54 protein-coding genes and 2 pseudogenes (2 of these 56 cut by a window edge) are annotated in these 57,671 nt (G+C 37.2%); 27 read left to right on the plus strand and 29 right to left on the minus strand.

The window, feature by feature from the left end:
* The 5 genes and pseudogenes from aceE to BZK16_RS03160 form a co-directional block, all read left to right on the plus strand.
* Positions 1-1,339, plus strand: a pseudogene (gene aceE / locus BZK16_RS03140) (pyruvate dehydrogenase (acetyl-transferring), homodimeric type) (its annotated part extends 1,175 nt beyond the left edge of the window); the annotation flags it as partial.
* A 1-nt stretch (position 1,340) separates the two neighbouring features.
* Positions 1,341-1,802, plus strand: a pseudogene (locus BZK16_RS03145) (transketolase-like TK C-terminal-containing protein); the annotation flags it as partial.
* 31 nt (positions 1,803-1,833) lie between these two features.
* Positions 1,834-3,144, plus strand: a complete 1,311-nt coding sequence (gene aceF, locus BZK16_RS03150) for a dihydrolipoyllysine-residue acetyltransferase (protein ID WP_077927452.1) — start codon at positions 1,834-1,836, stop codon at positions 3,142-3,144.
* A gap of 9 nt (positions 3,145-3,153) precedes the next feature.
* A complete protein-coding gene (gene lpdA / locus BZK16_RS03155) occupies positions 3,154-5,241 on the plus strand; it encodes a dihydrolipoyl dehydrogenase (RefSeq protein WP_077927453.1) in 2,088 nt (695 codons plus the stop codon).
* Positions 5,242-5,473: 232 nt separating this feature from the next.
* Positions 5,474-5,878, plus strand: coding sequence for a hypothetical protein (locus BZK16_RS03160; protein ID WP_077927454.1), 405 nt, complete (start codon positions 5,474-5,476; stop codon positions 5,876-5,878).
* Here BZK16_RS03160 and BZK16_RS03165 read toward each other — a convergent pair.
* On the minus strand, positions 5,871-6,422 hold the full coding sequence (locus BZK16_RS03165) for a class I SAM-dependent methyltransferase (protein WP_077927455.1): 552 nt from the start codon (positions 6,420-6,422) through the stop codon (positions 5,871-5,873). The two genes, BZK16_RS03160 and BZK16_RS03165, sit on opposite strands and share 8 nt — an antisense overlap.
* Positions 6,423-6,573: 151 nt before the next feature.
* Here BZK16_RS03165 and BZK16_RS03170 point away from each other — a divergent pair, with 151 nt between their 5' ends.
* Positions 6,574-8,880, plus strand: coding sequence for a YgiQ family radical SAM protein (locus BZK16_RS03170; protein WP_077927456.1), 2,307 nt, complete (start codon positions 6,574-6,576; stop codon positions 8,878-8,880).
* 75 nt (positions 8,881-8,955) lie between these two features.
* Here BZK16_RS03170 and BZK16_RS03175 read toward each other — a convergent pair whose 3' ends face one another.
* Together BZK16_RS03175 and BZK16_RS03180 are read right to left on the minus strand one after the other, a co-directional pair.
* The gene (locus BZK16_RS03175) at positions 8,956-9,426 is read right to left on the minus strand and encodes an outer membrane lipoprotein (RefSeq protein WP_077927457.1); all 471 of its coding nucleotides are present in this window, start codon (positions 9,424-9,426) and stop codon (positions 8,956-8,958) included.
* Between the two features lie 116 nt (positions 9,427-9,542).
* On the minus strand, positions 9,543-10,880 hold the full coding sequence (locus tag BZK16_RS03180; RefSeq protein WP_077927458.1) for a YjiH family protein: 1,338 nt from the start codon (positions 10,878-10,880) through the stop codon (positions 9,543-9,545).
* Positions 10,881-11,370: 490 nt separating this feature from the next.
* On the opposite strand from BZK16_RS03180, the gene BZK16_RS03185 reads away from it, so the two are divergent.
* Positions 11,371-12,294 (plus strand): homoserine O-succinyltransferase, encoded by a 924-nt coding sequence (locus tag BZK16_RS03185; protein ID WP_077927459.1) that lies wholly within the window; start codon positions 11,371-11,373, stop codon positions 12,292-12,294.
* Between the two features lie 89 nt (positions 12,295-12,383).
* Complete coding sequence (locus BZK16_RS03190; protein WP_077927460.1) at positions 12,384-12,893, plus strand: NlpC/P60 family protein; 510 nt, start codon at positions 12,384-12,386, stop codon at positions 12,891-12,893.
* Between the two features lie 52 nt (positions 12,894-12,945).
* On the opposite strand, the gene BZK16_RS03195 is transcribed toward BZK16_RS03190, so the two are convergent.
* Entirely contained in the window at positions 12,946-13,380 is a 435-nt protein-coding gene (locus tag BZK16_RS03195) for a hypothetical protein (RefSeq protein WP_077927461.1), read from the minus strand.
* Between the two features lie 3 nt (positions 13,381-13,383).
* Positions 13,384-14,256, minus strand: a complete 873-nt coding sequence (locus BZK16_RS03200) for an NAD(+)/NADH kinase (RefSeq protein WP_077927462.1) — start codon at positions 14,254-14,256, stop codon at positions 13,384-13,386.
* Between the two features lie 69 nt (positions 14,257-14,325).
* Here BZK16_RS03200 and selD point away from each other — a divergent pair, with 69 nt between their 5' ends.
* Positions 14,326-15,366 carry a selenide, water dikinase SelD gene (gene selD / locus BZK16_RS03205; RefSeq protein WP_077927463.1) on the plus strand — a complete coding sequence of 347 codons (1,041 nt, stop codon included), beginning with the start codon at positions 14,326-14,328 and terminating at the stop codon, positions 15,364-15,366.
* A gap of 78 nt (positions 15,367-15,444) precedes the next feature.
* Here the strand turns inward: selD and BZK16_RS03210 are convergent, their stop codons facing one another.
* Complete coding sequence (locus tag BZK16_RS03210; protein WP_077927464.1) at positions 15,445-16,893, minus strand: aminoacyl-histidine dipeptidase; 1,449 nt, start codon at positions 16,891-16,893, stop codon at positions 15,445-15,447.
* A gap of 253 nt (positions 16,894-17,146) precedes the next feature.
* On the opposite strand from BZK16_RS03210, the gene BZK16_RS03215 reads away from it, so the two are divergent.
* The 3 genes from BZK16_RS03215 (at position 17,147) to nadR (ending at position 20,700) form a co-directional block, all read left to right on the plus strand.
* Positions 17,147-18,844 (plus strand): coiled-coil domain-containing protein, encoded by a 1,698-nt coding sequence (locus BZK16_RS03215; protein WP_198932430.1) that lies wholly within the window; start codon positions 17,147-17,149, stop codon positions 18,842-18,844.
* Between the two features lie 124 nt (positions 18,845-18,968).
* The gene (locus BZK16_RS03220) at positions 18,969-19,391 is read left to right on the plus strand and encodes an Rrf2 family transcriptional regulator (RefSeq protein ID WP_077927465.1); all 423 of its coding nucleotides are present in this window, start codon (positions 18,969-18,971) and stop codon (positions 19,389-19,391) included.
* Positions 19,392-19,467: 76 nt separating this feature from the next.
* On the plus strand, positions 19,468-20,700 hold the full coding sequence (gene nadR / locus BZK16_RS03225; RefSeq protein ID WP_077927466.1) for a multifunctional transcriptional regulator/nicotinamide-nucleotide adenylyltransferase/ribosylnicotinamide kinase NadR: 1,233 nt from the start codon (positions 19,468-19,470) through the stop codon (positions 20,698-20,700).
* A 77-nt stretch (positions 20,701-20,777) separates the two neighbouring features.
* On the opposite strand, the gene BZK16_RS03230 is transcribed toward nadR, so the two are convergent.
* Positions 20,778-21,116, minus strand: a complete 339-nt coding sequence (locus BZK16_RS03230; RefSeq protein ID WP_077927467.1) for a hypothetical protein — start codon at positions 21,114-21,116, stop codon at positions 20,778-20,780.
* Positions 21,117-21,306: 190 nt separating this feature from the next.
* Here BZK16_RS03230 and BZK16_RS03235 point away from each other — a divergent pair, with 190 nt between their 5' ends.
* Entirely contained in the window at positions 21,307-21,927 is a 621-nt protein-coding gene (locus tag BZK16_RS03235) for a LysE family translocator (protein ID WP_077927468.1), read from the plus strand.
* On the opposite strand, the gene dauA is transcribed toward BZK16_RS03235, so the two are convergent.
* The 6 genes from dauA to kdsB all read right to left on the minus strand — a co-directional run bounded on the left by dauA (position 21,888) and on the right by kdsB (position 26,602).
* Complete coding sequence (gene dauA / locus BZK16_RS03240; protein WP_077927469.1) at positions 21,888-23,615, minus strand: C4-dicarboxylic acid transporter DauA; 1,728 nt, start codon at positions 23,613-23,615, stop codon at positions 21,888-21,890. The genes BZK16_RS03235 and dauA overlap by 40 nt on opposite strands.
* Positions 23,616-23,788: 173 nt before the next feature.
* Entirely contained in the window at positions 23,789-24,235 is a 447-nt protein-coding gene (gene rplI / locus BZK16_RS03245; protein WP_077927470.1) for a 50S ribosomal protein L9, read from the minus strand.
* Between the two features lie 15 nt (positions 24,236-24,250).
* Positions 24,251-24,475, minus strand: coding sequence for a 30S ribosomal protein S18 (rpsR, locus tag BZK16_RS03250; protein WP_077924656.1), 225 nt, complete (start codon positions 24,473-24,475; stop codon positions 24,251-24,253).
* A 29-nt stretch (positions 24,476-24,504) separates the two neighbouring features.
* Positions 24,505-24,873: a 30S ribosomal protein S6 gene (gene rpsF, locus BZK16_RS03255; protein WP_077927471.1), complete on the minus strand. Its 369-nt coding sequence runs from the start codon at positions 24,871-24,873 to the stop codon at positions 24,505-24,507.
* Positions 24,874-24,968: 95 nt separating this feature from the next.
* Entirely contained in the window at positions 24,969-25,814 is an 846-nt protein-coding gene (gene asd, locus BZK16_RS03260; protein ID WP_077927472.1) for an archaetidylserine decarboxylase, read from the minus strand.
* Between the two features lie 23 nt (positions 25,815-25,837).
* Positions 25,838-26,602: a 3-deoxy-manno-octulosonate cytidylyltransferase gene (gene kdsB, locus BZK16_RS03265; RefSeq protein WP_077927473.1), complete on the minus strand. Its 765-nt coding sequence runs from the start codon at positions 26,600-26,602 to the stop codon at positions 25,838-25,840.
* Between the two features lie 456 nt (positions 26,603-27,058).
* On the opposite strand from kdsB, the gene eda reads away from it, so the two are divergent.
* Positions 27,059-27,688 carry a bifunctional 4-hydroxy-2-oxoglutarate aldolase/2-dehydro-3-deoxy-phosphogluconate aldolase gene (gene eda / locus BZK16_RS03270; RefSeq protein ID WP_077927474.1) on the plus strand — a complete coding sequence of 210 codons (630 nt, stop codon included), beginning with the start codon at positions 27,059-27,061 and terminating at the stop codon, positions 27,686-27,688.
* 63 nt (positions 27,689-27,751) lie between these two features.
* Here the strand turns inward: eda and BZK16_RS03275 are convergent, their stop codons facing one another.
* The 10 genes from BZK16_RS03275 to BZK16_RS03320 all read right to left on the minus strand — a co-directional run bounded on the left by BZK16_RS03275 (position 27,752) and on the right by BZK16_RS03320 (position 37,168).
* Positions 27,752-28,654 (minus strand): alpha/beta hydrolase, encoded by a 903-nt coding sequence (locus BZK16_RS03275; protein ID WP_077927475.1) that lies wholly within the window; start codon positions 28,652-28,654, stop codon positions 27,752-27,754.
* A 9-nt stretch (positions 28,655-28,663) separates the two neighbouring features.
* A complete protein-coding gene (mepA, locus tag BZK16_RS03280) occupies positions 28,664-29,497 on the minus strand; it encodes a penicillin-insensitive murein endopeptidase (RefSeq protein WP_077927476.1) in 834 nt (277 codons plus the stop codon).
* A gap of 70 nt (positions 29,498-29,567) precedes the next feature.
* Complete coding sequence (locus BZK16_RS03285) at positions 29,568-30,464, minus strand: diaminopimelate dehydrogenase (protein WP_077927477.1); 897 nt, start codon at positions 30,462-30,464, stop codon at positions 29,568-29,570.
* 26 nt (positions 30,465-30,490) lie between these two features.
* Positions 30,491-31,453 (minus strand): ferrochelatase, encoded by a 963-nt coding sequence (gene hemH, locus BZK16_RS03290; RefSeq protein WP_077927478.1) that lies wholly within the window; start codon positions 31,451-31,453, stop codon positions 30,491-30,493.
* 187 nt (positions 31,454-31,640) lie between these two features.
* Positions 31,641-33,434, minus strand: coding sequence for an aspartate--tRNA ligase (aspS, locus tag BZK16_RS03295; RefSeq protein WP_077927479.1), 1,794 nt, complete (start codon positions 33,432-33,434; stop codon positions 31,641-31,643).
* A 68-nt stretch (positions 33,435-33,502) separates the two neighbouring features.
* On the minus strand, positions 33,503-33,727 hold the full coding sequence (locus BZK16_RS03300; protein ID WP_077927480.1) for an FmdB family zinc ribbon protein: 225 nt from the start codon (positions 33,725-33,727) through the stop codon (positions 33,503-33,505).
* Between the two features lie 231 nt (positions 33,728-33,958).
* Entirely contained in the window at positions 33,959-34,261 is a 303-nt protein-coding gene (ihfB, locus tag BZK16_RS03305; RefSeq protein WP_077924646.1) for an integration host factor subunit beta, read from the minus strand.
* Between the two features lie 238 nt (positions 34,262-34,499).
* Positions 34,500-36,170, minus strand: coding sequence for a 30S ribosomal protein S1 (gene rpsA, locus BZK16_RS03310; RefSeq protein ID WP_077927481.1), 1,671 nt, complete (start codon positions 36,168-36,170; stop codon positions 34,500-34,502).
* A gap of 111 nt (positions 36,171-36,281) precedes the next feature.
* Positions 36,282-36,962 (minus strand): (d)CMP kinase, encoded by a 681-nt coding sequence (gene cmk, locus BZK16_RS03315; RefSeq protein ID WP_077927482.1) that lies wholly within the window; start codon positions 36,960-36,962, stop codon positions 36,282-36,284.
* Positions 36,963-36,982: 20 nt separating this feature from the next.
* The gene (locus BZK16_RS03320) at positions 36,983-37,168 is read right to left on the minus strand and encodes a hypothetical protein (RefSeq protein WP_077927483.1); all 186 of its coding nucleotides are present in this window, start codon (positions 37,166-37,168) and stop codon (positions 36,983-36,985) included.
* Positions 37,169-37,287: 119 nt separating this feature from the next.
* On the opposite strand from BZK16_RS03320, the gene hemC reads away from it, so the two are divergent.
* The 9 genes from hemC to BZK16_RS14235 all read left to right on the plus strand — a co-directional run bounded on the left by hemC (position 37,288) and on the right by BZK16_RS14235 (position 48,335).
* Positions 37,288-38,229 (plus strand): hydroxymethylbilane synthase, encoded by a 942-nt coding sequence (gene hemC / locus BZK16_RS03325; RefSeq protein WP_077927484.1) that lies wholly within the window; start codon positions 37,288-37,290, stop codon positions 38,227-38,229.
* Positions 38,213-40,477 carry a uroporphyrinogen-III C-methyltransferase gene (locus BZK16_RS03330; protein WP_077927485.1) on the plus strand — a complete coding sequence of 755 codons (2,265 nt, stop codon included), beginning with the start codon at positions 38,213-38,215 and terminating at the stop codon, positions 40,475-40,477. Before hemC ends, BZK16_RS03330 begins: the two co-directional genes overlap by 17 nt.
* Positions 40,474-41,784: a heme biosynthesis HemY N-terminal domain-containing protein gene (locus BZK16_RS03335; RefSeq protein WP_077927486.1), complete on the plus strand. Its 1,311-nt coding sequence runs from the start codon at positions 40,474-40,476 to the stop codon at positions 41,782-41,784. Before BZK16_RS03330 ends, BZK16_RS03335 begins: the two co-directional genes overlap by 4 nt.
* Before the next feature lie 63 nt (positions 41,785-41,847).
* On the plus strand, positions 41,848-42,675 hold the full coding sequence (gene folP, locus BZK16_RS03340; RefSeq protein ID WP_077927487.1) for a dihydropteroate synthase: 828 nt from the start codon (positions 41,848-41,850) through the stop codon (positions 42,673-42,675).
* 9 nt (positions 42,676-42,684) lie between these two features.
* Positions 42,685-44,607, plus strand: a complete 1,923-nt coding sequence (locus BZK16_RS03345; RefSeq protein ID WP_077927488.1) for an ABC-F family ATP-binding cassette domain-containing protein — start codon at positions 42,685-42,687, stop codon at positions 44,605-44,607.
* 9 nt (positions 44,608-44,616) lie between these two features.
* On the plus strand, positions 44,617-45,006 hold the full coding sequence (locus BZK16_RS03350; protein ID WP_077927489.1) for a DUF3592 domain-containing protein: 390 nt from the start codon (positions 44,617-44,619) through the stop codon (positions 45,004-45,006).
* Between the two features lie 12 nt (positions 45,007-45,018).
* Complete coding sequence (locus BZK16_RS03355) at positions 45,019-46,119, plus strand: toxic anion resistance protein (RefSeq protein WP_077927490.1); 1,101 nt, start codon at positions 45,019-45,021, stop codon at positions 46,117-46,119.
* 17 nt (positions 46,120-46,136) lie between these two features.
* Positions 46,137-47,252 (plus strand): hypothetical protein, encoded by a 1,116-nt coding sequence (locus tag BZK16_RS03360; protein ID WP_077927491.1) that lies wholly within the window; start codon positions 46,137-46,139, stop codon positions 47,250-47,252.
* A 909-nt stretch (positions 47,253-48,161) separates the two neighbouring features.
* Positions 48,162-48,335, plus strand: coding sequence for a hypothetical protein (locus tag BZK16_RS14235; protein ID WP_158076798.1), 174 nt, complete (start codon positions 48,162-48,164; stop codon positions 48,333-48,335).
* 101 nt (positions 48,336-48,436) lie between these two features.
* Here the strand turns inward: BZK16_RS14235 and BZK16_RS03375 are convergent, their stop codons facing one another.
* From BZK16_RS03375 to BZK16_RS03395, 5 genes are all read right to left on the minus strand, one after another.
* Entirely contained in the window at positions 48,437-49,714 is a 1,278-nt protein-coding gene (locus tag BZK16_RS03375) for a dicarboxylate/amino acid:cation symporter (protein WP_077927494.1), read from the minus strand.
* 37 nt (positions 49,715-49,751) lie between these two features.
* The gene (locus BZK16_RS03380; protein ID WP_158076799.1) at positions 49,752-50,669 is read right to left on the minus strand and encodes an ABC transporter substrate-binding protein; all 918 of its coding nucleotides are present in this window, start codon (positions 50,667-50,669) and stop codon (positions 49,752-49,754) included.
* A 210-nt stretch (positions 50,670-50,879) separates the two neighbouring features.
* Entirely contained in the window at positions 50,880-52,262 is a 1,383-nt protein-coding gene (gene ppnN / locus BZK16_RS03385) for a nucleotide 5'-monophosphate nucleosidase PpnN (RefSeq protein ID WP_077927496.1), read from the minus strand.
* 6 nt (positions 52,263-52,268) lie between these two features.
* The gene (gene yaaA, locus BZK16_RS03390; protein WP_077927497.1) at positions 52,269-53,042 is read right to left on the minus strand and encodes a peroxide stress protein YaaA; all 774 of its coding nucleotides are present in this window, start codon (positions 53,040-53,042) and stop codon (positions 52,269-52,271) included.
* Between the two features lies 1 nt (position 53,043).
* The gene (locus BZK16_RS03395) at positions 53,044-53,832 is read right to left on the minus strand and encodes a phosphatase PAP2 family protein (RefSeq protein ID WP_077927498.1); all 789 of its coding nucleotides are present in this window, start codon (positions 53,830-53,832) and stop codon (positions 53,044-53,046) included.
* Positions 53,833-54,018: 186 nt separating this feature from the next.
* Here BZK16_RS03395 and BZK16_RS03400 point away from each other — a divergent pair, with 186 nt between their 5' ends.
* Together BZK16_RS03400 and BZK16_RS03405 are read left to right on the plus strand one after the other, a co-directional pair.
* Positions 54,019-55,284 (plus strand): uracil-xanthine permease family protein, encoded by a 1,266-nt coding sequence (locus tag BZK16_RS03400; RefSeq protein ID WP_077927499.1) that lies wholly within the window; start codon positions 54,019-54,021, stop codon positions 55,282-55,284.
* Positions 55,285-55,544: 260 nt separating this feature from the next.
* A complete protein-coding gene (locus BZK16_RS03405) occupies positions 55,545-56,393 on the plus strand; it encodes an EfeM/EfeO family lipoprotein (protein WP_158076800.1) in 849 nt (282 codons plus the stop codon).
* 41 nt (positions 56,394-56,434) lie between these two features.
* Here the strand turns inward: BZK16_RS03405 and BZK16_RS03410 are convergent, their stop codons facing one another.
* Complete coding sequence (locus BZK16_RS03410) at positions 56,435-56,863, minus strand: PaaI family thioesterase (protein WP_077927501.1); 429 nt, start codon at positions 56,861-56,863, stop codon at positions 56,435-56,437.
* Between the two features lie 99 nt (positions 56,864-56,962).
* Between BZK16_RS03410 and BZK16_RS03415 the strand changes: the two genes are divergently transcribed.
* Complete coding sequence (locus BZK16_RS03415) at positions 56,963-57,322, plus strand: hypothetical protein (RefSeq protein ID WP_077927502.1); 360 nt, start codon at positions 56,963-56,965, stop codon at positions 57,320-57,322.
* A 2-nt stretch (positions 57,323-57,324) separates the two neighbouring features.
* Positions 57,325-57,671, plus strand: the 5' portion of a protein-coding gene (gene mnmA, locus BZK16_RS03420) for a tRNA 2-thiouridine(34) synthase MnmA (RefSeq protein ID WP_077927503.1). Its footprint extends 751 nt past the window's final position; the window shows 347 of its 1,098 coding nt (coding positions 1-347); the start codon lies at positions 57,325-57,327; its stop codon lies off the right edge, out of view.

A 57,671-nucleotide genomic window follows, 5' to 3' on the forward strand; every position in this document is an offset into this window, starting at 1 on the left:
CAAAGGTTATGGTATGGGTCAAGAAGGTGAAGCACAAAATACATCTCACCAGCAGAAAAAAATTGGCGTAGAAACTTTACGTGCATTCCGCGACCGCTTCGAAATTCCAGTATCTGATGAAGAAATCGAAGAATTGAAATTCATCAAACCTGCTGAAGATTCACCAGAGATGAAATATCTTCGTGAACGTCGTGAAGCATTGCATGGCTATTTGCCAAAACGCCGTAAGAAAACTGATAATCCATTGCCTGCACCACAATTGGAAGCTTTCAAAGCACAATTGACTGCAACGCAAGAAGGTCGTGAAATTTCTACAACAATGGCATTTGTTCGTATGTTAAATACAATGCTAAAAGATAAAGCTATTGGTAAAAACATTGTACCAATCGTTGTGGATGAATCCCGTACATTTGGTATGGAAGGCTTATTCAGACAATTGGGCATTTGGTCTCAAGCGGGTCAAAACTATGTACCACAAGATGCTGACCAATTGATGTACTACAAAGAAGCAAAAGATGGACAAGTGTTACAAGAAGGCATCAACGAAGCTGGCGCAGTAAGTTCATGGATCGCAGCATCCACATCTTACTCAGTAAGCAACGTACCAATGATTCCATTCTTCGTATGTTATTCAATGTTCCAATTGCAACGTTGTTTAGACTTAGTTTGGGCAGCTGGCGATCAACGCGCACGTGGTTTCTTAATGGGTGGTACTTCTGGCCGTACAACATTGAACGGCGAAGGCTTACAGCATGAAGATGGCCACAGCCATATCTTGGCACAATTGATTCCAAACTGTGTATCGTATGATCCTACATTCCAATTTGAATTGGCTGTCATCATGCAAGATGGTTTGAAACGTATGATGCAAGATCAAGAAGATGTGTTCTACTACTTGACGATCATGAATGAAAACTACAGCCATCCTGAAATGCCACAAGGCGCTGAAGCAGATATCTTAAAAGGTATGTACTTATTGAAGAAAGGTGAAAACCCAGATTCAGCAAAACGTGTACGTTTGTTAGGTTCAGGTACAATCTTCCGCGAAGTTATTGCAGCTGCAGATTTATTGAAAGCAGATTGGGGCTTGGATGCTGATCTTTATGGTTGCCCAAGCTTCAATATCCTTGCACGTGATGTACAAGATGTAGAACGTCATAACATGCTTCACCCAACAGACAAACCACGTGTTTCTCATGTTGCTGAATTATTGAATGATTCTACAGCGCCAGTTGTTGCAGCATCTGACTACATTCGTTTATTTGGCGAGCAAATTCGTTCAGCAATCAAAGCACCATATAAAGTATTAGGTACAGATGGTTTTGGTCGCTCAGATACTNTTCCGCGAAGTTATTGCAGCTGCAGATTTATTGAAAGCAGATTGGGGCTTGGATGCTGATCTTTATGGTTGCCCAAGCTTCAATATCCTTGCACGTGATGTACAAGATGTAGAACGTCATAACATGCTTCACCCAACAGACAAACCACGTGTTTCTCATGTTGCTGAATTATTGAATGATTCTACAGCGCCAGTTGTTGCAGCATCTGACTACATTCGTTTATTTGGCGAGCAAATTCGTTCAGCAATCAAAGCACCATATAAAGTATTAGGTACAGATGGTTTTGGTCGCTCAGATACTCGTGGCAAATTGCGTGAGTTCTTTGAAGTGAATCGTTACTACGTAACTGTTGCTGCGTTGAAAGAATTGGCAGATCAAGGTGCAATCGAAGCAAGCGTTGTTGCAGAAGCAATCAACAAATATGGCATCGATGCTCACAAGAAAAACCCAATCTCTCTTTAATATTGACCGAATAAGAAAAGGATAAAAGATTATGGCAATGATAGATATGAAACTGCCTGATATCGGAAACTTTGATGAAGTTGATGTCATTGAAATTCCTGTTGCTGTGGGTGATACAGTTGCAAAGGATGACACATTACTGACTTTAGAATCTGATAAAGCATCCATGGATGTTCCTGCTGACGAAGCTGGCGTGATCAAAAAGATCTTAGTCAAAGTTGGTGACAAAGTTAAAGAAGGTGATGTGGTTTTCCGTATTGAAGCGACAGGTGCAGAAGCTGCACCTGCAGCGCCTAAAGCAGAAGAAGCTCCTAAAGCTGAAACTAAGCCTGCGCCTGCTCCACAAGTAGAAGCACCAAAACCTGCACCTGTTGCGGCACCAGTACAAGCTGCTGCTCCAACAGCAAACCAATCTAATCTTGATTTTTCAGGAGTTCACGCTTCCCCATCTGTGCGTGCATTTGCGCGTGAATTGGGTGCAGACTTGAATCAAGTGAAAGGTTCTGGTCCTAAATTACGCATCATGCGTGAAGATGTTGTGGCTCATGTTAAATCCATCATGTCAGGCTCTGGCAGTGTTGGTTCTATCGCGACAACGAATGGTGGCGGTTTAAGCTTGTTACCATGGCCAAAAGTTGATTTTGCTAAATTTGGTGAAATCACTCGCGAGCCAATGTCACGCATTAAGAAAATTTCTGGTGCTAACTTAGCGCGTAACTGGGCAATGATTCCTCATGTGACTCAGTTTGATGAAAGTGATGTGACAGATTTAGAAGCATTCCGCGTTATGCTGAATAAAGAAAATGAGAAATCTGGCAAGAAAGTGACAATGCTCGCATTCTTGGTGAAAGCTTGTGTGCATGCTTTACAGAAATTCCCAGAATTCAATAGCTCTTTAGATGGCGACGATTTAATCTTGAAAAACTACTTCCATATTGGTTTCGCAGCAGATACACCAAATGGTTTAGTTGTGCCTGTGATTCGTGATTGTGACAAGAAATCTGTAATTGAGATTGCTGCTGAAATGGGTGAATTGGCTAAATCAGCCCGTGATGGCAAATTAAAACCAGATCAAATGCAAGGTGGTTGTTTCACAATCTCTTCATTGGGCGGTATTGGTGGTACAGCATTTACACCAATCATTAATGCGCCTGAAGTTGCAATTCTAGGTGTTTCTCGCTCTATCATGAAACCAGTTTGGAATGGTAAAGAATTCGAACCACGCTTAATGTTGCCATTATCATTGTCATACGATCACCGTGTGATTGATGGTGCTGCTGGCGCGCGCTTCGTTGTTCACTTAAACCAATGCTTAGCAGATATGCGTCGCATTTTAGTATAAGGAACGATTATGGCTATTGAATTAAAAATTCCTAACATCGGCAACTTTGACGCTGTAGATGTCATCGAAGTTCTAATGAATGTTGGCGACGTGATCGAAATTGATCAAAACATTCTAACACTAGAATCAGATAAAGCTTCTATGGAAGTCCCTTCTGATATTGCAGGCAAAATTACTAAAGTTTTAGTAAAAGTTGGCGATCAAGTGAAAGAAGGTGATGTCATTGCAATGATCGAAGCAGGCGCAGCAGCACCTGCTGCATCTGAGCCGAAAACTACTGAAGCTAAAGCTGAAACAGTGGCGCCTGCACCAAAAGCAGAAGTTGCACCTGTTGCTGCGTCAGCATCACAAGTGATTGACATCAAAATCCCTAACATTGGTAATTTTGACAGTGTTGATGTCATTGATGTTGCATTTGCTGTGGGCGATACCATCACTAAAGATCAAAACTTATTAACTTTAGAGTCAGATAAAGCTTCGATGGATGTTCCTGCTGAAGTGGATGGCGTGATTACTGAAGTTCTAGTTAAAGTTGGCGATCAAGTAAAAGAAGGTTCGACAATTGCTCGTGCAACAGTTGATGGATCAGCATCTGCACCTAAAGCAGAAGCTAAATCTACTGAAGCACCAAAAGCATCTGAACCTGAAATGCAAGTTGCAGCAGCAACACCTGCACCATCCAATCTTGATTGTGATGTTGTTGTGATTGGTGCTGGCCCTGGTGGCTATTCAGCAGCATTCCGTGCAGCTGATCTTGGCTTAAAAGTTGCGATGATTGAAAAATACTCCACTTTAGGCGGTGTTTGCTTGAACGTAGGCTGTATTCCATCCAAAGCATTATTGCATGTAGTGAAAGCAAAAGAAGAAGCTGAAATCCATTTAAAAAATGCGGGCATTTACTTTGATGCGCCTCGCGTTGAATTGGATGAAATCCGCAACTATAAATCATCTGTTGTCAGTAAATTGACAGGTGGTTTGGCTGGCATGGCTAAAATGCGTAAAGTTGAAGTGATCCAAGGGATTGCATCATTCAAAGATGATCATCACTTAGATATTCAACAAGCAGATGGCACAACTCGCACATTATCATTTGATAAAGCGATCATTGCAGCAGGTTCACATGCGATTAAATTGCCTTTCATGCCAGAAGATCCTCGCATCATTGATTCAACAGGCGCATTGGAATTACGTGAAATTCCTCAGCGCATGCTAGTCATTGGTGGTGGTATCATTGGCTTAGAAATGGCAACTGTTTACTCTAACTTGGGATCCAATGTAGAAATCGTTGAGTTCACAGAAGGCTTCATCCCTGGTGCTGACCGTGATTTAACAAAAGTCTTTGAGAAGTATAACAAAGATCGTTTCAGCAAATTGATGTTCAAAACTAAAGTTGTGGGCGCAGAAGCATTACCTGAAGGCATTAAAGTTAGCTTTGAAGGCGAAAATGCACCAAGCGAAGCACAAGTTTATGACTATGTATTAGTTGCGATTGGTCGTGCACCAAATGGCTTGAAATTAGATGCACAAAATGCAGGTATCAACGTAACAGATCGCGGATTTATCAATGTTGATAAACAAATGCGTACAAATGTTGGTAATATTTTTGCAATTGGTGACATCGTTGGCCAACCAATGCTCGCGCATAAAGCTGTTCATGAAGCGCATGTTGCCGCAGAAGTTTGCGCTGGCCATAAACGCTTCTTTGACATCAAGCAAATTCCATCTGTTGCTTATACTGATCCTGAAATTTCATGGGCGGGTTTAACGGAAACTGAAGCGAAAGCTAAAGGCATCCCTTATGAAAAATCAGTATTCCCATGGAGTGCAAGTGGTAAAGCATTGGCAAGTTCTCGTGAAGAAGGTTTAACTAAGTTAATCTTTGATCCTGAAACTAAAACCATTTTAGGTGGTGCGGTTGTGGGTATCAATGCAGGTGACTTGATTGGAGAAATCGCATTTGCAGTTGAAATGTGTGCAGATGTATTAGACATTGCTCATACAATTCACCCTCACCCTACTTTGATCGAATCAGTGGGTATGGCTGCAGAGGTTGCTGAAGGTTCTTGTACAGATCTTCCACCTGCTAAGAAAAAATAATTTTTCTTAGTCAAGATACATCGAATAAACGGCTTTAAAATCTTTTAAAGCCGTTTTTGTTTATTATTTGTTTTTAAACTCATTATTGTTAATCATTACTCAATTTATCCTTAGACTCAATCAACAAAATATGATATAAATTTTACATAAATATTCTATAACTAATTAAATAATAATTATATTTATACTTGTTTAAAAGATGTAAACATATCAACAGAAGAGGATGATTCGCATGTTTGAAAAAATTGCCATATCCATTACTACATTTGTCATAGTAATGTTTATTGCCCTTTATTATTATCAAAGTGGAACTGATGCACCGAAAGAATGTATTGATTTACATAATGATTATATAAGGCTTTCAAAATTAATTGAATCAGATGAATATAATGAAACAGCTCGAAAGATTTTCTCTGATGAGCGAATTAGCCATATACATAACATTGAAAAGCATTACCATCGACTGTTGCAAGAACGTTTCCGACGCAGCGGCTTTGATGATTTCAAAGCCATCTGTATCAATGCAAAAAGTACAATGAATCTGCCTGAGATTATCCAAGCCCTAGAAATGCAACGCGCCAAAGACTTAGAAGAAGATTCTAATGAATCTCATCAACAATATGACTTTCTTATTTAGGTTTACATACATACACATAAGCAGGCGGGAAATTTTTAACCACCAGTTTTCTTTCCCATTCAAAATAACGAGACAAAACTCGTTCCATACGCTGAGTATATTGAAATAGGATAAATGTTCCTTGAGTTTGCTCTAAAATTTGTAAAGTTGCCTTAATGATTCGCAATGAAATTCTTAAAGGCAACGATAAAAATGGCAAACAAGAAAAAATAACTTGATACGGTTTATCTAACATCTCAGCAGAAACTTTTCTAACAATCAATCGAGAATCTTTGATCTCTTCCAATTCGTGAAAGAAAGCAGGATTAATTTCATAAGCTGACAATTGAGCATCTTCTGGCATTGCCTTTAAGATATGGTGAGTCAAAACACCATCACCTGCGCCCAATTCTGCAACCACTAATGATTTTTGATTCCAATCCACAGATTTGACCATAGCTTCACATAATGCTGATGAAGAAGGCATTAAGGTACCAAAACTACGTGGTGATTGAATAAAACTATTGATATACTTCAAGTGTTTCTTTAAACGAGGGGGTGCCATCGGCTGCACTATCCTATCTAGTTATAATGTAAAGCAATTATACCAACAATTTGAATTTGACGATTACAATTCAATTTATTATTAATAATCAGACAATATTGCCAATATCAAAGTATAATGTCGCCTTTTACCACCATTTTGTTAGCCGTATATGAACTTCTCTTTTTCCAACGACGCCAAACCTCTATTTTCCTATAAACCTTATTGGGCAAAACGCTTTGGCGCAGCACCATTTTTACCCATGAGCCGAGATGAAATGAATATTCTCGGATGGGATAGCTGTGACATCATTTTAGTCACTGGCGATGCCTATGTTGACCATCCTAGTTTTGCTATGGCAATTTTAGGTCGCTTATTGGAAGAGCAAGGCTTCCGTGTTGGCATCATCTCTCAGCCTAATTGGCAAAATACAGATGATTTCATGAAGCTAGGTAAACCTAATTTATATTTTGGTATTTCGGCCGGTAACATGGATTCCATGGTGAACCATTACACATCTGATCGAAAAATTCGTCACAATGATGCTTATACACCTGGTGATGTCTCTGGCAAGCGACCAGATCGCGCATTGCTTGTCTATTCACAGCGTGCGAAAGAAGCTTATAAAGATGTGCCAATCATCGTAGGTGGCATTGAAGCCTCGCTCCGTCGTATCGCCCATTATGATTATTGGTCAGAAAAAATCCGCCGCTCTGCTCTACTCGACTCTCGTGCTGATATGTTATTGTTCGGCAACGGTGAGCGCAGTTTGGTAGAAATCTCTCACCGTTTAGCTAAAGGTGAAAAAATCAGTGATATGTTGGATATTCGTGGTTCAGCTTTAAACTTACCACATCAACGCAATCACTTTGGTTTAACTGAGTTAGATTCAACAACTTTAGATGAAGTGGGAAAAATTGAGCCTTTGATCAATCCTTATACCAATCAAGTCATTGGCTCAGAAAATGAGCAAACACCTAACTTTCCTAAAGACTCAAGCTTTAATGCTGCGTTAGATGAACCAGAAATACCAACCTGTGGCACAGATTTAACCCCAAAAGACCGCAATCAAAAGCGTGAAGAAAAACAGCAAGCACGTAGAACCAATTACATTCGCTTGCCAAGTTTTGATCAAGTTAAAAATGATAAAGTCTATTATGCGCACACAAGTCGCTTGTTGCATTTAGAAACGAATCCATACAATGCACGCCCATTAGTTCAACAACATGGCGACCGTGATGTTTGGGTGAATCCTCCACCATTACCTTTAGAAACAAAAGAAATGGATGGCGTTTATGATTTACCTTATTCACGCGCACCTCACCCTGAATATAAAGGCGCAAAAATTGCAGCATGGGAAATGATTAAATTCTCAGTCAATATTATGCGTGGTTGTTTTGGTGGTTGTTCATTCTGTTCTATCACAGAGCATGAAGGTCGAATCATTCAAAATCGCTCACAAGATTCTATTTTGCGTGAAATTGAAGAGATTCGTGATCGCACAGAAGGCTTTACAGGTGTTATTTCAGATTTAGGTGGCCCAACTGCCAATATGTACCGTTTGGCATGTAAAGACCCACAAATTGAGCATAACTGCCGTCGCTTCTCTTGCGTTTCACCAGATATTTGTAAAAATCTGGATACAAACCATAAGCCATTAATTGAGCTTTATCGCCAAGCACGTAATGTGAAAGGCGTTAAGAAAATCTTGATTGCTTCTGGCTTACGTTATGATTTGGCAATTCGTGATGAAGAGTATGTCAAAGAATTAGTGACACATCATGTCGGTGGCTACTTGAAGATTGCACCAGAACATACTGAAGAAGCACCTTTAGCTAAAATGATGAAACCAAGCATTACAAACTATGACAAGTTCAAAGTTTTGTTTGAAAAATTCAGTAAAGAAGCTGGTAAAAAGCAATACTTAATTCCTTACTTCATCGCAGCGCATCCTGGTACATCAGATGAAGATATGATGAATTTGGCATTGTGGTTAAAATGCAATGGCTTCCGTGCAGATCAAGTCCAAGCATTTATCCCTACGCCAATGTCATTGGCTGGTGCAATGTACCATTCAGAAAAAAATCCATTGAAACCTGTGAAAACAGATTCAGAAGCAGTATTAACGCCAAAAGGCTTGAAACACCGTCGTTTGCATAAAGCATTCTTGCGCTACCATGATCCAGAAAACTGGCCATTATTGCGTGAAGCATTGAAACAAATGGGCAGAGCTGATTTGATTGGTAATAGTAAGAATCATTTGATTCCACTATATCAACCAAAAGGTACAGGTTTTGCAGGTGGCGAAGGCAAACGTCTTGGCAAAAAACATCAGCAACAATCGTTTACAACGAAAGGTGTATTCACTCGCCCTAAGGCAGCTAGCACATCGACCTTTGGAAAACCTTCATCTAGCAAGACAACATCTGCGAAGCCTTCAAGTGCAAGACCTCAAAGAATGGCTAGACAGAAACCATAAACTATAATCAATAAAAATCCCCATCTACGTTAAACATAGATGGGGATTTTGCTATCTAGCCTAATAATCTAATGATTATAAAGGTACTACACGTGCTGTACCACTTGATGTTGTCGTAATGCGAACACGTTGGCCATTGTAGAAAGATGTACCTTTCGCTTCTTGAACATAAGCACGCGTTTGATTACTATCATCTAAACGAACCATAACTTCAACGCCTTGTGTACGCATTATGCCTTCTTCAGCAGCAGCACCAGCCATTACACCTACAGCAGCACCAGCAATTGTTGCCAATGTTTTACCTTTACCACCACCAACTGCACTACCAGCAACACCACCCAAAGCACCACCAGTAACAGCACCTAAACCTGATTTCGTACCTTCGATTTGCACTAGACGAGTACCGACAACTGTACCCACTTGTACTGCTTGTGCTTGTCTTGCTTCAGAACGTGAATAGCTATCGCCTGACAGTGATGATGCACAACCTGACAATAACAATGTGATAGCAGCAGCGATAACAACTATTGAACGATTTCTCTTCATATTATTTCCTTCATCAAAAATAAGTTGATCACTCACAGTATATTACATTAAAACAAAGAAGAGCAATATATCCCTGTTGCTCTTCTACTGCATTTATACTGGCTTTCTGCAATGCATTAACCTAACCAACCCATCGCAATCCCTAAACGGAAAACGAAGCTAGACATTAACAAACATAAGACTGTACGAATGAACCATAATAAAATTAGATGCCAAATCTTAATACGTACAGATGTTGCCAAAATACATGGAATGCTACCTGAAAAGAATAATACACTACCAACCGTTGTCACTGCTGTGATAAAGCGAATGGACAAGTCTGCATCTTTCAATAAAATGGATGGCAAGAACATTTCTGCCAAACCAGATGCCAATGCACCACTATATTGCTGAGCATCTTCAAAGCCTGTCATCCATAAAAACGGTTTCAAAACAACGCCAAACCATTCAAAGATTGGCGTATATTTAGATAGCACTAAGCCAATAAAACCTATCGCCAATATTGATGGTGCAACAACTGAAGACATCGCCAAACCATCTTTTAAATTTGCCCAAATCAATTTCAATACATTCGGATTACGCTCATATTGTTCAATCCCCAATAAAGCAGCATGTTTGAATTTATCTTTCTTCGGTGGTTCTGGCATAGGATCTTTTGCCACATTATCAAATAAGCTAATTGGCGGTAAATATACAGTGATGGATGTCACTGTAAATGTCACAAAGAATGTGCTCCAAAAGTAGAAATTCCAATATTCCATCAACCCTAATGTTTTTGCCACAATGATCATGAAAGTTGCTGAAACTGTTGAAAAGCCTGTCGCTACAATGACAGCTTCACGATGAGAATATTTACCTTGCTTATAAACTCGATCTGTAATTAATAAACCAATAGAGTAACTACCCACAAAAGATGCAACTGCATCAATTGCCGAAGCGCCTGGAGTTCTGAATAATGGACGCATCAATTTTTCCATAAAAACTGATACAAATTCCAATAATCCAAAACCAATTAAGAATGTTAATGCAATCGCCCCCACAGGAATCAATAAACCTACTGATAGTGCCAATTTTTCAAATAAAAATGGCAACATATCTGGCTTCATTGCCCATTCTGGCGCATAACCTGTTAAATACATGATCCCCAAAATAAAGCCGATAACTTTAAATACAGAGAAAATCATTTCGCTCACTGAGCTTTTATATTTACCAGTAATGTAAGGTGAAAAAGCACCATAAGCCATAATCAGTAGTATTAATGTAAGTGCCATTGGTCGCAAATCGACAATCACAAAGCTTGCAATATGATCAATTAAAATTGTTTCTTTACCGCCAATATCGACAGATAAGAAAAACATTACAACACCAATCAAACTCAAGAAAAATATTTTAATCAATGTTAAAGCACTGACATTACGTCCTTTGTCTGCCACATTTTTGCAAGTAGCGTCCATATTATCCTCCGAAGTACAACAAATTATTGAGATCCTCTAACATGTAATGAATCATTCTGCTCTTATCTAAATATGGCTTTTATAGATCTGCACTACACATTTCGGATACTATCATACTTAATTCATTTGTCTTCACATTTTTATAAAACATAACACTTTGTTTTAGATAAATTTTAAAATTATTATTAACATCAAAATATTACATAAAAACTACAATCATCTTTTGTATAGACATACCAACCATCAATACATAATGCTTGACACAATTCTAGTTAAATGATTTGATGTAAAGCACGTTAATTCAAGAACTGAAAAAACATGAATACAAACCAATTTCAACCAATGATGATGCTTTAGAGGGTTACTCGCTGAGTGACTCTCGAACCTATGTGAGTCACTCTAAAGCGCACCATTGATTGTAGTTTTAATAAAGCCAGAGTGATAGCCGCTCTGGCTTTTTTGATGGATATTATATTTTGAGGAGAAAATTATGCCTGTTGTTATTCCAGAAGATTTACCTGCAACCCAGATTTTAAAAGACCACGGGATATTTGTGATGAATTCAGAGCGAGCGCAAACGCAAGACATTCGCCCTATTAAGATCTGCATCTTAAACCTCATGCCTGATAAAATCACAGCAGAAACTCAATTACTGAGTAAACTCAGCAATGGCACATTACAAGTGGATATCACTTTAATGGCGATCGAAAACCATATTTCTAAAAACACAAAACAAGCTCATTTAGATACTTTCTATAGTTATTTTGATGATATTAAAGATCAATATTTTGATGGGATGATCATCACAGGCGCACCAATTGAACTCTTAAAATTTGAAGATGTGACATATTGGGATGAACTCAGCAAGATCTTTGAATGGAGCCGTGAACACGTTTTTACATCCCTCTATATTTGTTGGGGCAGCCAAGCTGCTTTGAAATATTTTTATGATATTGATAAACACACCTTCCCTGAAAAATTAACAGGCGTATTCCCTCACATTAAAGAAAAAGAAGATTCTCAGCTATTAATTGGCATTGATGATGTGTTCTATGTACCACAATCACGCAATACAGAAAGTGATCCTGATGCTATTCGTAATCATCCTGATTTAGAAGTCATCGCAAGCTCCAAAGAAGCTGGTATTCATATTGTTTCAAGCAAAAATGGGCGCCAATTATTCATGAGTGGACATCCTGAATACTATAAAGAGACACTTTTATTAGAATATCAACGGGATTTAGCACAAGGATCAACGGTTGTGCCTTGTAATTATTTTGTCGATGATAATCCAGAAAAAGCAATACAAACCCGATGGATCAGTGCTTCTAGTATATTTTTCCAAAATTGGCTGAACTATTTTGTTTACCAAGAAACGGATTATGACTTTACTTCTCAAAATTCTTCGTCATAATAAATAAAAATATATAAAAACGGTATAGATCAGGAAAGTATTCCTGATCTATAATGCGAAAATCTCACTCTATTATTGACGATTACTCTATGAAAAAAACATTAGCCATTATGATGTTGACTGTACTTGCGACGGGTTGTGCTTCGACAGGTAAAAATGCTTCATCAAAAAACTCTGTAGCACGTCATGCCCAGTTAAGAGATAACTTAGTTGTTACAACAGAACTTAAAAAACAGCTTAAACAATGGAAAGGCACACCTTATAGATTAGGTGGCGATTCATTGAATGGTATCGACTGTTCTGCTTTTGTACAACGCACATTCAACGATAAATTTGATATAGCATTACCACGCACAACACTTGCCCAAACATCTCAAGGCATTAAAATCCCCAAAGAAAACTTAAAACCGGGTGATTTAGTCTTCTTTAAAACTAATTGGCGCGGTGGAAGCGGTTTACATGTTGGCATCTATAACGGTAACAACCAATTCATTCATGCATCCACGTCACGCGGAGTCATGACATCATCACTGGATGAGAAATATTGGAAACAGAGATTCTACCAAGCGCGTAGATTGCAAACACCTGCTGTGACCTAATTTGATACACAATAAAAAAGAGTGGTTAGCCACTCTTTTTTATTACTTTAAATTATTCTTCATTGATATCAATTTCAACACTAATGAGCTGATATTGATGATTATATTTCATCACAGCGCGATTACGCCATAACAGCTCTAAATCATCTGTATACAATTCGATTTTATCTTCATAAACCACAATTGCATCCAATGAAACAAAATCAAATAACTCTTCCAAGACATATTCTGCTTCACCATCATTGAGCCAATCACGATTTTTAATCTCTAATAATCGCTCCAACCCAGCAATGAATGCATCTTCAAACTCATCACTTTCTAAAAAACTGATTAACTGATTACCTACTACTTCGATGTTATCAGCATCTGCCACCAAATTAATCTTCAAAGGCATTTCTGATAACTCAATGCTACCGACATAACCTTTCAATACTTCTTCATAAATTAAATCACCCAAAACTGGATGCTGAATCACTAATTCACTCATCTATTAACGCTCTCTCTCTGGGTGATGTCCCCAATTTAATTTTGCTCGTAAAATTTCAAAATAACTGTAGTTAGATGGATGAATCAACGTAATCTTAGAAGCATTGCTCACTAAATTTAATTCTTCACCTAAATTAAAATCAAAGACCACTTGCCCATCACAACTCACACTCACAGCATGTTTTACGCTATCTTTGAGTTTTACTTTAATCTTACGATCCGCTGGTAATACAATCGGGCGATGACTAAAAGTATGTGGCGAAATTGGCACAATTAAAATTGCTGACAATGTCGGATAAACCAATGGTCCACCTGAAGATAATGCATAAGCTGTAGAGCCTGTTGGTGTTGCAAAAATCACACCATCCGCCCAATAGCTTGTTAAATACTGATCATCCACATAAACATCTAGCTCGATCATACGTGAAATACTACGTTGATGAATCACCACATCATTCAAGGCAAATGAATCCACTTTATTATCAATGGTAATTCGGATTAATTCTCGCTCTTCTGTTGTGTATTCACCACGCAAAATACATTCTAAACTCTCTTTTAGCTGCGTTTCACGAATATCTGTTAAAAATCCTAAGCGACCTAAATTGATTCCCACAAAAGGAATATTGAGATGACATGCTTTACGCGCGATACCTAAAAACGTACCATCGCCACCAAAAATCACAATCAAATCGCAATCTTTAACAGCTGTTTCTAAAATAGAGCGTGTCTCTTCACTATCATTAGGTGGCAATGCCAATATCACCGCTTCACAACCATTACTTTTAAGCACGCTCTCAGCTGCCTTAATCACTGATTCAAATGAAGGATTACTAACATTATTGCGGCTCACCAAAGCAACTTTTTTAAAATTGATCATCTCGGCTTATTTATCTAGGAATAAAGTGCTAAACTTTACCTCATTCTTATTAATTTTAAAAGAGAAGAAATGTCTGAGATCAAATTGACACAGTACAGCCACGGCGCTGGATGAGGCTGCAAAATTGATCCCAAGGTTCTTGGGCAGATTTTAGCAGGCAGTGGCATACAAACCTCTGATCCAAATTTATGGGTGGGCAACCAGTCTCGAGACGATGCAGCAGTTTATGGCATCGACGAAAAAACTGGGATTATCTCAACCACGGATTTCTTCATGCCAATTGTAGACGATCCTTTTGATTTCGGACGAATTGCCGCGACTAATTCCATCAGTGATATTTATGCCATGGGCGGCAAACCCATTATGGCAATTGCGATATTAGGCTGGCCTACGAATGTACTCGCACCAAAAATTGCCCGCACAGTGATTGAAGGTGGCCGAGCAACTTGTGATGCCGCTGGTATTGTTTTAGCAGGTGGGCATTCTATCGATGCACCAGAGCCTATGTTTGGATTAGCTGTCACTGGCATTGTTGATAAAGCACATCTCAAGCGTAATGATACTGCTCAAGCTGGCGATTATCTTTTCTTAACCAAACCTTTAGGAATTGGCATTTTAACCACAGCTGAAAAACGTGGTCTATTAAAAGATGAAGATAAATATTCCGCTCGTGACATCATGATTCAATTGAATAAGGCTGGTGCTGAATTTGCAAAATGTGACTATATTCATGCAATGACGGATATCACAGGTTTTGGCTTAATTGGCCATCTATCCGAAATAGCAGAAGGTAGTGATGTTTCTGTAGAATTATTTAGTGACGCAATTCCCTTGATTGATAATGTTCGACATTATGAATCACTGGGATCAATGCCAGGTGGAACCTTCCGCAATTTAGGTAACTACGGTTACCTTATTGAGCAAAATAGTATATTTGAACAACACAAACATATTCTTGGTGATCCACAAACAAGTGGTGGCTTATTAGTTTCTGTATCTCCAAACCATATTGATGAATTTTTATCTTTATCATATGAATTGGGCCTAAAAGATCTAAAAGCTATAGGGCAAATTATTCCTACAAAAGAATATCGGATTTACCCTAAGTAATCAAAAATATAGTAACAAAAAAGCTGATTAAGTCTCCTTAACCAGCTTTTTTTATTTTACCGAATATGAAAGATAAAATTAGTCTTTCAACGCTTTCAATAACTCTTTTGTTAATTCATAAATTTCTGCAACAGCTGGGATATTAACTCTTTCATCTGGTGAATGCGCACCTTTGATTGTTGGGCCAAAGCTCACCATTTCTAAATCAGGGTACAATTTACCAATCAAACCTGTTTCTAAGCCTGCATGAATCACTTCAACGCCCATTGGCTTACCATGTTTTTCTTCATAGATTCTTTGTAATGTTTGTAATGGCTTTGAATCCAAATTAGGTTTCCAAGATGGATAATCATTTTTAGCTTGCCAGAAATAACCAGACAATTCGCCTAAGTTTTTAGTTTTAACTTTGATCATTTCAAAACCTTCTTGAGTTAAGAAGCGCGCTAATAAACCAACACTTAAGCCGCCTTTTTCAGTCACAGAAACTGTACCAATGTTACAGCTTGTTTCCACAACTGGTAAAATTGCTGAACGCTTTAAAACACCTTGTGGTAATAAAGTTAAGAATGACAACAAATGATGTGAATCTTGTGATGACATTGATGATGCAGCCTCAGTTTCTTCATAAGACAACTGAACACCTTCATCAATATTTTGCAAACGATTTACTAAATGTTTCTGCCAATGTGCAAAATGCTCTTTCAGGAAATCGCCATGAGTTTCATCATAAGCAATCACAGCTGTTGCTTCACGTGTTAACGCATTGCGTAAAGTTCCACCGACAAATGAAACTAAACGAATTGGCATCTGTTGTGACAAAGAACTCAAGCATTCTGCCAATAAAGCATTCGCACTTTCACGGCCTTTATGAATATCAATACCTGAATGACCACCTTTTAAGCCCTTCAATGTTACTTTAACGAATTTACCGTATTGCTCTGCATCGTAATTCAAACTTGCACTGTAGCCAACATCCACACCACCCGCACAACCTACAAAGCATTTACCAATTTCTTCACTGTCCAAGTTGATAAGATATTTGCCTTTCATCCAACCTGCTTTCATTGCACGAACGCCACCCATTCCAGCTTCTTCATCCACTGTCAGCAAGATCTCTAATGGACCATGTTCAGCTTCTGGATCATCCAAAATCGCCATACCCATTGCAACGCCCATACCATTATCTGCGCCCAATGTTGTGCCTTTCGCTTTAACCCATTCGCCATCAATGTACATATCGATAGGATCTTTATCAAAATCATGCTCAGTACCATCATTCTTTTGACAAACCATATCTGTATGGCCTTGAATGATCACAGCAGGTGCATTTTCATAGCCTGGTGTTGCAGGTTTACGAATTAAAAGGTTACCAATTTCATCTTGTAGAACTTCTAAACCTCTTTTTTCCGCTTCAGCTTTGAAATGCGCCTGAATTCTCTCTTCTTTTTTTGAAGGACGAGGAATTTGGTTCATTTCATAAAAGTGTTTCCAAACCAATTCTGGTGATAACTTTAAAATTTCTGACATAGAAGTTCCTTTACTCTATTTCAATTAAGGCCAAATCAGCGCAGTGACTGATTGATACAAAGGTTTATCATAAAGAATTCCTATAGCTTTCTCAAGGTCATCTATTCCTACATCATGATAAATCCTTAGCTTATATGGGATTTTTATCAAAGTCGCCGAATAGACAATGCTATAATTCCTACTTTCGTTCACGAACTTAATCGATTATTCGTAGAAAATATAAATTTGCACACAAAATTATTAGGAGAAATAAATGCCTCAACGCAATATGCTTGCCAAGCAATTCGCACTATTCTCACTACTCATTACATTATTATGCTCATCTTTGTCATTTGCTGTTGATCCTGCGGTTGCCGTTGCACCTTCACAAGAAAATGTGACTGATCAGTTGATTACAATTTCAAATGACATTAAAGAACTGCAAGCTAAAAGAACGAGTTTATCTGCTGAAATTAAAAAAGAAGATGACGAAGCACATAAAAAAGAACTAGAAGATAGCCTTAAACGTGCCAACGCACAATTAAAAGAATACACAGAACTTTTTGAGAAAATCTCTTTAGGCGGCATTGATACTTCTCGTTTTGATACGCCAGCTAAACAAGCTATCCAACAAGTTGATGATTACAATTGGCAAAAAGAGTTGATTCAAATCGCTCAGCCAGTCTTTGCTGAGATGAAGAAAATCACGGATGCACCTAGAAAGCGTGATTTATTGCGTTTGGAGCAAAAAGAAATTGACGACCGACTCGCACAACTCAACAAAGGCTTAGAAACACTTGAACAAATTAAAGTTTCTGAATTACCTGATAATGCCAAGAAAAACTTAAAAGATATTCAAGATACTTGGAACAATCTCCATAAAGAGCTAGAACGCGAACGTCGCTTAACAGTGATTAAATTAGATGAGTTAACAGTCAAAGAAGACTTCACAACACGTTTAACCAAAGGTGCTTGGGGCTTTGCAAAAGGCCGAGGATTATTGTTACTCATCACAATCGCTGTTGTTTCTCTCTTATTGTATGGTTTCAATCGACTTTTAGTACTTTTAGAATCTCGTGAAAAAAACAAGATTTCTATTAGATGGCGCATCTTTATGCTGCTCTATCAAATCATCACAACATTAGTGGTTGTCATCATTACTTTGGCAATTCTCTACTCTTCTGGCGATATGGTACTCTTTGGTATTGCGATATTGATCATCTTGGCATTCCTTGTCACATCCCGAAATTCCATTCCAAAGTACTTCATTAAAACTCGTATCTTTTTAAACATGGGGCAAGCACGAGAAGGCGAACGCGTGATTTATAATGATTTGCCATGGAAAGTTAGCCGAATCAACCTATACAATACATATCTTGTGAATCCTTTATTGGAAAATGGCACAGTTCGTTTAACCATCGATCATTTAAATACAATGATCTCTCGCCCTGTAAAAATGGATGAAACATGGTTCCCAACTGTTGTGAATGATGTCGTTTTATTACCTAATGGCACCGCTTATAAAGTCATGCGCCAAACGCCTGAATATGTTTATTTAACAGCATCTGGCACTGAATTAATCTATCCATCTAAGGATTTCATCAAAGATAAAATTGTGAATATCACTTATGGTTATAGCACTTCAACGGAACTCGCAGTTTGTTATGGCACGGTGAAAAATAATATTGAACATGCTATTAAAGCGCTTAAAGAAGGCTTAGCTGAATTCATTCAAAGAGAAAACCCTGAAGCATTTAAATCCATGAAAACTTTAACTGTGGATTTCAGTCGTGTGAATGAAAGTGGCAGTGCTGTATTTATGATCTCAGCGACCATGGGATCTTATGCAACAGATCACAGATTACCATTACTGCGTACAATTCAGCGTGGTTGCATGGGTATTGCAGAACAGAATCATTGGGACATTGTAACGCTCACTAAATACATTATTGAGCAAGAAACACCTAAATAACCCTTCTATTCTCTAAAACCTTCGAAAAATCCTAATGTTTCACTGCATTAGGATTTTTTATTGCCCATTTTCTGTTACAATCAGCAGCTTCGCTTCTCTGCCGCCTCATCGCTTCAAGACCATCATGCAACTAACTCAACAAACTGATTACGCTTTTAAAACCCTTATTTATGCTGCTATTCATTCTGAACGATTGGTGAATATTTCAGAAATTTCTAGTTACTATAATGTTTCTCGAAGCCATTTAACCAAAGTCATCGCAAAACTCACAAAACAAGGTTATTTAACTAGCATTCGTGGCAATCAAGGTGGATTAAAGTTAGGCAATGATCCATTCAAAATTAATCTTGGGCAACTCATTCGTGATTTTGAACAACTCTCCATCATTGAATGTCATAGCGAAGAAAACCAATGCAATATCTCTGAGCAATGCAGAATTAACTTAATCATGGCAGATGCTTTAAAAAGCTTTCTGCAAGTGCTAGATGGTTACTATCTCTCAGATGTTGTGACAAATCCTAATCTGATTAGCATGATTAAATCGTAGATTGATATAAAAATCAGTATTTTATATTAAACAAAGCATGTATAATGCTTCTCAATTGTTTAAGGGAGACAGAAGTATGATTAATGTTGCGTACATTAAAAAAGTCATTAAAGATAGAGGATTAACTCTACAAAACGTTGCTGACCATTGTGATATGACAAAAGGCTATTTAAGCCAATTGCTCAATAATAAGGTTCAGAACCCTAGCGCAACAAAACTGAATGCATTATATCAATATCTCAACATCAATCCACAAGAAGAAGAGAAAACTGTTGGGATCATTTTTGGTGCATTCTACCCATTGCATACTGGCCATGTTTATTTGATCCAAAGAGCCATTAGCCAAATGGATGAATTGCATATCATTCTTCGCCATAATGAAGAACGTGATTATCAAACATTCAAAGATAGTGCAATGAGCCGTCAACCCTCTTTAAAAGATCGTTTACGCTGGTTGTTGCAAACTTTCAAATACCAAAAAAACATCCATATTCACTATATTGATGAGGAAAATCTCTCTCAGTCAGAAGAAGATCAAATCTTATGGGCAAAGAAAGTCGATTACTTCTTGCAATCCCATAACATTAAACCAGATATGATCTACAGCAGTGAAAATAATGACGTGGATTTTTATCTCAAACACTTAAACTTACCAACAAAAGTGATTGATCCTGAGCGCACATTCATGAATATTCGCAGTGAAGATATTCGTCGCTCGCCTTTATCACACTGGGAATATATTCCCACAGAAGTTAAGCCTTTCTTTGTAAAAACCATTGCAATTTTGGGCGGCGATTCTAGTGGCAAAAGCACAATGATCAATAAGCTTGCGAACATGTTTAATACAACAAGTGCTTGGGAATATGGCAAAGAGTATATCTTCAGACATTTGGGCGGTGATGAGCGCGCATTACAATTTGATGATTACAATAATATTGCATTAGGACAAGCTCAGTACATCGATTTTGCCGTTAAACATGCAAATAAAATCGCATTCATTGATACAGCGTTTGTGACAACGCAAGCATTCTGTATTAAATATGAAGGCAAACCTCATCCTTCTGTGGAAGCTATGTTGAATAACTACTATTTTGACTTAGTCATTTTCTTAGAAAACAACACACCTTGGGTTTCAGATGGCTTGCGCCATTTAGGCTCTAATCAAGCACGCAAAGAGTTTCAATCATTACTTAAATTGATTTTAAATAAACACAATATTCCTTATGTTGAAATCAATGCTGAGGAATACGATGAACGCTATTTGCAATGCATTGAATTGGTTAAAGGTGTTTTAAAAGCGTCAAGTTAAGCAATCAAAATATCAGATAATACAAATAATTAAAGCCAGCTGTTGCTGGCTTTTGATTGCTTAAATTTTGAATCATTTTACCAATTGGAATGCATTCTGCCTTGTCCGCGATGGTTGTTATTATTGCGATGGTTATTACCATTCATATGATAACCATTATTGTTACGATGATTACCGTGATTCATGTAGTTATTCGATCCACGGTTATTATTAGCCTGCTTCATACGAGTATTATGATAAGTGCCATTATTGTGATATTGAGCACGATCTTTCATCATTTGATTATGTTGCTCTGATGTCATGTTGCGATGATATCCCATGCCACTGCCATCACAATTATTATAATTATTTTGCGCCATAGCGGTTGATGATACAAATAAAGCGCCTGCGACTGCTAAAAATAAGATCTTTTTCATAGTTCACATCCTTATTATTTTCATTGAATCCTTATGGATTGTTAATATCATAATCCTTAGAATGTAAAAGCAACTCATTGATTGTAAATCATCCGTAAACATTCATAGAAGGATTCTCAAGTGAGAATCAGGGATTGCTTTTACCTACGAAAACACATATAACTATCGTTCATTTTGATGAAGGATAACCATGAATTTTTTAGAACTCAGCCTTTATATCATCACTGTTGTTGTGATGATCGCAACACCTGGCCCTGTTATGATTTTAGTTGCAAGCGCAGGCTTAAAACATGGTTATCGCGCAGCCTTAAAAACAATCTTTGGCACAAATATCGCATCATTAGTATTAATCGCTTTTTCTATCCTAGTTTTGAAAGGCGTTTTAAGCATCAATGATCTAGTATTTGTCATCATCAAATTACTAGGCTCACTATATATTGCGTATTTAGGTTATGAAATTTTAAAAGAAGTTTTTACTCATTCCGATGTTGCACCTACGGCTATCAAACCTGTAGATGGTGGATTCAAAAAAGGCTTTTTAGTAGGCATTTCTAACCCTAAAGATATCATTTTCTTCTCTTCATTTTTCCCACAATTCATCAATGTACATGACAATATTAATATCAGTTTATCCATTTTAGTGATCACATGGATCATCCTTGATTTCCTGACATTATCTATTGTATATGTTGCATTCAATGCATTGTCTCAAAAATCGATCTACCACAAAATTTTAGGGGCTTGTGGCGTGCTATTAGTATTGATTGCGATTTATGGCCTAGCAACTTCAATACAAGCACTACTTGCATGATCTAACTCTTCAAATATCTCTTCACGCGATGAATAGAAATCCAATCGACCTTCTATCGGTTGGATTTTAGCACGTGCCAATGTTTTCAAAGGTTGGAATGGAATATTGCAAATCATAACTCGCTTGCCTTCATTCAAATCTTCCATAAAACGCGTAAATGCTTGCAATCCACCTACATCTAGTAAAGTCACATGATCCCAATCCAAAATAATTGTTTGGTAATGATCGCTCAATTCAGATAGTTCACTGAAAATACGCTCCGCCGCTGCGAAAAATAGCGGCCCTTGAATTGTATATAGAATTTCATTCTCATCAAATTGCTCACAATCTATCTCTGTCAGCTTGGTTAAATCTGCAATATTTTTCATAAACAATAGCGCAGCCAATACAACACCAATTGAAATCGCAATGATCATATCGAAGAATACTGTTAAGAATAAACAAACCAAAAGTACTGCAATATCACCTTTAGGTGCTTTTTGAATAATGTCTTTAATCTTTCTTGCTTCGCTCATATTCCACGCAACCATAAATAACAATGCCGCCATCGCAGCCAATGGTAAATATGATAAATAACGCGCAAAGAATAATAATGCAGCCAATACAAACAAAGAGTGCACAATCGCTGAAACTGGCGATGTCGCACCTGCTTTGAAGTTTACGGCTGAGCGAGCGATTGCTGCAGTTGATGTGATTCCACCAAAGAAAGGTGCTACAACATTACTTAAACCTTGTCCTAATAATTCACTGTTAGGATTATGCTTTGTGCGTGTCATATTATCTAAAATTACGGCACACAATAATGATTCAATTGCACCTAAAACCGCCATAGAAAATGCAGCTGGCAACAATGCTGAAATATTCTTCCATGTCCATTCAAAGCTTCCTGTTTCCGCAGGTACATTCCAAGGTAAAACAAATGATGGCAATACAGGCGGAATGCCTTGCCCTTCATCACCATTGGGTAAAATATAACTAAACTTGCTACCAATCGTTTGAATATCATGACCGAACCACTGATAAACCAACATCACAAGTACACCTGCAATAATTGCGGGTAAATGCCCTGGAAAGTTGATTCTGAGTTTTGGCCAAAAGATTAATACAGCTAAAGTTGTGATACCCACTAAAGTATCACCCCATTGTAGTGTTGAAAGCGAGCTACCAATCATCATGATACGTGTAATAAAATCATCAGATTCCGCTGCTGGTGTCAAACCAAAAAAATCCACAAATTGCATACTTGCAATTGTAATGGCAATCCCTGCTGTAAAGCCCAATGTGACAGATAATGGGATATATTCGATTACACGCCCCAAACGCGCTAAGCCCATAATTAATAATATGATGCCAGAAAATAATGTTGCGACTAATAAGCCTTGTAGACCGAATTGCTGAGCGACTGGAAATAATATCACTACAAAAGCCGCAGTTGGCCCTGAAACACTTAGTTTAGAACCGCCCGCCAATGCTGCGATCATTCCTGCAATACCAGCAGTATATAAACCATATTGAGGCGGCACACCACTCGCGATTGCCAAAGCCATTGCTAATGGAATAGCGATGATTCCAACAGTAATACCTGCAATGATATCTCGCATAAAGCGATTCAATGAATATCCATCTCTAAAGCAAGCATTATAAAGCGCAATACCTATGCGAACCCGCGTAATATAGTTTCTTCTCAATTAAGCTATCCTCATTATTCTTTATTTATATTTGATTAAATCTATTTAAATCTTTGACTTTAAAGCTTTAGTCTAATACTAATAAATAAATTTACAAAAACTTTAGCTTATTTATGATAACAAAAAAGCCCCGCATAAGCGGGGCTTTTCAATGAATTTTGTTTTAGAGCAAATTACTCAGCAACAACGTTCACTTGAATGTTTACGATTACATCTGGGTGCAATGTTAAAACAACTGGGTGCTCACCAACGCTACGGATTGAACCATCAGCGATACGAACATCACGTTTTTCTAACTTAACGCCAGCGTTTGTAACAGCTTCAGCGATATCTTGGCTAGTTACAGCACCGAACAAACGGCCTTCTGTACCTGCTTTAACTGACATAGTGATAACGATGCCATTTAATTTTTCGCCACGTGCAGTTGCATCAGCTAAAATTTCAGCTTGCTTAGCTTCTAACTCAGCGCGTTGAACTTCTAATTTAGCGATGTTTGCTGGAGTTGCTTCAGTAGCTTTACCTAATGGTAATAAGAAGTTACGAGCATAACCAGATTTTACTTCAACTGTATCACCAAGTTTACCCAACTTGTTGATTTTTTCTAATAAAATAACTTGCATGATTGCTCCTTAAAATTAATGCTGATCTGAATATGGAAGCAATGCAATGTAACGAGCGCGTTTGATCGCAGTCGCTAATTGACGCTGATAGCGTGCTTGCGTACCAGTTACACGACTTGGGATGATTTTCCCAGTTTCAGTAATATAGTTTTTTAAGGTATTGATATCTTTGTAATCAATTTCTTTTACGTTTTCTGCTGTGAAACGGCAGAATCTTTTACGACGGAAATAACGTGACATATTAAAATTCCTTTAGTTAAATGATGTGATTATTCTTCATCTGCAGCGTCTGAAGATTCATCGTTTGCACGATCTTCACGCTGTGGCTTCATCAATACTGATGGTTCAGTGATAGCTTCTTCTTTCTGAATCGCCATGTGACGTAAAATCGCATCATTGAAACGGAAAATGCCTTGTAATTCTTCAAGAGCAAGATCATTACATTCAATGTTCATCATTACGTAATGAGCTTTGTGTAATTTTTGAATTGGGTAAGCCAATTGGCGACGGCCCCAATCTTCTAAACGGTGAATCTGACCACCTTCATTAGTAACAACTGAACGGTAACGCTCAATCATTGCTGGTACTTGTTCGCTTTGATCTGGGTGAACAAGGAATACAACTTCATAATGACGCATATTCATAATTCCTTATGGATTTATTAAACAAATAAAGTCTCCAGAGTAATTCTGTAAGACAAGGAATGTATTTCGCTAAAAATACAAGCGCTGAATTATAAGCTTTCTGATTTTAAATTGCAAAGCTTATATAGCGTTTCGCCCATTTTAATGGCAGAGCCTTCTTTTAAAGCTTCATTCAATGTGATTGAAGCATTCTTTTCCATCAATACAATCGCCGTTGAACCCATGTTAAAGCGCCCCATTTCAGCACCTTTATCTAGTTCAATATCACGATCATAAGTTTGATAATCAATTACTCGGCCATAAGGCGGTGTAACATCTCCGCCCCAAACTGTTGCAATACTTGAAACATTAATTGCACCTACCAAGATTAAAATCATCTTGCCATATTCAGTTTCAAACACACATACATAACGCTCATTTTCTGCAAACAATGTAGGAATCTGTGCAGCTGTTTTCAATGAAACACTGTATAACTTACCTGGCACATGAATTGTGCGTAGCAATTTTCCTTGTAAAGGCATGTGCACACGATGATAATCCGCTGGCGATAAATACACTGTTGCAAAGCTACCATCTTTAAAATCTTGTGCTAATTCAGGATCAGCAATCAAGCTTTCTACTGTAAAGTTATGCCCTTTTGCTTTCACAAAACGTGTATTTTCCAATTGGCCACATGCTGCAATCTTTCCATCCGCAGGTGAAACTACTGGCGATTCAGCAATTGGCCTTGCATCTGCTTCTAGTTGGCGCGTAAAGAACTCATTAAACGTTTTGAAATCATCAGGCGAACTATATTTGCTCTCTTCCCAATTGATTGCATACAACTTAGAAAAGACTTTAATGAATAAATTTTTAAACCAAACTGTACGAATTCTTGTGAGCTTACGAATACACCATGAACTCAAACGTTGCGGTAAAAAATACTGAATTGACATAAATAATTGCCCTTTAAATTGATTTAGTTTTTCTCATTATACCATTTGCGCGCTAGTTCTAACTCAGCTGCTGTATCAATGCCCACTGGTGGAATTGTATCCATATGTTCAATGACTATTGAATAACCATTCGATAAAGCACGTAATTGCTCTAAAGATTCAGATTGCTCCAATGGTGATGGTTTTAATTTAGGATATTCTTTCAAAAAGAATGCACGATAACCATAAACACCAATATGACGCAATGGTTGTACATTTTCAGGCAACTCTCCTGTGCCTTTTTCAACACCACGAGGAAATGGAATGGGTGCACGAGAAAAATACAATGCTTCATCTAAATTACTATGAACAACTTTCACAACGTTTGCATTGAAGAAATCTTCCCAATTATCAATGCGTGTTGCCAATGTACTCATTGCAGCTTTAGGATGATCTGCTAATTTATTCGCAACTTTCTCAATGAATTCGTAAGGCAAGAACGGCTCATCGCCCTGCCAATTCACAACCATCTCTTCATCATCAAAACCACAAATATTTGCCACTTCTGCAAGGCGATCTGTCCCTGTTGGATGATCTTTCGATGTCATTACAACTTCTGCGCCCACAAATTGCATGTGATCAAAAATAGATTGATCATCTGTTGCTACAATCACTTTCGTTGCTTTTGCTGACATTGCTTGGCGCCAAGTATGTTCAATCACTGGCTTATCACCAATTAACAACATCATTTTGTTTGGTAAACGTGTTGAATTTAATCTTGCTGGAATCACAATCGTAAAATTATTCATAAAGAACCATCATTACAGTTTAAATAATAAAGCTGACATTCTATCAGAGCGATATATAAAAACAGTAAATTGATGACAAGAGTGTAAATTATACAGTTTCACACTTGACTTACACGCAACCAATCTATAGATTCGATAGAAACTGAGGCAATTAAATGTCAATAGTTGTAAACAGCATAAATACTGTAACTAATTGATATGGAAAATTTATATTTTTCTGATCAATTAATGAGCACACTATTGACCTCAAATAACCATGCACCTTATGAGATAGATTTTTTGATTATTCACATAGTTATCCACAGTTCTTGTGGAAAGTATTTTGACTAATATTTGATCATTAATTGCAGTGTATTAACTATACAAATACAGCATCAAATTGACTATTTTTATAGCATTACCACTTAGTTTAAAAATTCTTATATACAATGACATTTTTGCAAAAGAACTCTAAATATGAAAAATCTCGCAAACATTTTCCACAATCATCCTGTTGTTCCAATTGCGATGATTGATAACATCCAAAACGGCCTAAAATTAGCAACAATTTTAATCCGTGAAGAATTGCCCATTATAGAAGTAACATTCCGCACGAAGGAAGCTTCTGACATTTTGAAAGCCATCAAAGATCATTATCCTGATTTGATTGTTGGTGCTGGTACTGTATTGAATGCGGAGCAAGCTAAAATCGCCTTCACATCGGACGCTGATTTCTTAGTTGCACCAGGATGCAATCCTCGTACAATTCAAACAGCACAAGACCTAGGCATGCCTACTTTGCCTGGTGTGAATAATCCAACTTCTATTGAAATGGCTTTGAATTACAACATCACAACCATGAAATTCTTCCCAGCAGAAGTTTCTGGTGGCATCCCTATGATCAAAGCATTGATGGCACCTTATCAAGATATCCAGTTGATTCCCACAGGTGGCATAAACCATGAAAACTTCCAAAGCTATCTAGCAACAGAGCGCGTGCTTGCGTGCGGAATGAGCTGGATGGTGGATAAGAAATTAGTTGAAGCTGGCAATTGGGATGAGATCACTCGCCGTGTTCGTTTGATTAAAGAACTATCAGCAAAGTAATTTTCTAGAATCAATCTTTATATTTAATGATCACCCGATTCTCATCGGGTGTTTTAATTTTTACTAATCGTTATTTTTGGGATAACAGTTTTTACTAGAATCTACCAAAAACTCTATAATCTGACTTGTATATTGATCACCAAAAGCAGGCTGATAAAGTGCAGTGATGTGATAAGCACCTTCCGCTAGAATCAATCTACGCTTCTCCGCTTGCAACGCATATAATTGCTCACTATGTTGATATGGAATAACCTGATCTACTTTCCCATGTAAAAACAATATCGGTAAATCATGCAATCCTGCCAGTGAATTATTAGCGCTATACTCGTTGCCTAATAAAATTCCTGAGCCTGATAATTTATCATTGGCAATAGCACTGTATGAATAAAATGTTGAATCTATAACAGCCGAACAAATCTTATTTTTCTGCACCAAAGGCATTTTTGCCAAAGCAGCTAATGCATTGTTTCCACCTAAACTCTGCCCCAATACAAAAATATTACTAGCCTGAATATCTTCTCGATTCAAAGCATAATTCATCACTGCTGTCGTATCTTTATATAACCCTTCAATGGTTGGCAATATGGGATCAGATTGACCATAACCTCTATAATCAAATGTCAAAACATTATAACCAGCCTTTGGTAACCATGAAATCAAAGACCAATGACTCGTAATATTCGCAGCATTGCCATGAACATGAATCACAGTACCTTTTGCTAATTTAGCATCCTGCATTCGCTCTTCATTAATAACAGCTGGAACAAACCAACCATTTAACTGAACACCATCAGAACTTTCAATCGTAACAATTTCAAATTCTAAATCTTGCTGAGCAGGAGATCCGCCATAATCCACACTATCAGGATAAAAGAACAAAGATTCTGCTTTGTCCTTCAAAAGAATAGAACAAAATAACAAGACGGCAAGGATTCCACTGATAATTACAATTTTCTTATAAAACATCTTAAACCTTTATTGATTCAGAATAGTCCGACACATTGCTGGCATTACTTTTGGCGCAGGCTTACTTTTTGAAACAGTTGGCTTTTTAATGCCTAATGCTAAATCTGTTTGATCCTTAACCCAATTTTGTAAATCTGCATCACAACCAGATGTTTTTGCAACAGGTGCTTGTGGCTCACAGTCTTTTTGTCCTTTAGGGCAGACTAAACGCACGTGAAAATGTGAATCATGCCCAAACCAAGGGCGCACTTTATACAACCAACTTTTATCTTTTTCAGTTTCACATAAATAAGCTTTAATCACAGGATTCACAAAAATACGTTCTGTTTTAGGATACAAGGCAGCTTGATGAATCAGATCACGATAATATGGTTGCCAATGCTTTGAAATCACCCCTTTCTTACCATCCACTAAAGATGGTGTTGCTAGATTTTCTCTCTGTTGTTTTGTTAATCCATCTTTCCCAATTGCTTCAAACCAAATATCAACATCTAAACCAATTTGATGACTGGAATGACCAAAATTCATAGGCCCGCCACGAGGCTGCGATAAATCTCCTAGAATGACAGTTTTATTTTGCATTTTTGCATATTGCCCCAATGATTCAATGAAGATCAATAAAGATTCATCACCGTAATTACGATTACGGCTTGGGCGCACTTGCTGAAATCCATCCCCATTAATGGGAATGACTTCACCACCAGAAAAACAGCCATTGGCATAGCTACCATATATTTTAGTCTGCTCCAATGTTGGTTTTTTAACTGTATGCCATGATGATTGTGCTAATGCTACAGAAGTAAATGTCAGTGATGATACTGCAAGTGTTTGGATGAGTTTCATTATATTTATTCCAAAAAAAATCTGCCATGAAATGGCAGATTATCATACTTATGTATTTACTCAATGAAGATTAAACTAATGCTTTAATCCATTCATCGCGCTCACCTTCTAGGAAATCCACCATTGGGATTTCAATCAAAGTATAAGCGCCACTTTGCAAACGAGTTGCTGCACGACCACTAGAAACCATCACTTGTGCTGTCAAGGCTGGATTATCGATAGACATCTTAAACATAAAGTTTTGGTTGCCTGTAGAACCCGAAACACCTTTACGTGTTAATTCCACGCCATGACCAACATCTTTCAATGCATCCACATCATCCACAAAACGAACATGTGTTTCATCATTGATGAAGTAAGGATCTGTCTTGATCAAGTTTTCAACCACATCTGCCATTGCACCATCAGCCAATTCAACATAAACCAAACGGCGGTGAACACCTGCGCCTGTTGGCATTGTCATAGATAATGCATTTTTAACGCCATCAATCGCTTTAACAGCCACTGTATGCCCCATGCTCATGCCTGGACCAAAGTTAGTGTAAGTCATACCGCGTGGCGCCATTGCAATCAACATTGCACGCACGATTGAATCTGTACCTGGATCCCAACCTGAAGAAACAACGGCTACTGCGTTATATTTCTTTGCAACTTCTGCCAATTCAGTTTTAACATCCAAAATATTAGAGTGAATATCATAGCTATCCACTGTATGAATACCTTTCGCCAAAAATTCTTTTGCTTGTTTAGGTACTTCACGCGTTGGGATTGCTAAGAATGCTACGTCGATCTTTTCGCTAAACTCATCTACAGATTTCTTCACTTCTAACTGTGGATATTCTGCAATTGGTTCACCGCTACGGCGAATTGCACCCACCAAGTTGAAATCATTTGTGTTTAACAAAACATCGATAACTTTTAAACCTACGTTACCAGAGCCGACAACAATAGCATTGATTTTATTCATCTAATTATGCTCCTTAAGCAGTAAAACTAATTTGAATCCACAATAATTTGCTTCATCATTTCAATGTGTAGAGATTCAGTATTTAAACAAGGAATGAACTGATAATATTCACCGCCCTGCTCCATAAAGTAATCTCTATTCTCAACACCCATTTCTTCAATGGTTTCTAAACAATCCGAACTAAATCCTGGGCAGAATACCGCAACACGCTTAACACCTTGCGATGGTAAACTTGGCAAATATTCAAAAGAGTATGGTTTTAACCATTCAATCTTGCCGAATTTAGATTGGAAAACTGTTGTAATCTTAATGTCTGAACGACCCAAAGCTTCTGTGATCAAACGTGTTGTTTCCACGCATTGCTCATAATAAGGATCACCCAAATCATACGTTCTTTTTGGCATACCATGATAAGACAAAACCAACTCATCAATAGTGGCATTTTCCAATGCTTTTTCTATTTGAACTTTACAAGCTTCAATGTATAAAGGATTACGGTAATAATCACTCAACATATGAATTTCAGGGAAATATCTACGATCCTTCAAAGTTCTTGCAGCGCAGTCAAATACTGTTGCTGTCGTTGCTGCACAATATTGTGGATACAAAGGTAAGATCACAATTTTATCGACTTTCTTAGCCAATAACTCATCTAAACCCTTTTGAATGGAAGGATTGCCATAACGCATTGCCACAACCACTTCATAATTCTCTGGCAATACTTTTTCCAAAGCTGCCGCTTGATCTTGGGTAATGAAAAGCAATGGCGAACCACGCTCAGTCCAAACTGTTTCATAATTCTTTGCAGAATCTTTCGGTCTCGTCGTCAATACAAATAAATTTAAGATGAAAAACCAAATATATTTAGGCACTTCGATCACACGAGGATCACTCAAAAATTCTCTTAAATATGTTCTAACATCTTTTGTGGTTGGTGATTCTGGCGTGCCTAAATTCACAAGCAATACGCCAATCTTACGCTGAGACATTCCTAATTCCTATGGTTGAATCTAAAGAGAACCATTATGCATAAATAAATGTAAATGTGAAACATTCTCATATCATATTTATCAATTAGTCTGATTCACAAAATAGATAATAAAAAAACCATCATACAATGATGATGGTTTTAATGAAATCAAAAAGTTCAGTCAATTGCTGAACTTCAACTATTGATTAGCCTTCTTTCTTAGCTTCTGGCAATTTAATTTCCAATGCTAACTCTTTTAATTGCTTAGGATTCGCAACTGATGGTGCATTTGTCATCAGACATGAAGCTGTTTGTGTTTTAGGGAACGCAATCACTTCACGGATAGATTTAGAATGTGTCATCAACATGATTAAACGATCCAAACCGAATGCTAAACCTGCATGTGGCGGCGCACCGAATTTCAATGCATCTAACAAGAATGAGAATTTATCTTCTGCTTCTTCTTTAGAAATACCTAACAAGTCAAACACTTGATATTGAACTTCTGGTTGATAAATACGAACTGAACCACCGCCCAATTCTGTACCATTCAATACCATATCATATGCTTTTGCTACTGCATTTTCAGGATCATTTTTCAATGACTCAATGCCGTGTTTGGGTGTTGTGAATGGATGGTGAACCGCAACATAACGCTTTTCATCTTCATCGTATTCAAACATTGGGAAATCAACAACCCACATTGGTGCCCATTCACAAGTGAACAAGTTCAAATCTTCGCCCAACTTGATGCGCAACGCACCAATTGCATCGTTTACGATCTTAGTTTTATCTGCACCAAAGAAGATAATATCGTTATCTTTTGCATTCGTTGCTTTGATTAAACCTTCGATTGTTGCATCATCCAAGAACTTAGTGATTGGTGATTGCAAACCTTCGCGACCTTCAGCCAAGTTGTTCACTTTGATGTAAGCCAAACCACGCGCACCATAACGAGCAACAAAGTTTGTTAATTCATCAATGTCTTTACGAGATAATTTATCTGCAGCATTTGGTACATTCAATGCAACAACACGGCCTTTTGGCATATTTGCAGCTTCACGAAATACTTTAAATTCAGTGGTCTTCATTACGTCTGTCACATCAGTAAATTCTAATGGAATACGTAAATCTGGTTTATCTGAACCATATTTGTATGCAGCTTCTGCATAAGTCATCACTGGGAATTCAGCAGCTAAATCAACATTGATTGTTTGCTTGAATACTTTACGAATCATATCTTCAGCCATCGCCATGATGTCTGATTCTTCTAAGAATGAAGTTTCGATATCGATCTGTGTGAATTCAGGCTGACGATCAGCACGTAAATCTTCATCACGGAAACAACGAACGATTTGATAGTACTTATCAAAGCCACTCATCATCAAGATTTGTTTGAACAACTGTGGGCTTTGTGGCAATGCAAAGAATTCACCAGGATAAGTACGTGATGGTACTAAATAGTCACGTGCGCCTTCTGGCGTTGCTTTTGTCAAGAATGGTGTTTCGATGTCCAAGAAACCTGCATCATCCATATAATCACGGATTGCACGTGTTACTTTTGAACGCAACATCAAGTTACGTTGCATTTTTTGTCCACGTAAATCTAAGTAGCGATATTTCAAACGAACTTCTTCAGAAGTTGCTTCATCATCGATTTGGAATGGCAACGCTTCAGATTTATTCAAAATTGTTAAACCTGTTGCTGCAACTTCAATCTTGCCTGATACCAATTTTTCATTGAACATATCAGCAGGACGCATACGAACTTTGCCCACAACTTGAATCACGAACTCATTACGAATACGCTCAGCTTCTTTAAATTGATCAGCAGGTGTAAATTCAGGATCGATAACGATTTGAACGATGCCCTCACGATCACGAAGATCGATAAAGATCACACCGCCATGATCACGGCGACGATGAACCCAGCCCGTTAAAGTTACAGTTTGATCTAAAAGAGCTTCTGATACCAAGCCCGCATAATGAGAACGCATCATAATTAAGATTACCTTTAAACGTTTTTTAAATTAAATGAGTATTTCTAGAAATAGGCACACAGCAAAGATTAAGACGAACTTGAATCTTTATTGGCTAAATTCTTTTGGTTACTGGTTTTGAAATCAGTTTCATACCAACCTGAGCCCTTCAATCTAAAATTAGGTGCTGTCACTTGTTTAACCAAACGTGGTTCCTTGCATTCAGGACATTCAGTTAACGGTTCAGCAGAAATTTTCTGTAATGCTTCTAATTCGTGACCACAGCTTTCACATTGATATTGATAAATTGGCATGTTTTCCTCAAACAAACTCACAACACAACAAAATCCGATAATTATACTGAATTTTTCAGTTCTTTTCAGTGAAATTATCAGATCTTTTTAATGCACTAATATTCAAAAATCCATTCTGAACTTTCTCAAAAAATTTTACAATCTTATTATTCCAAAACTTGGGAAACAGAACACAAAAAAACCCCAAAGGTTAGATCAACATTTGGGGCTTATCATTCGTCTAAATTGAAATTAGTGAATTTTAAACTTGTTACGGCTATCGTTCACTTGTTCTCTTAACAATTTACCTGGTTTGAAATGAGTAGCGTATTTACCGCTCAATTCAACTGCATCACCAGTTTTTGGGTTACGACCAATTTTAGGATCGCGATAACGCAAAGAGAAGCTACCAAAGCCACGAATCTCAATACGATTGTTCGCAACTAAAGTATCACTCATGTGTTCTAAGATAAGCTTAACACCCTTTTCGATTTCCCCCGCTGGAATACGTGGGTATTTTGCGCTTAACTTTTCAATTAATTCCGACTTAGTCATTCAATAAACCTCTTTTATACACTGACCCATTAATCTTAGTACAGAAATCAAGATTATTAGCTGATGTTTCAATAAATAACAAGATAAAATATTTTATCATTATCAAAAATTTAAACAACAAAACAATCATCTTAATCCTAAAACATATTACACAAAATAATATATAAATTCGAGCAAAGAAAAAAGCCATTATTTAAAAATAATGGCTTTTTAATCAATTAGCTATATAAATTGATGATTACTTATTCATTTCTGCTTTCAACAAATCACCCAAAGTACCGCCTACAGCGCTCTTAGATGATGAGTTAGAGTAATCAGCGATTGCTTTAGCATCTTCAGCGTGATCTTTTGCTTTCACAGACAATACGATTGTACGATTTTTCTTGTCTACGTTTACAAATTTAGCTTCTACTGAATCACCAACGTTATATACGTTACGAACATCTTCTACTTTCTCGTTAGAAACGTCAGCTGCACGTAAAGAACCTTCTACGCCTTCGCCCAAATCAACTGTTGCTGATTTAGCGTCAACTGCAGTTACAGTACCAGTTACGATGCTGCCTTTTTCGTTAGCTGCTAAGAAGTTAGAGAATGGGTCTTGATCCAATTGCTTGATACCCAAAGAGATACGCTCACGTTCTGCATCAACTGCTAATACAACAGCTTCAACTTCATCGCCACGCTTGAAGTTACGAACAGCTTCTTCACCTGTTTCGTTCCAAGAAATGTCAGACAAGTGAACCAAACCATCAATACCGCCATCTAAACCGATGAAGATACCGAAATCAGTGATTGACTTGATTTGACCTGTAACGCGATCACCTTTGTTGTATTTGTCAGCAAATTCGATCCAAGGGTTAGTTGTTACTTGTTTCATACCTAAAGAGATACGACGACGTTCTTCGTCGATTTCCAAGATTACAACTTCAACTTCTTCGCCGATTGTTACAACTTTAGCTGGGTTAACGTTTTTGTTAGTCCAATCCATTTCTGAAACGTGAACTAAACCTTCGATGCCATCTTCGATTTCTACGAAGCAACCGTAATCAGTAATGTTGCTTACAGCACCTTTAGTTTTCGCGCCCGCAGGGAAACGAACTGATAATTCGTGCCATGGATCGTTACCCAATTGTTTCAAGCCTAATGAAACACGGTTACGTTCACGGTCGAATTTCAACAATACAACTTCGATTTCTTGACCGATTTCAACGATTTCAGAAGGATGACGAACACGTTTCCAAGCCATATCTGTGATGTGTAACAAACCATCGATACCGCCTAAGTCTAAGAACGCACCATAATCAGTTAAGTTCTTAACAACACCTTTAACTTTGTCGCCTTCTTTCAAGTTAGCCAACAATTCTTCGCGCTCTGCTGAGTATTCTTTCTCAACAACTGCTTTACGAGATACAACGATGTTGTTGCGCTTAGGATCTAACTTGATTAATTTAAGTTCTAATTCTTTGCCTTCTAAGTAAGAAGCATCACGAACTGGGCGAACATCTACTAAAGAACCTGGCAAGAATGCTTTGATTTCGCCGATATCAACAGTGAAGCCACCTTTAACTTTACCAGAAATGATACCTTTAATGATTTCATCAGCTTCAAGAGACTTCTCAAGACGTCCCCAAATTTCTGCTTTCTTAGCTTTTTCGCGTGATAGACGAGTTTCACCCATACCATCATCAACAGATTCAAGAACTACTTTAACTTTATCACCAACTTGTACTTCTACTTCACCATTTTCATTTTGAAATTGTTCTGTAGGAATACGGCCTTCACTTTTCAAGCCTGCGTCAACGATTACGAATTCTTTACCAATAGCAACTACTGCTACTTCGATGATTTCGCCAACTTCTGGTTTTTCTTGAACTGATTGTGCAAATAACTCAGCAAAACTTACTGTCATAATATGTACTCTGTAAATGATCGCCTCGAAATACTTACTAAAATTCGGTATTCAATTTGATCGGGTTAAATTGAAAAAACAAAAGGCAATAACAATAGTTATCACCACCAATTATGCTTTAATTAGTTCTCTATCAATGACCAACTGCCAAACTTGGTTAAAAACCTCATCACGCGTTGAGTCAGATGTATCAATAATTACAGCATCATGAGCAGGTACTAAAGGAGAAACTGATCGATTCTGATCACGCTCATCTCGCATTTGTATCTCGCCCAAAATCTGCGCAATATTAACAGATTCTCCCGCACAAATCAACTCTTTATATCGTCTTTCGGCACGAACTTCTGCACTTGCTGTTAAGAATATTTTCAAAGATGCTTCAGGAAAAACTACCGTTCCCATATCACGCCCATCAGCTATTAATCCTGGTGAAACAGCTCGATCTCTTTGGTAATGAAATAGTGCCTCACGAATTTTTGGATGTTTAGCAATAATGGATGCACTACTGCCAGTAATTTCTAAACGTAAACGCGATGTTACATTCTCATTGCATACATATATTTGTACTTTTTCAGCTTCAATATTTACAGTCATTGAAAATTCAGGGATCTTAGCAACTAATAAATCTTCATTTTCTAAGTCTAATTCTTGATTTAAAGCAAAGATTGCATACGCACGATAAATCGCCCCTGAATCCAATAAATGCCAACCCAATTTTTGTGATAATTTCAATGCAAGTGTGCCTTTGCCAACACCACCAGGTCCGTCAATTGTTACGACAGGAACAACCATTCACTACTCCTTAACTATTATTAAAATGAAACGCCTGTGCGAATGCTGCCATAAACTTCAGGGCCATCTCCCATATTGGAAATGCCAACTCTGCTGCCATTGTCGCCACGAGACATTTCAGCTTCACCCACTGCTTTTGCAGAACTGCATCCTGCAACAAACATCATCGTTACGAATAAAAAGATATATTTTGTATAATTTTTCATAATTATTCTCCATTCAAGCTAACTAATATACGGGCCATTATATAACCAAGGCTATAAGTTTTGCTCTAATTATTGTATTCTATTCAGGTTATACAATTTTTATATGATGAGAATGTGAGATGTCCCTAAAAACCTTAACGATTGCAACTCGAGAAAGCCCACTTGCTTTATGGCAGGCTGAACATGTGAAAAGTAAAATTCTTAAATTTTATCCTTATCTGGAAGTTAAACTTCTAGGTATGACCACAAAGGGAGATCAGCTTTTATCCTCTCCTTTAAGTAAAATTGGGGGCAAAGGCTTATTCATTAAAGAATTGGAAGTTGCAATCTTAGATGGTCGCGCTGACATTGCTGTACATTCAATGAAAGATGTACCAATGGCAAAAGAATTACCTGAAGATTTGATTGTACCTGTTGTGATGGATCGTGAAGATCCACGTGATGCGTTAGTAAGCAATCACAACTACACAATTAAAACGTTGCCGAAAAATGCTGTTGTGGGTTCTTGCTCATTACGCCGTCGTGTTCAATTGATGGCAATCCGCCCTGATCTCCAATTAAAAGATCTACGTGGTAACGTGAATACTCGTTTAGCTAAATTAGATGCAGGCGAATTTGATGCAATCATTTTGGCAACAGCAGGCTTGAAGCGTTTAGGCTTTGATCACCGTATTTCTGAAGAAATCTCTCAAGATATTTCCTTACCAGCAGTTGGTCAAGGCGCAATTGGTATCGAATGCCATCGCAATAATGAAGAAGTTCGTAAAATTATTGCATCATTGAATGATGAAGAAACTGCAATTCGTGTATCTGCTGAGCGTGCATTCAATGCAACATTGAATGGTGGCTGCCAAGCCCCTATTGCAGGTTATGCTGAATTAACCGAACAAGGTTTATGGATGCGTGGTCTCGTTGGCAACATTGAAACCAATGAAATTCTATTTGCTGAAATTGTAGGTGATCCATTGGATGCACAAAATATTGGTCAAAGACTTGCACAAGATTTACTTAATAAAGGCGCAGATGTCTTTTTAAGGAGTATTTATGGCGAAAAAGTCTAGAAAATATCATGGCTCTAAAAACAATTCAGTGAATGATAAAACTAACATCGACTTTCAAAAAGTTGGTGTTATCATCACCCGCCCTAAAGAACAATCAGCATTTCTAATTCAATCCATTCAGCGTAACAATGGCACAGCATTTTCTGTGCCTTGTTTAGAAATTCATGATCCATTGGATATTGAAACAGCTCAAAAGGAATGCACAGAATTAGCAGCCGAAGCAGATTACTGGGCTTTCACAAGCCCAAATGCTGTTGAATATGCACAAAAATTCGGTTTAGACTTTGGTTTGAACAAACCTTGTATTTCTATTGGTTCTGGCACGACAAAATTATTGCAACAGCTGACAACTGCTGATGTAATTCAAGGTGAAAAGCCTTATACAACCGAAAAATTATTAGAAGCGCTCTCACAATATTCCTTGGCTGATCAGAAAATTTCTATTTTCAGTGGCGAAGGTGGTCGACGCTTATTAGAAAACGCCATCAATGATATGGGGGCAAATGCTCATTACGTAGATGTTTATCGCCGTATTCAAGCAGAAAATATTGATGTGACTGAAGTGGTTGAATACAGCCAATCTCACCCCATTGTTATCTTAGTCTCAAGTCAAGAAGCGTTTGAAGCTTATCATCGTGTGCTCATTGCTTTGGACTCAAATTTTGCAAAACATACTTTAATTGTTGCCAGCAATCGTCTAGCACAATATGTTAAAACATTAGGCTACCAAAACATTTTTGTGGCTGATTCTGCTGTTAGCAAAGATTTATGGCAAAAGCTCGTAGAAGTTGCGCCAACGTTATCCTTATCCACCACAGATTCAATTACTGAGGATTCATCCATGACCCAAATGAACGACAAAGATCATCCTGTGACACTTGAAGAATCATCATCAGCTACTGCCGTTGAACATCAAGCTGAATCTGCACGCCAAAACGTAGAACAACCAAACATTGCTCCGTCACAAAAACCTAATCACTCATTATCTTATATTGCCATTGCATTGGGCATTTTAGGTATTGGTGCTGGCGCATTTTCTTTCCTACAATCTTCACAGGAAGGCGCTAATGCACAAGCAATTAAACAATCATTAGAATCTCAAATCACACAACAAAAATCACAAATTGATACTTTAACCCAATCATTATCAATGTTAAAAACAACAGTTGATGCTGAACGTGGTCAATCTGCTGATTTTACAGATTTAGCGAATGCACAAACTCAGCACCAGCAAAATCTGCAAACATTGCAACAACGTTTATCCACATTGGATGCAGCAATCACAAACTTGCAAGCAGATAATGGCACATCATTAACACGTTACAACCAACTCAAAGATCACATCAATGAATTTGAGAAGCTTGTGACTAACTTAGATCAATCCATCAATCAAATTGGCAAAACAGCTAATGATCTACAAAATGATGCTGTTAAAACGCAAAATCGTTTAACTTCACAATTAGTGGAAATTAACAGCAAAATTGCTTCATTGAATACATTGGAAGCACGTTTAGCTGCTGCAACAGATATTGATTTATTGAACCTTAGCCAAGCGAAATACTTATTAAGATTGGCAAACTTTAAATTAATGTTTGAAGATGACCCTTCTGAATCTATCACTATCTTGAATGAAGCAAGTGAGCGCTTAATGGCAACTGCGAATGCTAAATTCAGCGAAACGAATAACTTGATCCAAAGTGAAATCGTGAAGTTGAAAGATATTCAAACAATTGATCGTGAAGAATATGCAACACGCATTCAAAAAATTTCTGAAATTATTCCATCCATTGATACAAAATCAGATGATATTTTAGGCGGATTGCGTAACACATTCCAAACAGAAGCTGCCAATAGCGATTCTGCGAATGAAGCTGATTCAAAACCTTGGTATCAAAAAGCATTGGATAAAATGACGCCAGTATTTGTTGTGACACAAGAACGTACACCAGCACCTGAATTAATGTCCATCACTGATGAAACGTTACTAAAACAAAATATTCAATTGCAATTAACAACAGCGCGCTTGGCTCTATTACAAAACCAAGCACAAACTTATCAAGAATCATTGAAAGTGGCTCGCTCATTATTAACGAACTACTTCAGCCCGAATGATGAAAAATTCCATCAAGTATTGGCTGCCATCAATGAATTGTTAAATGTGAATGTTGCTGCAGAAACATTAGATATCACACCTATCCTTAAATCATTCGATGCATCCATGTTGAATTATAGAGGAGAAGGATTATGATTCGATTCTTCAAAGCATCTGGCTATTTCCTATTACTTTTTGCCATTCCATTATTCTTATACTTCTTAGTAAAAGATGATCCTGGCATGGTGATCATTACTGGTCAAAACATTCTGACACAAAAGAATTTCACATTGATGATGACATTATCTGGCTTCATCTTTGGTGGATTACTCTTTTTTGTGGTGGCTTATGGTATTTTACGTTTCCTATTCAAATTATTGGGTTTACCACAATTTTTGAAACGCTCAGCAGAAGCTCGCAGTGAAAAAAGTGCAAGTCGTAAAGTTGCACGTGCTGAATTGGCATTATTGGAAAATAAACCTGAATTGGCAGAAGCATTGCATTTATCTGCTGTAAAAAATAGTGCAAACCCAAGTTTTAGCTACATTGGCGCAGCGCGCGCTGCTCACATGCAAGGCAAAACTGCATTGCGTGATCAATATCTTCGTGCTGTAGAAACAACTCAAGATCATCATAACCGCCTACATTCAGGCATTATGATTGGTGAATTGTTGAATCAATGGGGCGAACACGATAAAGCACGCACAGTATTGGAGCGCACTCGTAAAGAGAAAGGCGATCATCACCGCGTATTGACTGCTTTGGCAAAATCTTATGAGAAACAAGGCTTATATGATGATTTATTAAAAATCATGCCTGCTTTGCATAAATCATTGCCAAAAGAAGAGCGCTTGGAAATTGAACCTGAATTATATGTGACTTTGATTGATCACATTGGCGCTAAAAATGAAGGCCATGAATTGAAAGCTTTATGGTCACACATTCCTAACAACATCAAAGTTGTACCAAGTGTTGTGGTGAATTATGCTGAAAAATTACTGTATGCAGGCGAAGTTTCTGATGCGGAAGAAGCATTGCGCTCATCTTTGAAGAAAGATTGGAATGATTTAGTGATCACAGCTTATGGTCATTTATATAAAGGTGATTTCAATAGCTACATTAAAACTGCGAAAGGCTTTGCAAATCAACATCCTGAAAGTGCTTATGCTGCATTGGCTGTGGCGCGTTTGTATTATCAAACTAAGCGCATGGAAGATGCTTTAGAATACTTGCAAAAAGCATTACAAATTGATAACCAAATCCCTGAAATTCACCACTTATTGGCTGAAATTTTGTTAGAAAAAGGGGAGTTTGAAAAATCAGCTTTAACATTTAAAGAAGCAGGTAAATTATCTTATGCAAAACCATCTGCTGAGTTATTACAAGTGGAAGGCGAAGTGGTTGATCACACTCACGAAGCTTTACCAGAAACAGTTGTGAATGCAGATGAACAAACCAAGTAATGATTAATATGGATGTAGAGCAACCTTCTATGACATTCATAGAAGGTTCTCTTTTTTGAGATTATGAATAAACCAACTTTACAGCAATTATTGATCAAAGATGCACCAATCATCATGGGCATTTTGAATGCAACACCCAATTCATTTTCCGATGGCGGTGATTTTTTTGATCCTAAAACAGCCATTGAACGTGCGCATCAAATGGTACAAGAAGGCGCAACGATCATTGATATTGGCGCAGAATCTTCTAATCCAAAAGCGAATTTAATCACAGCTGAAGAGGAAATCGCACGATTAATTCCTGTGGTTAAACCTTTAGTGAAAGATCTACCAGCTTTGATTTCCATTGATACTTATCATCCTGAAACCATGAAAGCTATGGTGGATTTAGGTGTAGATATCATCAATGACATTAATGGCTTCCGTAATCCTGCTTCCATTGATGCAGTTAAAGATAGCGATGTTGCTTTAGTTGTAATGCACTTGGATAATCCGATTGAAAGCATGCATGTAGAAACTCAGCATGATGATATCACGCATAGCATTGCACAATTTTTTTTAGATCAAGTTGAACATTTATCTGATCACAACATTCATCCTAATCGAATTTTATTAGATCCTGGCTTTGGCTTTGGTAAAACAACTGAAGAACAGATCGAACTGCTTCAACAATTAGAGCGCTTAACTGCTCTGCCTTACCCTATTTTTATTGGCTTATCTCGTAAACGCTTAATTGGGCATTTAACCCATGTGGATGTTGCTAAAGAACGTACAATTGGCAATGTTGCATCCGCACTTTGGTGTTTGCAGAAAGGCGCAAAAATTTTCCGTGTTCATGATGTGAAAGCAACTCATGAAGCTTTCCAGCTATGGCAACAACTATCGATTTAAAAATTTATTATGATTGAATTTAACCAAATTACTCTTCGCGTTGGTACAAAAGTCTTAATTGAAGACTTTTCAGCTCAAATCCAAAACAAAATGCATGTGGGTTTAGTGGGAAAAAATGGCACAGGCAAAACCTCTCTATTCAATATGGTTTTGGGCCATTATGAATCTGATAAAGGCTCATTGCATATCCAGCCACATCTACAAATTGCTCATGTTGAGCAAGAAATTACTAATACCGAATTATCTGCTTTTGATTATGTATTATCTGGCGATGCTGAACTCATTGCATTGCGTAAAGCTGAAGAAAAAGCTTTAGAAGAAAATGATGGATTTGAAATCAGCCGAATTCATCAAGAATTAGATCGCATTGATGGTTATCGTGCAGATAGTAAGGCTTCTGCACTATTGATGGGTTTAGGCTTTGAATATTATGAAATTACTAAAGCCGTGAAGCACTTCTCAGGTGGTTGGCGCATGCGCTTAAACATCGCTAAAGCCTTAATGTGCCGCTCTGATATTTTGTTACTGGATGAACCCACAAACCACTTGGACTTTGAAACAGTTGTTTGGCTAGAAAACTGGCTCAAAAGCTACCAAGGTATTTTAGTCATCATTTCCCATGATAAAGAGTTCTTGGATCATACTTGTAATCACATTTTGCATTTAGACAATCAGAAAGCAACACTGTATAAAGGCAACTATGCTGATTTCCAACGCTTAAGAGCTGAAAAATTAGCACTGCAGCAAGCAATGTATGAAAAGAATGAGAAAACTAAAGCTCATTTAGAAAACTTCATCCGTCGTTTTGGTGCAAAAGCAACTAAAGCAAAACAAGCACAAAGCCGTGTGAAAGCTTTATCGAAATTAGCAGACATCGCGCCAGTTGTGGCAACAAATGAATTCCATTTCTCATTTTTAAAACCTGATCGTATTCCTGATCCATTATTAACGTTTGATAATGTCAGCATTGGCTATGAGCCGAGCAAACCTATTTTAGAAAAAGTAGAATTGACGTTAACGCCAGATTCTCGCCTAGGTTTACTCGGGAAAAATGGTGAAGGTAAATCTACTTTAATCAAAGCAATCGCAGGCGAACTTAATATTGAGAAAGGTGAATACGTTGCCTCTGAATTTTTAAAGATCGGTTACTTTGCACAGCATCAATTGGAATATCTGTCCATTACAGAATCGCCAATGTGGCACATTCAATCTTTAGATCCATTGATTGGCACACAAGATATTCGTAACTTCTTAGGTCGTTTTGATTTCCATGGTGAAAAAGCATTAGAAAGCATTGAGCGTTTTTCTGGTGGTGAAAAAGCACGTTTAGCTTTGGCAATGATTGTGTATCAAAAACCAAATCTATTGCTACTCGATGAACCAACAAACCATTTGGATTTAGAAATGCGTGAAGCCATTGCAATGGCATTGCAAGAATTTGAAGGTGGCGTTGTCATCGTATCCCACGATGCTTCATTACTGGAAATGTGTTGTGATCAATTCGCCATTGTGAGCAATCATCGCTTTGAGTTATATGATGGTGATTTAGAAAACTACCGCTCTTTAGTTTCAGATGCTCGCTCAGGTAAAACATCCTCAAAAACTGCCACATCTACAACCGTAGTAGAAACTGTTTCTGATAATGTGCCAAAACTGGATTTCAATGAACGCAAAAACTTGAATTCTAAATTGAAAAAGTTAGAACGCGATGTGGAAAAATTTGAAAAAGAGATTCCGAAGATTGAAGATAAAATTGCAAAATTGGATGAAATCTTAGGTCATAGTGATACTTATACTTCTAAGTCCCACGATGAAATCCAAAAAATGAATGATGAAAAAGATCAACTCAACCAAAAGCTTGCTGATATGGAAGAATCTTGGTTAATGAATAATGATGAAATAGAAATCATTCGCGAACAACTTTCACAATAAGGCATTACTATGTTTAAGAACAAACCTTTTTTTGCACGACTTTTCCGTTTATTAGGCGCAGCATTAGTGCTAAGCGCTGGCTATTTTGTTTATATGGATACAGAGCTGAAATATGTGAATGCAGAGATCATCAGCTATGATCAGCAAAATCCCGTGGTACGTTTTGCTGTATCCCCAAGCCAACAAATCACATTCAAGATGACGGAAACTTTTGATGAAGCCAAATATCCTGTTGGCTCACCATTACAAGTTCGCTACCCGAATGAAGATTATGGAAAATTAGAATATGTATCCCCATTATTACAATGGGCATTTTATATAGTATTATTCATAGGATTAATCATTTTCTTCATTGGCGCAGTGCTCACAATGCAAGTGCGCAAGCAATTAAAAAAATAACTAGGAGCTGTTATGAGTGAATTAAAACAAGATCAAGCAATCATTGTTGCAGAAGAAAAAATGTTGGCGGAAATTGTACCCGATGAAGCACGCATCCAAGAAATAGCAACAACTATCCAAATCAATGATCCTACATCATTTTTGGCTTATGGCTCCAAACCAATGTCTGAAATCGCAAAATTTTCAGATACATTATTAAACCGCATCAAAACAAAAGATGCAGGTGAAGTTGGCGGACAATTATCAGATTTAGTTTTGAAAATCCGCGAATATAACCCAATGAGCACAGAAGAAAAAGCTTCTGGCTTTTTGGCAAATATCCCATTGATTGGTGGTTTATTTAGACAAGTTGAAAAAGCTAAAATTGATCACACAACATTAACATCGCAAGTGGATATCATTGCAAGCCATTTAGATAATTCTATGGTGAATTTGCTGCGTGATAACGAGCAATTGTCTCAGTTATACGATAAAAACTTGGATTACTATCGTGAATTGAATCTTTACATTAATGCCGGTAAACAATTTCTAGACAATATCCGTACTGTAGAATTGCCTGCTTTAGAAGCAAAAGCAAATGAAACTAAAGACATGCTTGATGCGCAAAATGTGAAAGATATGCTTGAAAATATCAATCGCTTTGAGCGCCGCATACATGATTTAGAATTGTCTAAAATGATTGCAATGCAAACAGCACCACAGATTCGTATCATTCAAAGCAATAACCAACAATTGGCTGAGAAAATTCAAGGCAGCATCTTCTCTACTTTGCCAATTTGGAAAAGCCAAATCGTGCTTTCTTTATCTTTACAAGAGCAAGAAAAAGCAGCAAAGCTTCAAAAAGATGTTTCAGATACTACAAACGAATTATTGCGTAAAAATGCTGAAATGCTTCAACAAAACAGCATTGCAACAGCACATGAAGTTGAACGCTCTATCGTGGATATTGAAACTGTGCGCGAAGTGCAGAATCGCTTAGTGAACACCATTGAAGAAACAATGAAGATCGCAACTGAAGCTCGTGAGAAACGTAAAGCTGTTGAAATTGAATTGTCTCAAATGGAAAACAACTTGCGTGAACGCATCACAGAAGCTGTTGCGAAAAATCAATAAAAAGGCAAAACGATTTTATGGATTACAACGAAAAGACTTTACCCTTTCAGAAGCCTGCATCTCATACAGTGATTGATAATGTTGATGAAATTAAGGTTACTAACATTCGCCAAGAAGAAGTGGATTTTAGCAATGCTTTCATTAAAGGTGCAAAAACTACCGCAAAGCGCATGATTTTTCATTTCAAAGCGATTGCGGGTGGTTTAACTGCTCAAATTCTGAAATGGTTTGTGCCAAGTAGTATTGATCCATTTTATGGTGCAACTTTTTTATGCTCATACATTGGCATTGTGATGCTATTTCCACTACGTAAAAACCATTTAGCAACAGGTTTAGGTTTGATTACAGCCATTCTTGTTGCTTTAACTGGTATGTGGCCGATTGCATTGTTATTCGGTGGCATGATGACAATGTTATTGGATTTGATTGAGCAGAAAACTGATAACACAGGTTTTTGGTTCACAATTCCTTTGTCATTATTAGCACTGTTCTATGCCAATATAAAAATGCCAGAATCTATTTTTGTATCCATGCCAATTTGGGCTTATGGTGCAATGGTAGCTATTTTTGCAGCAGGTTTATTGAAGCCAAAAGTATTGAAGCATTTAGCTAATATCACTTTAATGTCTGAAGCTGATAAAAAAGCTTATTTAGAAAATATTGAAGCACAAAAAGCTTTAGCCATCGCAAAACAACAAGCAGCCAAAGAAGAACAATCTTTTGCTTTGTTTGCTCGCCATATTGAAGTATTGCGTTTAATTGAAGATGAAAATAAGAATTTACCACCACAATTAGCCATGATCGTGGAAAAAATTGGTACGCAATCCATTGATATTTTAAAGATCATGAAAGCTGATCCCCGTGATGTTTTACCAGGCGGACAATTTTTAAATCGTTATTTGCCATTGATTCATCAATCAGTTGTACGTTATACCACAATTAAATCTTTGCACAGCGAAGAGAATATTCAAGAAAATATTGATGAAAAAACATTGATTGCTTTAAATGGCATGCAACAAGCCTTTACACAAATCCGCCAGCAATTGGCAGACAATGATGTGGATGATTTACGTGTAGATTTAAAAGTGATGGATCAATTGATCCGAAGCCAAGGCTTTGAGATTAAGGATTAAAACTTCACATATAAAAGGCGCTGATTCAGCGCCTTTTGCCTATCCAAATGATCATACAATCCATAAGAAAAAATTGGTTATTAAATAGAAAGGAATAAGCATGCACAATCCCAAGATCCGATTTAATCATAAGCGCTTATTTGCTTGCTACACAATATGGCTTTTCATCAGCTTTATAATGGGCTTTTTATTTCGAGAATATCTTGATACAGNCCCGTGATGTTTTACCAGGCGGACAATTTTTAAATCGTTATTTGCCATTGATTCATCAATCAGTTGTACGTTATACCACAATTAAATCTTTGCACAGCGAAGAGAATATTCAAGAAAATATTGATGAAAAAACATTGATTGCTTTAAATGGCATGCAACAAGCCTTTACACAAATCCGCCAGCAATTGGCAGACAATGATGTGGATGATTTACGTGTAGATTTAAAAGTGATGGATCAATTGATCCGAAGCCAAGGCTTTGAGATTAAGGATTAAAACTTCACATATAAAAGGCGCTGATTCAGCGCCTTTTGCCTATCCAAATGATCATACAATCCATAAGAAAAAATTGGTTATTAAATAGAAAGGAATAAGCATGCACAATCCCAAGATCCGATTTAATCATAAGCGCTTATTTGCTTGCTACACAATATGGCTTTTCATCAGCTTTATAATGGGCTTTTTATTTCGAGAATATCTTGATACAGGTTTTTTGAGGAATTTTCTATTCATTAAAGCAAATATACTGAAAGACTCTCAAATTTATCTTTCAATCATGTTATGGATATTGCTACTCTCGCCTTTTGTGTTTATATACATATACAAATCCTGCATTTTAACAATTAGGCTTGATAGAAAAATGCTGTGGCTTCCACTATTAATAGCAGCCCTAGGCTTATTTTGGAATATGGGCGCTATGACTATAAACACAACAGGTCACTATAAATATGATGTGCTCACAAGATATCTCATTCAAGAATTTGACTGGGTTGCTGCAATTTTTATTTCTTGGTTTGGATTATTTCTAGCCCTACCATTTAGTGCTGTAGTGCTAACTTTTTATATCAAAGGCAATGTTGATAATACATAGCACCACAACAAAACTATGAACCATGAAATAAATCATCTATCATATAATGACAAAAACCCTAGATCACTCTAGGGTTTTATTGATTTTGAATTTCAGCAAAATTAAGCAGTTGCTGTTTCTTTTGGTTTAGCTAATTCATCTAAGCTTTTTTCAAATGTTTCACGATCAAACTCTTTGAATTTATTGGACATCATAATACAACAGAACACACTGCCCATAATGTTACATGGTACGCGAGTGATGCCTAAGAAGTAGTCAACGCCGAAGAAGATAACCGCAACTTCAATAGGAACGCCCGCAAGGTCACACACAACAGCCAATGAAACCAAAGCACCACCAATTACACCTGGATTACCGAATGCAGCAATTGTTGCATAAACACCCAATAAAATGTACCAAGTCATTGTCATTTCGCCTGTTTTACCTTGCAAAGCCATCGCCGCAATGATGATGATTACGTTAGTAATTGGTCCACCATTTGTATTTAAAGAGTTACCTAAAGGCAAAATAAAGTTAGAGAGTTTTTCTTTAACACCTAAATATTTTGCATCCTCCATCGCAACTGGTAAACACATTGCTGTTGATGTTGTTGTCACTGCCATGATTAAAACACGTGAACATTTTTTAATCAGCATTGATAAACTCAAGCGATATCTTAAAGAGATATACAAGAAATATAAAACTAAGAACAAGATATTAATGATCGTAATGTAGAGCAACACTTGTCCTAAAGAGATCAAAGTATCCAAGCCTTTTGTACCAATGGTTGACGCCAAAATGCCAAAGATCCCGATGGGTGCAATATACATGACCATTGTGATAATTTTCATGATAATTGCACGGAATGCCAACGTCACTTCTAATAAAGTTGAAACACCTGGAACTGTATCTTTGAGAAGATTAATACTAATACCAAAAAAACAACCAAAAACGATAACCTGTAAAACAATTGGTGTGCCAAATGATTTAAAAATATTACTTGGGAAAAAGTTCAAGATAATATCAGAAACGCCCATTGCACTGCCTTGTGTACCTGCAGCAAGTGCAGCGGCTGCTTGAGCTTCATCTGTGTTAAAAGGTACAACTGCCCCAACAATGACTGCTAAGAACGCAGCACACGCTGTTGTAATTAAGAATAATAATAATGTTTTACCACCAATTGTTCTAAATTCTTTCAAATCTAGAGATGATACTGACATAACGATAGAACCAAAGATTAAGAACGGGATACACATGTTCATAAGATTTAGGAACATTTTTCCAAATATTCCGAAAACATCGGCATCTTTACCTAATACTAATCCAAAGATTACACCAAGGATCATACCGATAATGATGCGCCCTGATAATCCGTTTAAAAATTTAAGAAATTTTTGCATATAAACACCTTGCAGATTTATTGATAAGAAACTAAAACTATTTCAACTGGCTACGAACAAAGTCCATTGGTGCTGTTTTTACGACTTTTTCATGAGCAATTGACGCATCTAAAATATCGCCTTCCACTAAAAATCGTTGCCAACGTGTTAATTCTTGTTCTGTAATCTCAATGGATGGCGTCCACATGCCACCTTGGCAAAATTGATTAATTGTATGAATGCCATCTTCTAATTTGACATGTGCCCAGTTTCTACGAATGATTGCTTCACAACCTTCTCCGCCATTTTCCAATAGCCAAGTTGTGCCTTTTTGTAATCCTAATGCGAATTTACCTGCTAAATTATCTTCATCATCAAATAAAGATTCTAATCCATAGTAAACGCTCCATGGAATCACACCACCACGAACAGCTAAATCACAATATGGAAAAGCAACACCATCTGCGATAAATTTATTGGCCATATCAGGCTGCAACACAATGAAGTCACCAAAACCACCCAAGAACATTTCAATGATCATACTTGTGGAAAAATCATGAATAAAACGGATTTTTGAAGTATCAGCACCACCTTCTTTCGCACAACCTGCAACAGATAGATAATGGCTTGCACCATCACCACCTGAAACTAACACTCGCTTGCCTTCCATTGCTTGCCAACTAAAGTCATCAGGCTGCTGTTCTCGAGAAACAATCACTAAAGGACAACGAGAAGCAATTTTGGCGAATGAATAATAATTTTGAATACGATCCATATAAACCAATGGCACCCAAATACCACCGACAACGACATGTGCTTTGCCTTGATTCACATCCGTTAAACATTGCGTCCACGGTGTAGGCACATAAGATTCTACATCTAACCCAACTTCTTCAAAGAAACCCTGCTCTTTTGCCACATATTCTGGCATATAGTTCATGGATAAACCTGTTGCTGCAATCACAAACTTATTCATCGCATTCCTCATCAATTTGAATAGAGATGATTCATTTATAGCAAAGGTTGATTCATTGAAAAGCTACTATTATCAATAAATAGATATAGCACTATATAATCATTGAATGACTACAGATTAACTAACTTTTTCTAATATTAAATTTTCAAACCCCCATAAAAAATCCCCAGCATTTAGGCTGAGGATTGTAATTTTTAGAATCTAAAATGATTATTTTTCAACACGATAACATGGTTGATATGTAGAACCTGGCAATTTCATTCGGCCTTGTTCAACAAAGTCATTCAATAGTTCATCCACCAATTCCATCAATTCTGGATCACCATGCAACACAAAAGGACCATGCTCTTTAATGGCTTGAATGCCTGATTCTTTAATGTTACCTGCCACAATTCCTGAGAATGCTTGGCGTAATGATGCTGCCAATTTTTCTTTTGGCTGATCTTTATGAAGATTCAAACCTGCCATATTTTCATGGGTTGGGATGAATGGCTTTTGTAAATCTTCTGACATTACCAATGACCAGTTAAAGCAATATGCATCTTCACTCTGTTTGCGGCGCTCTTTCACTAATGGCATTGCTTGCTTCATGCGCTGTGCCACTAATGTTGGATTATCAATGATGATTTCATAATGTTTTTGAGCTTCTTTACCCAAACTTTTCTCAATAAAATGATCCAAAGTTTTAAAATAGTTTTCGCTCTCTTTTGGCCCAGTTAAAATGATTGGTAAGATTTGATCCTTATTCTCTTCCATCATCAAGATGCTGAGCACATATAAAAACTCTTCTGCTGTACCAACGCCACCAGGAAATACAATCAAACCATGACCTAAACGAATGAATGCTTCAATACGCTTTTCAATATCAGGCATGATGATCAATTCATTCACTAATGGATTAGGTGGCTCTGCTGCAATGATTGAAGGTTCTGTAATACCAATATAGCGATTTGCTTCATGACCTTGTTGCGTATGACCAACCGCTGCACCTCGCATTGGCGCTTCCATCGCACCTGGACCACAACCTGTACAAATATCAAAACGGCGTAAGCCTAATTCATGACCCACTTCACGCGCATATTTGTACTCAATTTCATTGATTGAGTGGCCGCCCCAACAAACCATAACGTTATAATCATAAGCTGCTTTCAATGCTTTCGCATTACGCAATGTCATGAAAACGATATCTGTTGCAATCTTCTGACTACCATATTTCACTAAGCGCTTCTTGTCATAACTGCTGACAACTTCGCGCATGTACAAAATATCACGCAATACTGAGAATAAATTTGTGCGAATTAAACGTGTTAATTCTCCATCCACAAATACAGATTGTGGTGGGTTCATCAATTCTAATTTAATGCCACGTTCTGTACGACTAACTTTCGCTTCAAAATCTTTATACATTTGAAACAAAATACTCGCATCATCTGTTTGGCTACCTGTGTTTAATACTGCTAGCAAGCAGTTTCTAAACAATTGATATAATTCACCATCCACACTTTTGGTTAATAAATCACTTTCTACTTTTGATAATAAATCTAAGGATCCAGCAGGTGGATAGATATGATAATTTTTATTTTCTACACTCATTCGAGATTAGTCCTTATAGAATAGCCATTCTGACGTTTGTGTTGGGTTCTCACCCTTAAAGTAATAATCATTATTTGTGAACTGCTTTAAATCTTCTGCGTTCTGAATATTATTCTCTGCAGCATAACGAACCATTAAACCACGCGCTTTTTTAGCATTGAAACTGATGGTTTTATATTGTCCACTTTTGAAATCTTTGAAGATTGGTGTAATCACTGGCACAGAGAGTTTATCAGGTTGAAGCACAGAAAAATACTCATTCGATGCTAAATTGATCACCGCTGTAATTTTATTTTTCTCAATCAAGCCATTCAAATACTGCGTCACCGAATCGCCCCAAAATTCATACAGATTTTTACCTTTTGCATTTTTAAGTGCAGTACCCATTTCTAAACGATAAGGTGCGATTAAATCTAACGGATGCAAAGCACCATATAAACCAGACAACATCACTAAATGTGATTGCACATAATCCATTTGCGCTTTCGTTAAATCATAAGCATTCAATGCTTCATAAGCATCACCATTGAATAAGAAAATAGCTTCTTTTGCATTATCATGAGTGAATGGCACAGAAAAATTACTGTAACGCGCAGCATTTTGTACTGCTAAATTCCCAGAAATTTTCATCAAAGATTCTAAATCAGGTGGCGATAACTTTTTAAGAATTTCAATGAGCGCTTCACTTTGCTTCAAAAAATGTGGTGCATTATTACCTTCAAAAGGTGGCTTTCTTGTTTCATCGAGTTTTTTTGCGGGTGATAAAAGGAATAACAACATATTACCTCCGTGTGACATATGAAAATGCTTGATCTTGCCAATTCTGCAAACGATCAAAATGGGGTTCTAATCGAGAACATTGCGTTAACTTAGCATAAATTAAGCAAACAATTGGTACATATAATGTGCTTACAAATACATCAATTGGATAATGCATCCCAAAACGAATGCGACTCACAATCATCAATGCTGCCCAAATAAAAATAACAGAAGTGATCGCCCAATCTCGCTTACGATTCATGGGTAAAACTAGAATAAATATCATCAGCCATGTGACTGCAAATGCTGTATGACCAGATGGAAATGAATAACCCACTTCTTTAGCCCAATGTTGCTTTAGATACACTGGCATTGCTGTATTATTTTCGATAGTTTTGGCAACAATCTCTGAGCGAACTGCTCTTTTTTCTTGGTAGAAATTATTGAGATCAACGCCCTGCTCAACCAAATAACCTGTATAAGGGCGAGGCTCTTTATAAAATGATTTCAATCCTGTTTTAATTACTTGCGTACCAATCAATAATACTACTGCTGTCGCAACAATAATGATCCAATCCATTTTGCGCCATGCAAACAGTGATAAAACTATGATTAAAACAATACATGTTAAGAATGCATAAATAATCGCGGTGCCTGATTGTGTAATCCAAAATAGAAACTGATCCAATCCATCAAAAGTATTATCTAGCTCCCATTGCCAATCAGCGAGCCAAAGCACGATAGGAATTAAGATTAATTGTAATATTGCAAATAGCGTAATGAATAGTTTTTGACGGGATAAGGTGATCATTCTAATCCTACATAAATTGATAAAGTCCAAAATTATAACATTATGTGATTACAACGCTCAGACTTCTATATTAAAATGCTTTATTAATCATGGAATATTGCTAGATTTTTATCTAACAATAAAATGATTGGTGATATACTACCGCACGCTTTTTCTTCCCCATAAAATCTCACAGGAGCGTATGTTGTGCAGCCCATTAAAGATCTAATCTCAGGCGTACAAATTCTATTTGTTGCATTCGGTGCAATGGTATTAGTACCATTATTAACCGGCTTAAATCCATCCATGGCACTTTTAGGCGCAGGGATCGGAACTCTACTTTTCCAACTCATTACTAAACGTAAAGTCCCTATTTTTCTAGGTTCTTCTTTCGCATTCATCGCCCCTATCATTTTCTCCTTACAAACTTGGGGCATGGGCGCAACAATGTTTGGTCTATTTGCAGCAGGCTTCATGTACTTTGTATTTGCATTGATCATCCGTTGGCGTGGCATTGGCTTAGTGAATACATTGATTCCTGCTGTTGTGATTGGGCCTGTCATCATGGTGATTGGTTTATCCGTTGCAGTCACTGCAACGCAAATGGCAATGGGCATCAGTGGTGGCCGAGCCATTATGAATGATACATTGGCAATCTCATTATCCATCGCAACATTTGCTGTAACAGTGATCATCACAATTTTTGGCAAGGGTTTATTCCGCTTGATCCCAATTTTAGGTGGAATTTTTGCAGGTTATGTATTGGCATTGATCGCTGATTTAACAGGTTTATCTGCATCATTGAATAATGGGCAAGAAATTCTTAACTTAAATAACTTAATCAATGCTGCATGGTTTGCTGTGCCTGAATTCCATAAACCTGAAGTGAACTGGTTAGCAGCACTATTCATGCTACCAGTTGCGATTGCACCAGCAATTGAACACATTGGTGGCATTATGGCGATCAGCAAAGTAACAGGCAAAGATTTCACAAAAGATCCTGGCTTAGATAAAACATTAGCAGGCGATGGATTAGGCGTTTGTGTCGCAGGTTTAATCGGTGGTCCACCAGTGACAACTTATGGCGAAGTTACAGGTGCTGTAATGATCACTAAAAATGATAATCCTAAAATTATGACTTATGCTGCGATCTTTGCAATTGCAATGGCATTCATGGGCAAATTCAATGCTTTCTTGAATTCTATTCCATTACCTGTAATGGGTGGCATTATGATCTTATTGTTTGGTACGATCGCAAGTATTGGCTTAAAAACATTGATCGATGCAAAAGTTGACATCATGATCCCACGTAACTTAGTCATCATCAGTGCGACATTAATCACAGGTGTTGGTGGTTATACAATCAACATTGGTAATTTCCCATTTGCTGGCGTAGGCTTAGCAGCAGTTTTGGCAATTGTTCTCAACTTGATTTTGCCAGAACCTAAAAATCAAGAAAATGAAGCATCATAATTTCATATATAAATAATTGTAAAATTTACAAAAAAACCTCCTAAACTTGGAGGTTTTTTTGTATGATAGTAATACTCAAATATTACAAATTTAATTAATACAATAAAATAATCTTTTTTGAAATCAAATTAGAAGAATTTTATAAAAATGATGATAATTAAGCAAAAATAGCATTGATAATATGTTATTTATATATGCTTACTAAAATAGACTTCAGGCTGATCATTATTATTTGTTGGTTGCAACATTTAGGAGAGATCGTGAAACACATATTATTATGTTTAATATTATTAATTGCTAGCTCCATAAGCTCAGCACAAGAAGCTAATCTAGCTCATAAAGTTGCTACACAAAAATATTTTAACTTTTCTATCGAGCGTTTAAAAAATACGGAAGAATATTTAGAAAGACTATTACATAAATTGGAAGCTGGGCAAACAGAAGCTGCCAAAGAAGATTACATCAAAGCCCATTTTCAATATGAATCTGTTCGCCCTTTAATTTTATTATTTCCTAATTTGAATAATTTGGTAGATAGCCATTTAGAACAATTACCTAAAGATCATAATTCCTTAGGGTTTGTGGGATTTCATGCACTTGAGCATGAGTTATTTGTTAAGCAAGATACTGTTAGATCATTAGTAGAAACGCAAAAGCTCATTAATAACCTTCGTGTTGTTATAGAATTCATGAAAAAACAAGAAATCACCTGCTTTCATTTGATGAATATCCTGCCCGTTTTCACTCAGCAAATCATTAATAACAAACTATCAGGCCACGATAGCATATACAGTGAATCGGGATTAAGTGAAATTGCAGCAAACCTTGAAGGCATTCAGCTCATCATTGATCAAACCAAAGGCTTTCTACCGAAAAACCTTGTGGCTGAACTTACACAAAGTGAAGATAATATCTACAAAATATTAGCACAATACAAAAAGGACGATATTCACCAGCCTTTCTCCACTTTAAAAACCTCAGATAAAGAGGCAATTTATGAAGAAACTCAACACTTATCTGAACTATTAATCCAACTCAATACAGTCATTCAAAACAGCTCTCAACATCTGAGATTCCGAAGCGCAACACATAAAAAAAGAGATGCATAATTAGCATCTCCTTGCTCATTCAATATGAATAACTATAAGAACTATGCAAATACATCTGGATTACGATTTTTAACAATAGCATTCGTCACACGAATCGTTGAAATTAAACGATCATCATCTTGCGCATAAATATTTACATCCCAAACATGTGTACTTTTACCGCGATGAACAATCTGACCTTTCGCCACAACTGTTTCTCCCGTACGAGCAGAAGAGATATGGCTCGCACTGATCTGCATGCCTACACAACTTTTCTCTGGTAAAACAATGCTGAACGTACCAACACCTGCAACTGTTTCAGCCAAAGCAATTGTTGCACCACCATGTAAATAACCATACGATTGAATCGTTCTATCATCCACTGGCATTGTTGCTTCTACATAACCATCTTCGCTCACTGTAAATTGAATACCTAAATGGCCCACCAACGTTTCACGCGTGTGATTATTCATTTGTTCAACTGTTAACATTCCATATCCTTTTTATAAATGTTATTGAGTTCTCTCATTCTAGAGCAAATAATGGTAAAATTGTGACTAATTATTTGTTGATTCCATAAAGGAGCCACCTTGCATTTCTTTTTATTATTTCAATTCATCGGGTTATTGATCATCGTCGGTGGTTTTGTTGCGTATGCAAAACATAAAGAAATCCCCGTATTTTTCTTTATTTGGCATAAAAAAAAATTTTTCATCATATTTGAAACCTTGATGTTTGCTGTCATTATTTTGATCTGCATTAAACCTATCTACAACAACGTTAAATGCTCATACAATGGCCACAGCTTAAACAAAGATACTAAATATGATTGGATTAATGGACAGTGCCAGATTGAATTTGGTGTTGGCAAAAATGGTAAACCAACATATGTTCCGTATGAAAGAATTCGCGGAAATTCTACTAATAGTTCAGAAGATGCAGAAGAGTAAAAATGATTCAGGAAGATATTAAAGGTAAACGCGTCATCGTTGGCATGTCTGGTGGCGTTGACTCATCTGTTGCTGCGCTTTTATTAAAAGAGCAAGGCGCGGATGTACATGGTGTTTTTATGAAAAATTGGGAAGATAACTTTGAAACAGGTTATTGTTCCGCAGAAGAAGATGTGAAAGACGCACAGAAAGTTTGTGATACTTTGGGCATTCCATTGCATAAAGTAAACTTTGTAGAAAACTACAAAGAACGCGTTTTCTCTTACTTTTTAGAAACATTAAAAATGGGATTAACACCAAATCCAGATGTTTTATGTAATAAAGAGATCAAGTTTAAAGCCTTTTTAGA

The sequence above is a fragment of the Wohlfahrtiimonas populi genome (assembly GCF_002006795.1).
Taxonomy (GTDB): Bacteria; Pseudomonadota; Gammaproteobacteria; order Cardiobacteriales; family Wohlfahrtiimonadaceae; genus Wohlfahrtiimonas; species Wohlfahrtiimonas populi.

Excerpts from the sequence above, each read along its gene's own strand:
- aceF (WP_077927452.1), top strand. The coding sequence starts at position 1,834 with ATGGCAATGATAGATATGAAACTGCCTGATATCGGAAACTTTGATGAA.
- lpdA (WP_077927453.1), top strand. The coding sequence starts at position 3,154 with ATGGCTATTGAATTAAAAATTCCTAACATCGGCAACTTTGACGCTGTA.
- BZK16_RS03160 (WP_077927454.1), top strand. The coding sequence starts at position 5,474 with ATGTTTGAAAAAATTGCCATATCCATTACTACATTTGTCATAGTAATG.
- BZK16_RS03165 (WP_077927455.1), bottom strand. The coding sequence starts at position 6,422 with ATGGCACCCCCTCGTTTAAAGAAACACTTGAAGTATATCAATAGTTTT.
- BZK16_RS03170 (WP_077927456.1), top strand. The coding sequence starts at position 6,574 with ATGAACTTCTCTTTTTCCAACGACGCCAAACCTCTATTTTCCTATAAA.
- BZK16_RS03175 (WP_077927457.1), bottom strand. The coding sequence starts at position 9,426 with ATGAAGAGAAATCGTTCAATAGTTGTTATCGCTGCTGCTATCACATTG.
- BZK16_RS03180 (WP_077927458.1), bottom strand. The coding sequence starts at position 10,880 with ATGGACGCTACTTGCAAAAATGTGGCAGACAAAGGACGTAATGTCAGT.
- BZK16_RS03185 (WP_077927459.1), top strand. The coding sequence starts at position 11,371 with ATGCCTGTTGTTATTCCAGAAGATTTACCTGCAACCCAGATTTTAAAA.
- BZK16_RS03190 (WP_077927460.1), top strand. The coding sequence starts at position 12,384 with ATGAAAAAAACATTAGCCATTATGATGTTGACTGTACTTGCGACGGGT.
- BZK16_RS03195 (WP_077927461.1), bottom strand. The coding sequence starts at position 13,380 with ATGAGTGAATTAGTGATTCAGCATCCAGTTTTGGGTGATTTAATTTAT.
- BZK16_RS03200 (WP_077927462.1), bottom strand. The coding sequence starts at position 14,256 with ATGATCAATTTTAAAAAAGTTGCTTTGGTGAGCCGCAATAATGTTAGT.
- BZK16_RS03210 (WP_077927464.1), bottom strand. The coding sequence starts at position 16,893 with ATGTCAGAAATTTTAAAGTTATCACCAGAATTGGTTTGGAAACACTTT.
- BZK16_RS03215 (WP_198932430.1), top strand. The coding sequence starts at position 17,147 with ATGCCTCAACGCAATATGCTTGCCAAGCAATTCGCACTATTCTCACTA.
- BZK16_RS03220 (WP_077927465.1), top strand. The coding sequence starts at position 18,969 with ATGCAACTAACTCAACAAACTGATTACGCTTTTAAAACCCTTATTTAT.
- nadR (WP_077927466.1), top strand. The coding sequence starts at position 19,468 with ATGATTAATGTTGCGTACATTAAAAAAGTCATTAAAGATAGAGGATTA.
- BZK16_RS03230 (WP_077927467.1), bottom strand. The coding sequence starts at position 21,116 with ATGAAAAAGATCTTATTTTTAGCAGTCGCAGGCGCTTTATTTGTATCA.
- BZK16_RS03235 (WP_077927468.1), top strand. The coding sequence starts at position 21,307 with ATGAATTTTTTAGAACTCAGCCTTTATATCATCACTGTTGTTGTGATG.
- rplI (WP_077927470.1), bottom strand. The coding sequence starts at position 24,235 with ATGCAAGTTATTTTATTAGAAAAAATCAACAAGTTGGGTAAACTTGGT.
- rpsR (WP_077924656.1), bottom strand. The coding sequence starts at position 24,475 with ATGTCACGTTATTTCCGTCGTAAAAGATTCTGCCGTTTCACAGCAGAA.
- rpsF (WP_077927471.1), bottom strand. The coding sequence starts at position 24,873 with ATGCGTCATTATGAAGTTGTATTCCTTGTTCACCCAGATCAAAGCGAA.
- asd (WP_077927472.1), bottom strand. The coding sequence starts at position 25,814 with ATGTCAATTCAGTATTTTTTACCGCAACGTTTGAGTTCATGGTGTATT.
- kdsB (WP_077927473.1), bottom strand. The coding sequence starts at position 26,602 with ATGAATAATTTTACGATTGTGATTCCAGCAAGATTAAATTCAACACGT.
- eda (WP_077927474.1), top strand. The coding sequence starts at position 27,059 with ATGAAAAATCTCGCAAACATTTTCCACAATCATCCTGTTGTTCCAATT.
- BZK16_RS03275 (WP_077927475.1), bottom strand. The coding sequence starts at position 28,654 with ATGTTTTATAAGAAAATTGTAATTATCAGTGGAATCCTTGCCGTCTTG.
- mepA (WP_077927476.1), bottom strand. The coding sequence starts at position 29,497 with ATGAAACTCATCCAAACACTTGCAGTATCATCACTGACATTTACTTCT.
- BZK16_RS03285 (WP_077927477.1), bottom strand. The coding sequence starts at position 30,464 with ATGAATAAAATCAATGCTATTGTTGTCGGCTCTGGTAACGTAGGTTTA.
- hemH (WP_077927478.1), bottom strand. The coding sequence starts at position 31,453 with ATGTCTCAGCGTAAGATTGGCGTATTGCTTGTGAATTTAGGCACGCCA.
- aspS (WP_077927479.1), bottom strand. The coding sequence starts at position 33,434 with ATGATGCGTTCTCATTATGCGGGCTTGGTATCAGAAGCTCTTTTAGAT.
- BZK16_RS03300 (WP_077927480.1), bottom strand. The coding sequence starts at position 33,727 with ATGCCAATTTATCAATATCAATGTGAAAGCTGTGGTCACGAATTAGAA.
- ihfB (WP_077924646.1), bottom strand. The coding sequence starts at position 34,261 with ATGACTAAGTCGGAATTAATTGAAAAGTTAAGCGCAAAATACCCACGT.
- rpsA (WP_077927481.1), bottom strand. The coding sequence starts at position 36,170 with ATGACAGTAAGTTTTGCTGAGTTATTTGCACAATCAGTTCAAGAAAAA.
- cmk (WP_077927482.1), bottom strand. The coding sequence starts at position 36,962 with ATGGTTGTTCCTGTCGTAACAATTGACGGACCTGGTGGTGTTGGCAAA.
- BZK16_RS03320 (WP_077927483.1), bottom strand. The coding sequence starts at position 37,168 with ATGAAAAATTATACAAAATATATCTTTTTATTCGTAACGATGATGTTT.
- hemC (WP_077927484.1), top strand. The coding sequence starts at position 37,288 with ATGTCCCTAAAAACCTTAACGATTGCAACTCGAGAAAGCCCACTTGCT.
- BZK16_RS03330 (WP_077927485.1), top strand. The coding sequence starts at position 38,213 with ATGGCGAAAAAGTCTAGAAAATATCATGGCTCTAAAAACAATTCAGTG.
- BZK16_RS03335 (WP_077927486.1), top strand. The coding sequence starts at position 40,474 with ATGATTCGATTCTTCAAAGCATCTGGCTATTTCCTATTACTTTTTGCC.
- folP (WP_077927487.1), top strand. The coding sequence starts at position 41,848 with ATGAATAAACCAACTTTACAGCAATTATTGATCAAAGATGCACCAATC.
- BZK16_RS03345 (WP_077927488.1), top strand. The coding sequence starts at position 42,685 with ATGATTGAATTTAACCAAATTACTCTTCGCGTTGGTACAAAAGTCTTA.
- BZK16_RS03350 (WP_077927489.1), top strand. The coding sequence starts at position 44,617 with ATGTTTAAGAACAAACCTTTTTTTGCACGACTTTTCCGTTTATTAGGC.
- BZK16_RS03355 (WP_077927490.1), top strand. The coding sequence starts at position 45,019 with ATGAGTGAATTAAAACAAGATCAAGCAATCATTGTTGCAGAAGAAAAA.
- BZK16_RS03360 (WP_077927491.1), top strand. The coding sequence starts at position 46,137 with ATGGATTACAACGAAAAGACTTTACCCTTTCAGAAGCCTGCATCTCAT.
- BZK16_RS14235 (WP_158076798.1), top strand. The coding sequence starts at position 48,162 with ATGACTATAAACACAACAGGTCACTATAAATATGATGTGCTCACAAGA.
- BZK16_RS03375 (WP_077927494.1), bottom strand. The coding sequence starts at position 49,714 with ATGCAAAAATTTCTTAAATTTTTAAACGGATTATCAGGGCGCATCATT.
- BZK16_RS03380 (WP_158076799.1), bottom strand. The coding sequence starts at position 50,669 with ATGAATAAGTTTGTGATTGCAGCAACAGGTTTATCCATGAACTATATG.
- ppnN (WP_077927496.1), bottom strand. The coding sequence starts at position 52,262 with ATGAGTGTAGAAAATAAAAATTATCATATCTATCCACCTGCTGGATCC.
- yaaA (WP_077927497.1), bottom strand. The coding sequence starts at position 53,042 with ATGTTGTTATTCCTTTTATCACCCGCAAAAAAACTCGATGAAACAAGA.
- BZK16_RS03395 (WP_077927498.1), bottom strand. The coding sequence starts at position 53,832 with ATGATCACCTTATCCCGTCAAAAACTATTCATTACGCTATTTGCAATA.
- BZK16_RS03410 (WP_077927501.1), bottom strand. The coding sequence starts at position 56,863 with ATGTTAACAGTTGAACAAATGAATAATCACACGCGTGAAACGTTGGTG.